Raw genomic sequence first — 55969 nt, forward strand, 5'->3', positions numbered from 1 at the left:
CGCGGCGGTGACCAGGGTCGGACGCCCGGCCGGCGCGACGGTGCCCAGGGTGGTGGCGGTGGCCCGGGCGATCGCCGGGATCGGCGGTCCGTCCACCGCGGATGTCAGTGCCGGCTCCTGCACCACGCCGTCGTCGCCGATGTTGTGGGCGATCTGGGTGCGGGGCCGGCTGCCGGCGCCCTGCACGACGGTGTGGGTGAACAGCAGCGAGGCGAGCAGCCCCACCTTCGGCGTGAACCGCACGTCGGCGGGGGCGGGCGCGTCGACCGGTCCCGCGCCGCGCGTGTCGGCCGGCGTGCCATGGTCGACCCAGCTCGTCCCGAACGGGTAGCCCCAGCGGTACGAGGTGAGCCGGCCGTCGGCGGTGACCGCGAAGAGTTCCCCCTCGCGCGAGTCGCCGGCGAACGGCCCGGGCCGGTGCGTACCGAGCCCGCCGGCGGGGGTCGCCGTGGTGACCGCGTCCCAGCCCCAGTAGTAGCGCTCGTGCAGGTCGTGGTACCAGACGAAGCGGCGCATCAGGCGTACGTCGGCGGGGTTGGCGGTGCTCGCGGCGAGGACGACGATGGCCGGCCCCTCCTCGTGGCCCAACGGTGGCGCGTCCTGGGCCAGCGAGATCACCCGGCGGCCCTCCGGCACCGGGTCGTGCTGCTGCGTGCTGCCGTCCCCGTACAGCGACACCAGCTGCCCGTTCGGCGTGACGTACGAGATGCCGAGCCGGGGCGATGATCCCGGATACGAGTGCTCGGCGGCCGGGGAACCCCAGACGGCCGGCCCGTTGAACTGCCGCCACTGCTGTCCGTTGTGGGCGAAGAGGCGGTTCGCGCTGGTGGCGACGAGGACGCCGACGAAGGACGGACGCGGCGAGCCCCACAGCCGCTCGCTGCCGCCGACCGGGGTGCCGAGGGACGTCCAGGAACGGTTCGCCGGGTCGAAGCGCCACAGGGCGGCGTCGCCGCCGAGGACGTACAGCACCGAGCCGCCGACCACGGGCCGGCTGTGCACCCCGGTCGGCGGGGCTCCGCAGTCCGTCCACACCCAGCGGTCGCCGTCCCAGCTCCGCTCGAACAGCCGGCTGTCGCGGGTCCGCACGTACACCCGGCCGGGGGGTGCGACGGCGCCGGAGGTCGCCACGGTGGTGCCCGGCGGGGTGCCGTGGTCGTGCCACACCCAGAGGTCGGGGCCGAACCGGCGGCGCTCGAACAACCGGCCGTCGGCCGTCCCGACGAAGAACCGGTCGCCGGTGAGCAGGTCGCCGCCGTTGGTGACGACCCGGGTCACCGGGTCGTCGGCGGCCAGGGCGGCGCGGGCGCTGCGCAGTCCGCTGGTCCCGGTGTGCCACCAGCCGTTCTTCGCGGCCTGCTCGATCACCGCGCGGGTCAGGTCGCCGACGCCCCGGCCGTCGCTGAGCAGGGTGTCCAGGACCGTGCCGCCGGCCGGGACCCGGGCCGGCGGCACCGCGCTCCCGCCGCCGGCCAGCCGGGTCAGCGCCGTCGTCGCGGCGTCGTCGTCCACGCGGCGGGCCAGCGGCCCCCGGGGGCGCAGCAGCCGGCGGACCGGGGCCGACGTCGCCGCCTTCGCGCCCGGATTGGCGTCCAGTCGCCGGTCCAGCGGGCCGGCGGAGCCGGCGGCGAGTCCGCGGGCCGGCACGTCGACCAGATCGTGCACCGGTTGGGTCAGGGCGACGAGCCGGTCGTCGTCGACGGCCGCGCCGGGGGCGTCGGGGTCGACCCGGCGGGCGTAGAGCGCGGTGGCGGTGTCCCGGGCCGCCTGGCCCCGGCGCAACTGCTCGTTGGCGGCGCGGATCTCGGCGGCCCGCTGCCAGGCCGCCGCCGCCAGGTCCTCCTGGTGCCGCTGCACCACCTGGGTGCCGAGCGCGGCCGCGGCCCGGTAGCGGGGGTCCAGGTTCAGCCCGGCCAGCCAGCGTGGTTCGACGCCGGGGGCGGGCAGCCCGTCCTCCTGGCTGTGGATGTCGCCGTACAGCGGCGGGGTGAGCCGGTCCGCGCTGTGCCGCAGCAGCCCGGTCAGGGTGCTCTGCCAGGCGGCGCGGACGTCCTCGGCCCAGCCGGTCGGGGTCATCCCGGGCGCGGCGAGCGCGCCCTCGAAGCCCAGCACCGAGCGGCCCTCGACGCCCTCGTCGGGCTGCTGCGGCAGGCCGCCGCCGGGCGCGGCGATGTCCACCGGCTGCCGGCCGACGTCGGCCGGCAGCGGCCGGGCCCGCAGCCGGCGGGCCAGCGACTCGAAGTCGCCGTCCGGCCCGGTCCGGAACGTCCAGTGGTGGTAGACGGGCAGCAGCACCGGGCCGTCCGGCCCGGGGTGCGCCGATCCGGGTCCCCAGGCCGGTGCGAGCGGCCCGGTGTCGTCGACCGGTTCGCCGAGACCCGCGCGGACGCCGGCCGCGAAGGCGGGGACCACGGCGGCCAGGTAGTCGGTGCCGGCGGCGAGCCGTCGCGGGCAGAGCAGCCGGGACAGGGTACGTTCCGGGGCGGTTGCGATCACCGCGGCGACGTCCTCGTCCTCGACGGTGACCAGCACCTGGGCGTGCGCCCAGGCCCACGAGTCGGCCAGCGTGGGCAGTTGCCGCACGGTGGTGGCGAGCCGGGGCAGCGGCTGGCCCGCCTCGGTCCGCAGTTCCCCGCCGCCGTCGACAGGTACGACGACCAGGACCAGCCAGGGGCGCAGGGCGCCCCGAGCGTCGGGCCGGGCCGGTGTGTAGAGCCAGGGCAGGTCGGGGCGGTCGAACTCGACGGCCGCGAACAGCGACACCTCGACGTTCTCCGCGCCCGGGGCGGGAAAGCTGCGGATGATCTCCTGCGGGTCGATGCCGACGACGTCGCCGGGGCCGTGCAGCACGGCGGTGGAGGTGCCGGTGATCTCGCGGGTCTCGCCGGTGGCGGTCTCGGTGCCCAGTGCGGTGACGCTGAGCTCGACCGTGGCCCGGGCGTGCGGCAGCGCTCCGGTCAGCGGGTCGACGTCGGGGACCACGCGGGCGACGCCGTCGCGTACCCAGGGCAGGAAACGCAGGCCACCCATGTCAGCGGACCTCCAGTTCGGCGGGGACGATCCGGGGCTGCGGCACCCGCACCCGGGGTCGGCGCAGGGCCCCGGCACGGCGGGACGGGGACCGTTCGGTGGTGTCGACGTCGTGGCGCGGGACGGGGACGGTGGCCCCGGCCGGCCGGGGCCCCGGGGCGGTGCCGGCCGCACGGTGCGGCGCGCGGTCGGCGATCGGGTCGCCGTCGCCGGGGCGGTGCGGCGGGTCGGCGGCGAACCCGCCGTCGCCGGGGCCGCCGTCGGTCACGGCTAGCGCCGGGCCGGCGAAGCGGGCCGGGCCGGAGCGGCGGGTGCCGGCGAACGCGGCCGGTGCGGTGGCCGCGAACCGCGCGAGCAGGTCGCCGCCGCGGGCCGCCGTCAGGCCGCGGGCCGCCGGCAGCGGTCGTCCGGCGGCGTCCGGGTCGTCGATGATGATCCGGTCGTACGCCGAGTCGTCGCCGAGCGCGGCGAACGCGGTCAGCGTGGTCTCCGGCAGCGCCGTGCCGTCGGGCAGCGCCACCGTGCGGCCCGCCGCGAGGCGGACGAAGCCGGGGGTGGTGAGCTGCTCCTGCGGTGACAGGTCGCGGAACTGGCCGGGGGCGAAGTCGTCCTCGACCACGTCGCCGAGCCGGCCGGCGATCCGGTCGTCGCCGGCGCCGACGCTGACTCCGGTCAGGGTGAACCGGTTCGGGCCCGTGATCCTGGAGGTGCCCATCCTGGACAGGTCGGTGTCCAGCGGCAGGACGTTCTCTCGTACCGACAGCAGGGCGCCGGGTTGCAGCAGCATCGGCCCGGCCCAGCCGGCCAGGTCGCGCAGGGTGACCGGCTCGCCGGCGGTGAGCGCGGGCCGGGCCGCCCAGGCGTCCGGGGCGGACAGCGCGTCGCGCAGCGCCTCTGCCGCGGAGACGTACGTGGGCTCGTCGTCGGCGGCGATGTCCCCGTCGGTCCAGGAGAACTTCGCCGACACCTCCCAGAACAGGAACTTGATCCGGGCCTCGCCCCAGGCCCGCCACGGGCCGGGTCCGCTGACCCCGACCAGCAGGTTGACCGCCAGCAGCTCCTTGTCCTTGAACTTCAGCGACACCGTCGCGCCGATCTCGGCGGTGAACCAGAACGGCTTGAACTGGAACATCACGTCCAGCCAGGCCCGGCCGTCGATGACGAACCCGCCGCCCTCGAAGTGCAGCTTCAACTCGGCGCCGAACTGCGCGGTGTTGCTGGTGACGGCGAGATACGCCGACAGGTTCAGGCCCTTGCCCGACTTCTGCAGGGCGATGGTGAACCGCTTGACCGGCGGGAAGCCGGGCGGGGCGGTGTAGCGCGGGTGGAAACCGCCGATGGAGACGGCGAACGCGCTGCCCTCGCCCCACCTGGCGCGCAGCGCCATCTCCCCGGAGACCGGGCGGCCGAACAGCTTGGAGTCGATGAGCGCGGCGTCGACGCTGATCTCCCGGCGGGCGAAGTCCACGATGCCCGCCGAGTCGAGCCGGAACTTGCCGGCCTCCTTGAAGTCGATGACCAGCTTGCCCAGCAGCAGGATGCGGACCGGGTCGGGGAACTCCACCAGCACGGCCAGGTCGGCGACGACCTGCCCGGCGAGGAAGTTCAGCCGTACCATCGCGCCGAGCACGGTGCCGGTGGTGTCGACCGGGAAGATCCGGCTGAGGGTGGCGATGACGGCGGGCGCGTTGCCGACCGGGTCCGTGGGGAAGAGCAGCGCGTCCAGGGTGCCGGCGCGGGCGGCGTTGCGCACCTCCTCCGGGTTGGACCGCCGGTTCCAGCCGACCACCAGGCCGAGCCCGGTGATGGAGATGCCCCAGAACAGCATCAGCCCGGGGAACCACTCGTACGTTCCGGCGAGCAGCAGCGAGAACGTGTGGCCGCCGTCGGCCTCGGTGAGGCGGCTGCCGTCCGGGTTGCGGGTGTTGAGGATGGCGGTGGCCTGGAGCCGGAACCCCTTCATCGGCGACATGGCGGAGGTCATGCCGAGTTGCAGGGCCCCGGCGTACATGCCGCGTGCCTCGTCGACGAAGAGGTAGCCGCCGCCGGAGACGATGCCGTTGTCCATCCGCAGCCCGACCCCGTCCGGGCCCTTGAAACGGGGGCGCAGGTCGGCCGCGCCGAGGTTGCCGGCGGTGGCCGGGCCACCGCCGCCGGTCGGCAGCGCCGGCGGGAAGGTCAGGTCGGCGCGGATGCCGATGTTCTCCACCACGACGTGCAGCGGGCCCAGGGCGGCCCGGACCGTGGTGGTCAGGGTCAGGCTCAGCGACCGGGTGGCGGTGGACGCCTCCAGCGCGATCCGCAGCCCCTCGACGCCGAGGCCGTGCCAGGACAGGTGCACCGGGTACTCGGCGGCGAGCGCGGCGGCCCCGGACAGGTGCAGCCCGCCCCGCAGCGACCAGGCCAGCCCGAGGTCGAGACCGACCCGCAGCCCGTCGGCGGGGAACAGTTTGGCCAGCAGCCCGTCGCCGTCGCCGGGGCGGATCACCAGTTCCGCCTGGCCGGCCCGGATGCTCAGCTCGACGTCGTCGCGGCCGGCGCCGAGGCTGGCCTGCCCGCCGATCACGAGCTGCCCGACGGCGAGGTGGGTGCCGCCGGGGGCGCCGAGGATCCAGCCGGGCTGCCCGGCCGGGGCGATCCGGGCGATCTCGGCCGCCCACTTCACCACCGCGCTGTCGCCGCTGAACGTCACCCCCGCGCTGTTGACGGCCAGCGCCGGGCCGGCGCCGCTGAGGTCGGTGGCGACGTTCCACGCCCCGATCGCGCCCGCCAGGTGCGCCTCGCCGGTCGGCGCGAGGATCACCGTGAACCGGCCGTCCCAACTGGCCAGGCCGACGGTGACCCCGACGCCGAAGGTGGGGTTCCACGGCGCCAGCCCGGCGCCGGGCGGCGGCGTGCCGTCGGGCGTACGCAGGCCGCTGAAGCGCAGCCGCAGCAGGCTGTCGGCGAGCCGCCGGCCCACCTCGCCCTGGTCCGGACCGAGGCCGGGGCGTACGCCCTGGTCGGCGTCGAGGCCGAACGCCCGCAACGCCCGGGCCAGCCGAGGCAGCAGCCGGGCGGACAGTTCGGCGACCCCTTCCGGGGTGCTCCAGCCGTCCGGGGCGTACAGCGCGCGGAAGTAGGCCTCGGGGTCGCGGACCAGGTCGACCACCCGGTCCAGGCGCAACTCGTCGCGGCGCTTGGGCAGCCGGATCGGCGCGTCACCGGGCGGCATCGGCGGGCTGGGCGGGTTGGCGGTGGCCGGGTCGAGCAGGCCGAGCAGGTCGAGCACCGGCAGCGACCAGGGTGCCCGGCGCGTCAGGTAGGTCAGCACCAGCAGGTCGACCAGGTCGTCGGCGAGCTCGGCGGGCAGCCCCGGCACGTCGGGCAGGCCGTTCTTCACGCTCGGCAGCTCATTGATCTTCCCGAACACCTTCCCGACCGCCTCGGCGAGCTTGCCGAGCCCGTCGAGGGTGTCGAGTTTCGCGTCGTTGCGGACCACCGACACCGCGGCGAGGGCCGCCTCGACCGTGGCCGCCCACTCCTCGAAGCGGGCGGCGTCGAAGCCGCTGACCGCCTCCAGGTCCCAGCCGAGCGCGCGCATCAGCCGGGCCCGCCGCCACGGGTCGTACGCGGACAGCACCGGCTCGGCGAGCAGCCGGACCTCGTCCCAGAGCAGGGCGAGGGCGTTCTTCGGCTCGGTCATCGCAGCTGTGGTCCTTTCGTGCCGCCGGTCATGCCGTCACCCTCGGCAGGTCGCTCAGGTCCAGCCGCAGCGAGTTGCGGGCGGCCGAGAGGGTCTGCTCGGCCACGGGCAGCGCCGCGACGGGCAGCGTGTAGCGGTGCCCGGTCGGCCAGGCCGGCCACCGGTCGAGCGCGGTCAGCGCGGTGGCCACCGGCGCGTCGGTGGCGACGACCTGCCCGACGGCGGTGATCAGCGCGAGCTCGTGCGCGTCGGCCCAGCTGGTGGGCGGTCCGCTGAAGTCCTGGCCGAGCGCCTTCGCCCGGGTCAGCACCGTGTGCAGCTCGCTGGCGGCCCGGGGACGGGTCCGGAACTCGGGCTTCTCCGCGCCGGTTGCCGGCGGCCCCACCGCGACGAGCTGGTGCGCCCGGTACTGCTGCCAGCAGGCCAGCGCCGCCACGGACCGCTCGGAGGTGAACAGGTCGCCGACGCGGACCCGGCGGGGCTTGCCGTCGGCGCCGGGCACGTTCGGCACGGTCGGGGTGACCGCCGGGTCCGGCGTGTCCCAGTCGGTGGCGAGCAGGTCGTGCAGCCGCTGCCGGGCGAGGGTCCACAGGCCGCGACGGACGCCGTCGTGGGTGCGCAGGGCCAGCGCGTACCGGTGCATCCAGTGCCAGGAGCGCAGGCCGAGCAGCTCCAGCGTGGTGCCCACGGCCTCGCGGGCCGCGCCGGTCGAGTCGGTCTCGGCCGGCCGGGCCCGCGGTACCCGCAGCTCGGGGTGGAGCAGACCGCCGCCGTCCTTGCCCCAGCCGGGTACGGCGTTGATGCCGCCCTGCCCGCCGAGGACGTCGTACGCGTCCCGATCGGTGGCCCGCAGGAGGGCCAGGTACGCCCACATCTCGCCGGGCTCGGCGTTGATGTCCAGCGCGGGCGGCAGCGTGGTGGGGGCGGCCTGCGGCCCGTGCGCCCGCCAGCCGAACGGTCCGAACCGGAGCACCGCCGGGTCGTCCGCGGCGACCCGGTCCAGCCAGCCGCCGGCCGCGTCGGGCACCTGGTTCTCGGCGACGGCGCGCAGCACCTTGAAGGTGGAGAGCTGGCGGGCGGCGCGCGTACCGGCGTCGCCGCCGCCGGCGCTCGTGGCCGCCAGCTCGGTCAGGGTGGGGCCGGTGGCGTGTCCCTGCGGCCGGGGCAGGACCGCCTCCGGCAGCAGCTCCGACTCGCCGTCGAGCACCGGTCCGCTCCACTGCGCGTCGGTGGCGTGCGCGTGGTACGCGCCGAGCCGGATCAGCTCCGGGTGCCCGGGCGGCGCGGCGCCGGCGTCCGCCGGCCGGCCGGTGACCACCCGGGAGTAGAGCCGCCGGTCGGTGGCGGTGACGTCGTCGAAGAGCCAGACGTTCGGCTGGTCGAGCCGTTGCGGGGTGTCCCCGGAGACCTGCCAGGACTCGACCACGACCGGGCAGCGCCACCGCTTGTCCAGCCAGTGCTGGATCGCTTCCTGGGTGGCCAGGTCCGCCACGCCGCTGATCGGCCCGAGGTAGCGTTCGGCCTCCGGCACGTCGACCGGTTGCAGCCGGTCCGACCAGCGGGGCGCGGTCGCCCCGGCCGGCTCGACCGCGGTCCGCTCCCGCCGGGCGTACGCCTGGAACTCGCGCACCGCCCAGTAGGTGATGATCCCGTACGTCCCGTCGGGCTCGCCCGGGGTGCGGAAGCCGAGCGTGGCCAGGTCGTGCTGGAGGCGGCTGACCCAGCGCTCGGTGACCAGGTTCGCCGGCCGGTCCACCTCGTCGTAGCGGGCCTTGGCGGTGGCCGTGGCGTCGTGGTCGCCGGAGCGCAGCACGAATCCGCCGTACGGCGGCGGCTTGGTCAGCGAGCAGCCGAACGAGAGGTCCACGGTGTACGTGCTCAGCGCGGCGGCGCGGCTCTCCCCGGGCAGGTGCCACCAGAGCCGCTGGGTGGCGGACTTGCACTCCCCGGCCGGCCAGGTGAAGGTGATCTCGCCGAGGTTGTTGCGCCCGACGATCTCCTTGCCGTTGCCCCAGGACCCCTTGTAGTGGTCGAGGTTGCGGGCGGCGGTCAGGTACTGGGCGAGGGCCTGGTCGCGGGGCAGGCCGGCCGGGTCCACCACCGCCTCCGGTACGCCGTCGCGGCGTACCGTCGGGTCGGCCTCGTCGTGCCGGAGGAACTGCACGTACACGTTCCAGTCGGGTTGCCGGCCGAGCAGCTTGCGCGCGTCGATGTCGCTGACCGCAGGCCGGCCGGACACCCACCAGCCGGTGGTGTCGTCCGCGCCGACGGTCACCTGGACGCCGGCCCGCATCCGCTGCCCCTCCTTGCCGGGCAGCTCGTTGGCCCAGCCGACCAGGTCGATCCGGCCGGTCACGTCGAGCAGCGGCACGTACCCGACGTCGTGCAGGAGCCGGGTCATCTTGTCCTCGTTGCGGAACGCGCTGGACACGAAGCCGGCGAGCACCCCCTCGGTGCGGTTGACCCCCTCGTACGGTTTGGCCGGGTCGGGTCCGCAGGCGTAGGGGAGGGTCGCCGAGTAGCGGATCCGTTCGGCGGAACCGAAGTGGATGTCCCCGCCGAGCAGCACCAGCCGGCGCCGGCGTACCCCCTTCTCGTCCGGAGGCGCGGCGGCGAAGAGCCGGGCCAGGATCTTGTGCACGGCGGCGTCGCTGGCCACCCAGGCGTCCTCCGCGTCGGCGGTCCACCGGCCCGCGGTGGCCTTGGCCAGTGGCTGGGCGAGCTGTTCCAGGATGGGTACGCCGAACAGCGCGACCGGCTGGGCGACCACGGTCACCGCGTCGTCGCCGAGGACTCCGCCGCCGGTGAGCATGTCGTCGAGCGGGTGGTCGTCCAGCAGCAGGCCGCCCGGGTTGCCGCTGCCGCCCGGATACTGCCGCCAGGTGCGGGTGTCCAGCGCGACGAGCTGGTAGCGGGGCCAGGTGACGGTGTAGTGGTAGGTCAGCGCGCCGGCCGGCCGGACCAGGCGGCCCTCCTTGGTGACCCCGGTCGGCAGCCCGAGCCGGGTACGCAGGGCGAGGTCGTCGGCGTCGTTGGGCGTGGCCGACCAGCCGGCCAGCGCGGTCAGCGCCGTGCGGCCCGGTTCCCCGGCGTCGCCGGCGGGAGCGAACCGGTCCGGGGTGTTGCCCCACGCCTGGAAGACCACGAACGCGGCCATCGCGTTGCGGACGATCCGCCGGCCCAGCGCCGAGTTGACCACCGCGTCGGTCACCCAGGACCGGGTCATGTTCCAGTCGTCGGTGACCTCGTGGTCGTCGGCGACCATGTACGTCGACACGTTGGCGAGCTGTCGGCGTACCGCCGCCAGGCCGGTCCGGAATGTGGCCACCGCCAGCCCCTGCCGCTGCCAGCGCTCGTACCGCTCGATGATCTCCTTCTGCTGGGCACTCGGCGAGTACGCCCGGCCGGCGCGCATCAGGTCGTAGACCGTCTCGCCGGGCCGGCGGCCCTGCGGGTCCTTCAGGATCCGGGTGTCGGCGGGCAGCACGTGCTCGAACCTCGGCCAGCTCGCCGGCCACAGCACGTCCGACCAGGCCAGCAGGTACATGCACAGGTATTCGCGCAGCGACATCAGGTGGCTGTCGGCGGCGCCGGAGGTGAACTTCGCGTCCCGCTCCATGGTGGTGGCCCGCTTGCCCGGCAGGTACGTCACGTCGGCCGGCGGCGAACTGGTGCCGACCGGCATCGTCTCCGGCGCCAGCCCCAGCCGGGCGGCCACCCCCTCGTGCGCGGGCACCGCCGGGTCGCTGCCGACAGGTGGCAGGGCGCCGTGGCCGTGGATGATCGCCAGCAGCGGGTCGGCCACGTCGTCGGCGTAGATCTGGTCGCCGCCGAGGACGAGCTGGTGCGGGCGCAGCGTCGGATCGCCGCCGGCCGCGGCGATGATCGGGTCGAGGACGGGGAAGGCGTCCTGGCCCTCGCCGTGCGGCTTGCGGCACGAGCCGTGGAAGATGCGCAGCTGGTTCGGGTCGGTCGGCGGGGTGACGAAGGTGGGCACGGCGGGCGTCGCGGCCGGCGCCTGCGGGTGGCCCTGGTACGTCAGCGCGGCGCGGGCGGTGGCCGGGTCGGCGGCCACCACGTCGGCGTCGAAGAGGCTGCCCGCGCCGGATCCGCCGGAGAACGACAGGTCGTAGCCGTAGAGGGTGCCCGGTTGCAGGGTCACCCCGGTGACGGTCACCGCGACGACGTGCAGCCGGTCGGCGAGCCGTACGGTGGCCCGGGTCCCGGTGCCGACGGTGGCGCCCCGGGCGTAGCCGGGCGCGGGCCCGAGCGCGAAGACGCTCAACGTCACCGTGCAACCGGCGCGCAGGGCGACGAAGACGGTGACGCTCGTCGGGTCGACCCGGCGCACGATCGGGCCGCAGAGCACGAGGGGCAGGCCGGTCGGAGCGGTCATGCAAGGTTCCCTTCGCCTCGGCCGTGGTGTCCGGGTCTCGATTGAAGTCGCCGCGTCGCGCCCCGCCTACGGCGCAACAGCGCGAAGGTTCCGCCGTGCCGGATGACAACCATCGGCCGACGACGCGCCGGCCCGATCCGACCGTCCGGGGTGAACGTCCACTCAGGCCTTTCCGGTGACGGAGACCCGACGGTCGATTGCCCCGGCCGCCGGGCAGGCGCTAAGGCACGGCCGCCGAAATTCCGTTGTCGCTCCCGGGTGCCGTCCGGTTAGGGTCGGGCGATGATCGAGGTGCACGAGCTGGCGAAGCACTTCCGGGTGCACCGGCGGCCACCCGGGCTGGGCGCCTCGCTGCGCGCCCTGTTCCGGCGCGAGCACGTCACCGTCCGCGCGGTCGAGCGGGTCAGCTTCACCATTCCCACCGGCGAGGTGGTCGGCTTCCTCGGCCCGAACGGTGCCGGCAAGACGACCACGCTGAAGTGCCTGACCGGCCTGCTGCATCCCACCGCCGGCACCGTACGGGTGCTCGGGCACACCCCGCATCACCGGGAGGCCGCGTTCCTGCGCCGGATCTCGCTGGTCATGGGCCAGCGCAACTCCCTGTTCTGGGATCTGCCGGCCGCGGACGCCTTCGAGGTCAACCGGGCGATCTACGGGCTCGCGGAGGGCCCGTACCGGTCGGCGCTCGCCGAGCTGGCCACCCTGCTCGACATCGAGGCGCTGCTCGACAAACAGGTCCGGGTGCTCAGCCTGGGCGAGCGGATGCGCTGCGAACTGGCCGCCGCGCTGCTGCACCGGCCGGACGTGCTCTTCCTCGACGAGCCGACGCTCGGCCTGGACGTCAACGGCCAGGCGGCGGTACGCACGTTCCTGCGCGACTACAACGCCCGGCACGGCGCGACCGTCCTGCTCACCAGCCACTACATGGGCGACGTGACGGCGCTGGCCCGCCGGGTGCTGGTCATCGACGACGGTGCCCTGCGCTTCGACGGCGACCTCGCCGCGCTGGTCGAGGCCCACTCGCCGCACCGGCTGGTCCGGGTCACCCTGCGGGCGGCCGTCCCGGCGGAGACCTGGGTCGGTCTCGGTGAGCTGTCGTCGGTCGACGGGGCCGTGGTCACCCTGGCGGTACCGAGGGCCGAGACGGCGGCGATCGCGGCCCGGCTGCTGACCACCCTGCCGGTCGAGGACGTGGCGATCGAGGACCCGCCGGTGGAGGACATCATCCGGGCGGTCTTCGCCCATGCGTGACGTGCTGACCGCGTATCCCGCGCTCGTGCGCAGCGCGACGCTGGTCGCGGTGACCTACCGGGGCCGGATCGCGCTGTCGGTGCTCACCGTCTTCTTCCCGCTGCTGATGATGGCGGTGTGGCTCACCGTCGTGGCCGAGGGCGGCCCGCCCGCGGGCTGGAGCACCGGTGACTTCCTGTCCTACTACGCGGCGGCCACCCTGCTGTGGAACCTCACCGGCGACCGGGTGGTGTGGCAGTGGGACGCGGACCTGCGCAGCGGGGACCTGTCCGTGCGGCTGTTGCGCCCGGTGCACCCCTTCCACCAGTACGCCAGCGGCGACCTCGGGCACCGCCTGCTGTTCCTGACGATGCTGGTGCCGGCCCTGGTGCTCGCCGCGCTGCTCGTGCCCGGCCTGGACTACCCGGTCACGCCCGGCCGGCTGGTCGCCGTCGCCGCCGCTGTGGTGCTGGCGTACGCGCTCAGCCTGGTCATGGCGTCGACGTTCGCCCTGATCGGGTTCTGGAGCACCCAGGCGTCCAACGTGTGGCTGCTGTGGTGGGGGCTGGGCTCGTTCGCCTCGGGCTGGGTCGCGCCGCTGGCGCTGATGCCGGACTGGTTGCGTACGGCGGCGCTGGTGCTGCCGTTCCGTACCGCCATGGGCTTCCCGGTGGAGCTGCTGATGGGCCGCCTCGACGCGGGCCAGGCGGCGTACGGGTTCGCCGTCGGGCTCGGCTGGCTGGCCGTGTTCGGCCTGCTCTACCGGGTCGCCTGGCGGCGGGGCGTGCGGCGCTACCAGGCGGTGGCCGGATGAGCCGGTGGGCGCGGCAGGCCCGCATCCTGGGGATCTGCTGGCGGGCGGCGGTGGCCGGCGAGGTGGAGTATCGGCTCAACTTCGTCTCCAACATCCTGCTCAGTACGTTCTGGATGGTGTGGGCGGCGGCCGGCGCGTCGGTCTACTTCCGGTTCACCGGCGCGGTGGCGGGTTGGACGCACGCCGAGGTGCTGGTCGTCATCGGGTTGTTCTTCGCGATCAACGGCCTACGCCAGGCGCTGCTGCAACCGAACCTGGAGCGGATGACCGACTACGTGCGGCGGGGCACGCTCGACTTCCTGCTGACCAAGCCGTTCGACGCGCAGCTGCTGGTGAGCCTGCGGCAGATCCGGGTCAACAACCTGCTCGACCCGGTGCTGGGCCTGACCCTGGCCACGGTCGGGCTCGTCCGGTCCGACCGGGGGGTGTCGGTGGCCGCGCTGGGCTCGTTCCTGCTGCTGCTGGCGTGCGCGATCCTGCTGATGTACGCGCTGACGGTGGTGCTGATGGCGCTCTCCGTGGTGCTGGTCGCCGCCGAGGAACTCGACCGGGTCTCGTACGCCTTCGTCGAGCTGTCCCGCTTCCCGGTGGACCTGTACCGCAACCCCGCGCAGGCGGTGCTGACGGTGGTGCCGGTGGCGTTCCTGACCACGTACCCCGCCGCGGCGCTGCTGGGCCGGCTCGACCCGTACCTGCTGCTGATCGCCCCGGCGGTGGCGGTCGGCGCGGTCGTCGTGGCCACCGTGGCCTGGCGGCGTTCGCTGCGCTCCTACTCCGGCGCGAGCAGCTGAGCCGGCAGATCCGGTCGTACGGCGGGGACCCGGGCCGTCGCCGGCGACGGCCCGGGTCCCCGTCACGCCCTCGTGAATCAGTAGACGGTCACGCCGTAGGCACTGGCCGCCGCAGGCACCGGCTGGTAGAACGTGGTGCCGCCGGACTTGCAGTCACCGCTGCCGCCGGAGGTGATGCCGAGCGCCTTGGTGCCGTCGTAGAGCGCGCCGCCGGAGTCGCCCGGCTCGGCGCAGACGGTGGTTTGGATCATGCCCCGGACGGTACCGCCGCCCTGGTAGCGAACGGTCACGTTCAGGGCCGTAACGGTGCCGCTCTTGGTGCCGGTGGTCGAGCCGGACCGTTTGACCGCCTCACCCACGTACGCGTTGGCGGCGGTGTAACCGCCGGGGTGGCTCAGCCCGGTGTTGTCGTAGCGGACCAGGGCGTAGTCGCTGCCGGGGAAGGTGGAGCCGGTGGTCGGGCCGATCAGGGTCTTCAGGCCGGAGTCGGTGTACCAGGTCTTGACGACGTTTCCGCAGTGCCCGGCGGTGAGGAAGTAGTACACGCCGGACTTGACCACGTTGAAGCCGAGCGAGCAGCGGTAGCCGCCCCCGTAGATGGCGTCGCCGGCCGACAGCAGCGGGCGGAAGGTGCCGCGGGACCGGTCGACCCGGATCGCGCCCGCCTCGGCTCCGGCGCTCCTCTTGAGCGTGGCGACCTGGGCGGCCGAGACGGTGTCGTCGGCGGTCACCACGACCCGTCCGGAGACGGTGTCAACGTGCCAGGCGATGCCCTCGACGCCGGAGGCCCGTACGGCGGCGTCGACCCGGGCGAGCTGGCCCGCCGTGTAGCTCGGCGGAGCGGCGGCGGCCGGGACGGCGAACGCGCCGGCGGCCACCAGGCCGACGGTCGCGGCGAGCAGCGGAGTCAGTCGGTTACGGCGGATTCTCACGGTCTCCTCCTCAGACGGTGAAGGCCGCCGGTTGCGTCGGCGTCCCTGCCGGTCGCCGGGGCGGGGTCGGGGTCTGACCTCGACGAACGCTGTAGCGGTGAGTATCTACTTGGATCGATGCGCCTGCAAGGGGTCGTTCCCGGGCGGCCCGCGGTGGTTAGGGTGTGGGCGGGGGAGGTGCGCCGATGGCATCGGAGCTGAGCAGGGCCGCGCTGGCCGGACTGGAGGCGGCGGTCCCCGGGGGTGTGCGCACCCGGGCCGCCGACCGGCTGGGGCTCGCCCACGACGCCTCCCACTACCTGCTGCATCCGGCCGCGGTGGTCGCCCCGGCCGACGCGGAGCAGGTCGCCGCGCTGCTGCGGCACAGCCGTGGCACCGGCACCCCGCTGACCTTCCGTTCGGGCGGCACCAGCCTCAGCGGTCAGGCGGTCACCGACCGGCTGCTGGTCGACACCCGCCGGCACTTCCGTGACCTGGCCGTCCTCGACGAGGGCCGTCGGGTCCGGGTGCAACCGGGGGTGGTGCTGCGGCAGGTGAACAACCGGCTCGCCCCGTACGGCCGGCGGCTCGGGCCGGACCCGGCCAGCGAGTCCGCCTGCACGGTCGGCGGTGTGGTGGCCAACAACTCCAGCGGCATGACCTGCGGCACCGAGTTCAACACCTATCGGACCCTGGAGTCGCTGCTGCTGGTGCTGCCCAGCGGCACGATGCTGGACACCGGCGCCCCGGACGCCGACGACCGGCTGCGGGCCACCGAACCCGAGCTGTACGCCGGGCTGCTGCGGCTGCGTGACCGGGTCCGTGGCAACCCCGACTCGGTGCGCCGGATCCGCGCCCAGTACGCCATGAAGAACACCATGGGGTACGGGGTGAACGCCTTCCTCGACCACGACACGCCCGCCGACCTGCTCACCCGGCTCGTGGTGGGCAGCGAGGGCACCCTCGCGTTCGTGGCGGCGGCGACCTTCCACACCGTACCGGCGCACCGGCACGCCGCGACCGGCCTGCTGGTCTTCGACACCCTGGGCGCGGCGATGGCGGCCATGCCGGCCCTGGTGGCCGCCGGGCCGGCGGCGATCGAGCTGCTCGACGCCGCCGCGCTGCGGGTCGCCCAGGCCGACCCGAAGGCGGACGCCGCGCTGCGCGGCCTCGCGGTGCGCGAGCACGCGGCGCTGCTGGTCGAGTGGCAGGAGTCCGACCCGGACGTGCTCGACGAGCGGGTGGCGGCGGCCCGGCCGGTGCTGGCCGAACTGCCGCTGACCGCCCCGGCCCGGCTCAGCGGCGAGGCGGCGGCCCGCGCCGCGCTGTGGCACATCCGCAAGGGCCTCTACGCCGCCGTGGCTGGCGCCCGCCCGTCCGGCACCACCGCGCTGCTGGAGGACATCGCCGTCCCGGTGGAGGCGCTCGCCGACACCTGCGCCGCGCTCGCCGACCTGTTTGCCCGGCACCGGTACGAGCAGAGCGTGATCTTCGGCCACGCCAAGGACGGCAACCTGCACTTCCTGCTCAACGAGCGGTTCTCCGGCGGCGTGGCCCCGGCGCGCTACGCCGACTTCACCGAGGAGATGGTCGACCTGGTGCTCGGCCACGGCGGCACGCTCAAGGCCGAGCACGGCACCGGCCGGGTGATGGCCCCGTACGTGCGCCGCCAGTTCGGCGACGAGCTGTACGCGGTGATGCGCGAGCTGAAGACGCTCTGCGACCCCGACGGCGTGCTCAACCCCGGGGTGCTGCTCAGCGACGACGCCGAGATCCACCTGCGGCACCTGAAGACCGTGCCCACGGTCGAGCCCGAGGTGGACCGCTGCGTCGAGTGCGGCTACTGCGAGCCGGTCTGCCCCAGCCGCGACCTGACCACCACGCCCCGCCAGCGGATCGTGCTGCGTCGGGAGATCGCCGCCGCCCGCGCCGCCGGTGACCAGGCACTGGTCCGGGAGCTGACGGCCGCGTACGGGTACGACGCGGTGGACACCTGTGCCGTCGACGGCATGTGCGCCACCGCCTGCCCCGTGCTGATCAACACCGGTGACCTGGTGAGGCGGCTGCGTACCGAGCGTGTCGGTCGGGTCGCGCAGGCCGGTTGGCGCGGGGCGGCCAACCGGTGGGGCGCGGCCACCAGGGGCATTGCGGGTGGGTTGAACCTGGCCGGGGCGCTGCCGCCCGCGTTGCCGGAGGCCGGCACCCGGGCGGCCCGGGCGGTGCTCGGCGTGGAGCGGGTGCCGCAGTGGCGGCGGGACCTGCCCCGGGGCGGCACGGCGCGTCGCCCCCGCCCGGTGGACGATCCGGACGCCGTCTTCGTACCGTCCTGTCTGGGCACGCTGTTCGCGCCGGCCGAGGGCGGGTCGGGCGTCGCCGCCGCGCTGCTCACCCTCGCCGAGCGGGCCGGGCTGCGCCTGCTCGTGCCCGACGGGGTGGCGAGCATGTGCTGCGGCACGCCCTGGTCGTCCAAGGGCCTCACCGCCGGCTACCAGGCGGTACGCGACCGGGTGCCGGCGGCGCTGCGGGCGGCCAGCCGGGACGGCGCGCTGCCCGTGGTCAGCGATGCCGCCTCCTGCACCGAGGGTTTCGCCAAACTGCTCGCCGACGCCGGTGGGCTGCGGGTGGTCGACGCCGTCGGGTACGTCGCCACGGAGTTGCTGCCCCGGCTCACCGTCCGGCGCCGGTTGGGCTCGCTCGCCCTGCACCCGACCTGCTCGTCCACCCGGCTCGGGCTGGACGAGGCGCTGCTCACCGTGGCCCGGGCGGTTGCCGACGAAGTGGTGGTGCCCGAGGGCTGGCAGTGCTGCGGCTTCGCCGGCGACCGGGGGCTGCTGCATCCCGAGCTGACCGCCTCGGCCACCCGGGCCGAGGCCGACGCCGTCGCCGGCCGTTCCTTCGACGGGTACGCCTCGGTGAACCGCACCTGTGAGATCGGGATGGCCCGGTCGACCGGGCAGCCGTACCGCCACCTGTTGGAGCTGCTCGCCGACGCCACCGCCTAGTGGTTCGCCTTCGGGCACCGCTGCCGGCGGGGCTGTACGTGGGCAACGGCCACGGCAAGCTGGTCGGAGCTACTCAGGTGGTCGAGCTGGGCGCGGTGGCTGCCGCAAAAAACCTCCCGAGGTCCGGAAAATGGTGCGGTTGCTCATTGACAATCCGCTGGAACAGCGGCTGTTTCGCCATCACTTCGGCAACCTTCGTCCAATCCGATCGTGCATCGTCCGGGAACCGGGAGCCAACCCGTACGGCATAGTCGACCGCTCCCGCCATCAGGTCGGCGATGGTCAGGGCGCGAGCCAGTTCCTCGCCGGAAAGGTCGAGTGGCCTGCGTTCGAATAGGTATGGGCGGAGTTCTGGCCGCTGGAAAATCAGGGCAAGCGCAGAGTCGTAACGTTCGCTCGCATGATTCAGCACCTCGTACCTGCTGAAGAGGTTGGCGATGTTTACCTGCTTTTCGAGTTTCCTCGTCTGCGCGGCCGCGAAGTAGAGTGTGACAACAACCGCAACCAGGCTGAGAATCTGCACGATGTCACCGGCCACTGGCGCTCCCGCTCGATCAAGCCGTTCTGTGAATCGGACTATCCTCAATGGTAGGACGAGGTATCCAATGGCGACTGTCCGCGAGCGGGCGAGTGGGCGCGGATGCGGTCGCGGCACCGGAGGCCGACGGCGAGGGGGGAGACGGCCCGGTGGCGTAGCATTCGGCGGCGTGCTGCGGAGTTGGTGGTTGGCGGGCGTCATGCTGGCATGCGGGTTGCTCGTGGTGGCCACCCAGGACCAGCCGTGGGTCGCCGTCGTCGAGTTCCTCATCTTCGCGGCGTTGGCCGTCCTGTTCTCGCCGCTGGTGTTCCCGAGGTCGCTGACCGCCGCGCAGGCACAGGAACGCAGCGCCCGGGACGGCCGGCCGATCGTGTACTGGCGGCCCGGCTGTCGGTACTGCCTGCGGCTTCGGCGGCGGCTCGGTGGCCGGGCCGGTCAGGTGCACTGGGTCGACATCTGGCGTGACCCGGCCGGAGCCGCCGCGGTGCGGGCCATCACCGGGGGCGACGAGACGGTGCCGACCGTGGTGGCGCGCGGCGAGGCGGCGGTGAACCCGGAGCCGGCCTGGCTGCTACAGCGGCTGACCTCACCGTCGTCACCCGTCTGAGCATCATCCAGCGGATCCACTGGGGACCGAGACGTGAGTCGAGGGGCTATAGTTCTCATTATCGAGAATGATAATGTCTAGGGCATGACCTCGTCGGCCGACCGCTGGGCGGGACTGGCGCTGCATCCGGTGCGGATCCGGATCCTGCGATCAGTCGCCGGTGCCCGCCGTACCACTCGCGACCTTGCCGCTGCCTTGCCGGACGTGCCGCAGGCCACCATCTACCGGCACGTGGCGGCGCTCGTGGCGGGCGGACTCCTCGACGTGGTCGAGGAGCGGAAGGTGCGCGGCACCGTCGAGCGGGTGTACACCCTGCCCGCCCACGGCGCGGCGCTCGGGCCGGCGGATCTCGCCGACGCCAACGCCGAGGATCACGGGCGGTGGTTCACCGCGTTCGTGTCCAGCCTGCTCGCGGAGTTCTCCCGGTATCTGTCCCGGGACCGGATCGACCTGGTCGCCGACGGCGTCGGCTACCAGCAGGTGGTGCTGCACCTCTCCGACGAGGAGTTCGCCGAGTTCGCCGCGGAGCTGGCCGGGGTGATCGCACCGCGACTGGCCAACCGACCCGGCCCCGGGCGGGTGGCTCGCCTGCTGGCCACCGTCCTGATGCCGGCCGAGCCGGCGTCCGACACCAGCTCCGCCGCGCCGCAGCCGGCCGCCGAACCGGCAACCGGATCACCCGACGACGCCGACCCGCACTGACCACCACCCTCGGCCCGCCGACCCGGGCCCGACGGAAGGAGTTCCCCATGGCCGTGTTGGCCGTCACCGGCGAGCAGATCGACATCCATTTCAGCCCCGGCGAGCGACTCTGGCTCAGCCGCGACCAGCTGACCGTCCCGCTGGCCGCCGTACGACAGGTGGCCTGCGTCGACCAGCCGCTGCGGCTGGCCCGGGGCGCCCGGCGGGGCCTCGCCGTCTCCGGCTTCCTCAAGATCGGTGTCTGGGGCGTCTTCGGTGGTCCCCGCCAACTCGTCTCGGCCCGCCGGGGCGAACCCGGCCTGCACCTGACGCTCGACAGGTCGGCCGCGAACACCGAGTTCGACGAGATCGTGCTGTCGGATCCGGCGGCACCGAGGCTCGTCGAGGCGATCCGGCACGCGACGGCGGGCCGGTCGTGACCGGGGAGCGGCTGCCCATCGCCGGGTCGGCGGGTTCTCCACCGGCATGCGGCAACGACTGAGCCTGGCCACCGCGAGGATGCCAACCGAACGCGTGCCCGCCGGTCGAACCCCGGTGGGGGACGGGCCGCCCGGGCTACGGTGCGGGTGACGACGGCTTCCGGCGGACGTACCGGGCCACGGTGGTGTGGGGGTGGGGCAGCGATGTCGCCAGGGGCGCCGGCGCGGCCGTTGACCGGACGGGTCGCCGTCGTCACCGGAGCCGCGCGCGGCATCGGCCGGGCGGCGGCCGTGGCGCTCGCCGAAGCCGGCGCGGACGTGGCCGGCCTGGACGTCGCCGGGCCGGTCAGCCCGATCCTCGACTTCCCGCCCGCCACCCCGGAGGACCTGGCCGAGACCGGCCGGCTGGTCACCGCGGCCGGCGGACGCTGGTCCGGGCACGTCGCCGATCAGCGGGACATCGGTGCCGTCCGGGCGGTCGCCGAGGCGGTCGAGCGGGACCGGGGCGGTGTCGACGTGCTCTTCGCCAACGCCGGCATCCAGGCGTTCAAGCCGCTGCTGGAGATGGCCGACGCGGACTGGCACGACCAGGTCGACGTCAACCTGACCGGCACCGCGAACGTGCTGCGGGTCTTCGCCCCGCTGCTGGTACGCCGCGGCGGCGGGCGGATCATCGTGACGTCCTCCACCCAGGGGCAGCACGGCACCCGGAACGGGTCGGCCTACTCGGCGTCGAAGTGGGGGCTGCTCGGGCTGGTGAAGTCGGCCGCGCTGGAGCTGGGCGGATACGGGATCACCGTGAACGCGGTCATCCCCGGGCTGGTGGACACCACCCTGACCCGGCACGAGGACCGGTACGCGCAGGCGCTCGTCGAGGGCGGGCGGACGCCGTCCGGTGACCCCGGCGCCGACGAGCGCACCATGGTCGAGATGCTGCGGGCGAGAACCCCCCTGGGGGTGCCCTGGGTGCAGCCGACCGACGTGGCACCGCTGGTGGTGTTCCTCGCCTCCGACCAGGCGCGGATGGTCAGCGGCACCTCGTTCGCCGCGACCGCCGGGGACAGCGCCCGCGTCACCGCCTGACCACGGTCACCGCCCGTACGGGCGGCGGGTGACGCTGGCGTGCAGCATCCGGGTGAGGGTGACGATGTCGAACACCGGCACGCCGAGCCGGGCCTGGATCCGGTGCGCGAACGGCACCAGGTCGGTGCACTCGATCACCAGCGCGCCCAGGTCCGGATGGGTCCGGGCGAGGGCGTCCACCCGGTCGTCCACCTCGGCGGCGAGCCGGTCGACGTCGAGCCGGTCGCGGCGTCCCTCCAGCATCACCTCGCGGAACTCCGGCTGGTCGGCCATGCCGGTGACCGCGACCGGTAGGTCGTGGGCGCCGATCGCGGCGAGGTGCCGGGGGCTCAGGGCCCGCTCGTCGGCGACCAGCAGCCCAACCGTCCGGTCCGTCATGCGGTGCACCATCGGCAGCTGGATCAGGCTGGAGGACCACAGCGGCACGTCGACCGCGGCGGCCAGTTCGGCCTGGAAGAGCACGAGGAAGCCGCACGCCCCGGTGATGCCGGCGACGCCGGCCGCCTGGAGGTCCCGGGCGGCGGTGACGAACGGTTCCAGCAGGGTCGGGTCGGCCTCGCGGACCAGCCGTCGCGGGGTGGCGCCCTCGACCACCCGGTAGACGACGGGGAAGTCGAAGGTCGCCGGGTTGCGGATGTGTCCGGGGATCTTGTCGAAGCTGGTCTGGAGGCAGAGCACCCCGATCGCGGCGTCGCTCACCGGCGTCCCCTTCCGAAGCGGTCCAGGGCGAACGTCTCCAGCGGCAGGTCGGGATCCTTGCCGTCGAGGAGCTGGGCGAGCAGCCGCCCGCCGGCCGGCGCCAGCCCCATCCCGATGTGGCCGTGCCCGGTCGCCACGCTGACGTTGCGGTACGTCCCGGCCCGGCCGATCAGGGGCAGGCTGTCCGGGGTGCAGGGGCGCAACCCGCTCCACACGTGCAGCCGCCGGTCGGTGTCCAGCCCCGGCAGGTACGACCGCACGGTGCGCAGGATCCCGTCGACCCGGCGCGGCGACACGGAGTTGTCGAGGCCGGACAGTTCCAGGGTGCCGCCGACCCGGATCCGGTCGCCCAGTGGCATGACCGCCACCTTGCCCTCGCTGAGCAGCATCGGCAGCCTGGGGGTGCCCGGTCCGGCCGGGACGGTGACCGTGTAGCCCTTGGCGGGTTGCAGCGTCAGCCCGACGCCGAGCGTACGGGCGCAGGCCGCGGACCACACCCCGGCGGCGATCACCACCTCGGTCGGGTGCAGGTCGCCACGGCTGGTCCGGACGGCACGTACCCGCCGGCCGGTCACCTCGAAGTCGCGGACCTCGGTGCCGGTGACGATCTCCACGCCCCGCTCGCGCAGCAACCGGGCGAACCCGAGCAGGAACGCGGGGATGCGTAGGGCGGCGCCCTCCTCGTTGAGCAGCGCCCCGGCGATGGCGAAGTCCACCCCGGGTTCCAGCCGGGCCAGTTCCGCCCGGTCGAGTTCGCGCAGCGGCACGCCCCGCTCCACGGCGGCGGGGATGCCGCGACGGGCCTGCGCGTACCCCTGCTCGGTCCTGCAGGCGAGCACCATGCCGCGGGCGGTGAGGGTGTCGGCGAGGTCACCGTCGGCGCAGACCTCGCGGAGGATGGCCAGGCTGCGCTGCTTGAGCGCGAGCAGCACCTCGAACCCGGCGCGGGCGTGCCGTTCGGTGCAGTGCCGCCGGAAGTGCCACAGCCAGGCCAGCAGCCCGGCGTCCCGGCGCGGCCGGACGTGGAACGGGCTCTCCGGGTCGAGCAGCCAGCGCAACCCCTTCGCCGCCACGCCCGGCTCCGCGAGGGGCGCGGAGCCCTGGGTGCCGACGAAGCCGGTGTTCCCGGCCGAGCAGGCGGCCGGGTCGCCGACCTCGTGCCGGTCGACCACGGTGACGGTGTGCCCGGCCTGGCGCAGGAACCAGGCGCAGAACAGACCGACGACGCCCGCGCCGATGACCAGGACGTCGGGGTCGTGCCGGGCGGGCGTCGTCGCCATCGCTGCCTCCGGTCAGAGGGTGACGACGAAGAAACAGGTGGGCAGGTTGACCACGACCCGCTCCCAGATCTCGGCGCGCAGCGCCACGCCGGGCTCGGCGAAGGTGCCGGGCGGCGGCTCGGCGAACCCGATGGTGGACCTTCCGGCGTCGAAGAGCAGCGCGCCGTGGCCGAAGTCCCCGACGATCGCGGTGCCCGGGTCGACCAGCCGGGTACGCACGATGAAGACGCCGTTCTCCTCGACGTCGCGCATCAGCTGCCCGGAACCGAGCAGCCGGTAGTAGTCGGCCGGGTTGATGATCAGCCCGTCGGCGGTGCTGCCCATCTGCTCGACCTCGTTGCAGGCGGCCAGGATGGTGGACGCGAACGGCCCCGGGTCGGTGAGCCGGCCGATGTCCGGCATGTTCAGCAGCCCGCCCTCGCCGCGCAGGATGGTGTGGTTCTCGGCGGTGGCCAGGCGGACCACGAGGCGGTAGTTGATGAACTGCTCGAAGCTGGTCGGGTCGTCCCAGAGGGTGTCCGGCACCTGTACCCAGGCGGTGGTGGTGAGCAGCGGCGGGACGGGGGAGCGGTGGAAGTGGTTGGCCGCCTCCCGCCGCAGGTCCGCGCCGTCGACGGCGGGGTCGCCGGGCCGGGGCGGGCTCTCGTGCCAGTAGAACTCCTGCGGGTCCCGGGAGAGGTCCACCACCTTGAGCATGTTCCGGGACGGGTAGCGGGGCTTGCGCCGGGAACTGGTCAGCGAGTCGGTGATGGTGACGTCGTAGTCGACGCGGGTGTCGAAGCCGTCCTTGGCGAACGCGTCGACGAAGAGTCCACCGGGCGACATCTGGGTCTTCCGTTCGGCGACCACCTCGGCGATGGTCCGCTTGACGGCGTCGGTGCGCTGCATGGTCCGGTATCCCCTTCCGTCAGGCCGGCCGGCGGGCGACGAACATGCCCCAGCCGAACTCGCCCCGGTCGATCGCGGCCTGGATCTCGTCGCAGGAGTCGGCGAAGTTGAGGATCCAGCTCCGCGCCGCCTCGTCGTCGGTGCCGGCGGCCCGCTCCCGGGCGGTGCGCCCGAGCACCCGGTATGTCTGCCGGATGTGCGCGTCGAGGCTGCGCGCCGTGACGTCGACGAAGCCGGCCGCCTCGAGGGCCCGGCGGTAGCCGTCGAGGGAGTAGCCGCCGTTCCAGCGCACCCGGTCGTAGACGTGCCGGCGGGCCGCGTCGCCGATCTCCGGTTTCGGCTGCAGGAAGTCGGAGAAGGCCAGCACCCCGCCGGGGGCGAGCACCCGGAACATCTCGGCGTGACTGCGGGGCTTCTCCGGCACCAGGAACAGCGCGTCCTGGCTGACCACGTGGGTGAAGGCGCCATCGGCGTACGGCAGGGCGGTGGCCGAGCCGTGTCGGAACGCCAGGCGCGGTCCGCCGCCGCGCTCGGCGAGCTTGCCCTGGGCGAAGCGGACCCGCTCGATGCTCAGGTCCAGGCCCTCGCCGCGGCACCCGGTCCGCTCGGCGAGGCGGAGCAGGAAATTGCCGCAGCCGCAGCCGACGTCGAGGATGTTCGCGGTGGCGTCGATGCCGGCATCGGCGGCCAGGATGTCGGAGGTACGGTCGGCCGCCGCGTGGTAGTCGGTGTCCGCGTCGTCGGCGAAGTAGCCGGTGTGCAGCACGCCCTCGCTGTTCCAGAAACTGAGGTACGTCTGCGTGGTCCGGTCGAAGAACTCGGAGACGTCCCGCTCGGTGAACTGGCTGGTCGTGGCCATGGGTGCACTCCTTCGTGCGACGGTGGGTCGGCGGGGTCAGGCGTAGGTGTCCGTGCGGACCCCGGTGAGGTGCGGCAGGTCGGGCCCGGTGACGCCGGCGCCGCCGTCGATCAGGTGCACCCCGGCGGTCACGTACGACGCCCGCTCGCTGGCCAGGAAGGCGGCCACGGCGGCGACCTCCTCGGGGCGGGCCAGCCGGCCGAGCGCGCTGTGGTGTCCCATGGCGCGCAACCGGGCCTCCACGTCGCCGTCCTCGCCGGCCAGCCGGGCCGCGGCCCGCTCCATCGGCGGGGTGCGTACGCCACCGGGGGCGAGCACGTTGACGGTGATGCCGTCGCGGCCGACGTCGACGGCGAGCCCCTGGGCGAAGCGGACCAGCGCCGCCCGGGTGATCCCGGAGAGCACCAGCGGCGGGATCGGTACGCAGGCGGTCTCGGAGGCGACGAGCAGCAGCCGCCCCCAACCGGCGGCGCGCAGGTGCGGCAGCGCGGCCAGGGACAGCCCGACCGCGGGCAGCAGCACCCGGTCCACGGCGGCCCGGTAGTCGTCCGGCCCGAACGCGGTGGCGGTGCCGATCGGCGGGCTGCCGCCGCCGACCAGCAGCACGTGCAGGCCGCCGAGATCGGCGGCGACCCGGTCGATCCAGCGCGCCGCGGCGGCGGTGTCGGTCAGGTCGACCCCGGCGACGCTGACCCGGCCGGTGGCGACCCGCGCGAGTTCGCGTTCGGCGTCGGCGAGCCGGTCCGGGTCGCGGCCGCAGACCGCCACGTGCGCGCCCTCGGCGGCGAACTCCTTCGCACAGGCCAGCCCGATGCCGCTGGTGCCGCCCGCGACGACCGCCACCCGTCCCTTGAGTCCGAGATCCACGTCGCTACCTCCCCGTCCCGGCCGGTGTGCCGTCGTCCTGTCGTGGGCCGGCGCCGGGCGGCGCGTCCCGGTAGCCGTAGCGGCCGAACAGCGGCCAGGCCAGCGCCGTGGCGGCGAACCGCTGGCCACGGGTCAGGGTGCCCCGCCAGGCGTCGTCGGAGTCCCGGATGCGGGTCGGGCCGGTACGGAACCGGTCCGGGTTGCCGGTCACGGTGTGATTGGGGCGCAGTGCGACGGTGCGGTCGCGGACCGGGTTGCCGGCCGGGTCGGCGTCGACGAACCGGAGCAGCGCGTCGACGGTGCCGGCCGGGTCGGCGGTGAACTCCTCGTAGCGCAGGAACATCGACCGCTGCGGGTGCCGGCGGGTGATGGCCGTCGAGGCGAGGTTGAAGCCGTGCCAGTACCCGGTGCTGCGCGCCGCCGACATGGCGTAGACGTACTCCTTCGGCTCCCGCCAGGAGTGCGCCACCGCCCGGGGATCGCGCACCAGGTGCAGCCAGTACGCGGTGACGCCGGGAACCTGCGGCAGCAGGGCCGCCTCGCCGGGGATCTTGGTGCTGTCCACGATCACCCGAGCGCCGGTCCGCCCGGCGACGCCCCGGTAGACCGCGCCCATCAGCGCCGCGTGCGCCCGGATCTCCTCGTCGTACGCGCCCCGGCGCAGCACCCGCCAGGTGTGCCGGGTGCGTACCCGGGTGCGTTGGCGCCGGATGACGGCGGCGGCGTGCGCGTCCAGCGAGCCGTCCGGCGGCAGGCCGATGCGCAGGATCTCGGACCAGAGCGGGCAGCGGGTCAGCGGGCTGCCGCAGCCGCAGCGGTCGTTCACGCCCCGGCCGGTGGCGTTCTTCCACAGGAAGTGCAGCTCGCCGACGTGCAGGAAGCCGGGCACCTCGCCGAGGACGTTGCCGATGATGGTGCTGCCGTTGCGGCACCAGCCCGTGACACTGAGGACAGTCAACCGCTCGCTCATGCGACCACCTCGCTACGCTCGGCGGCCGCGTGAGGCTCCAACCGGCCGATGCGCAGCGCCATCACCGCCGCCACGGCCGCGCAGGCCGCGCCGGCGGCGAAGACCGCCGGGTAGCCGAGGCCGGCGGCGACCAGGCCGGTGACCGGCCCCCACACCGCCAGGCCGAGATCCCAGAACGAGGTGTACGCCCCGATGGCCGCGCCCTGCCGGGCCGGGTCGGCGCGGTTCATCACCATCAGCGCCAGCGACGGGTGCAGCAGGGAGAACCCGATCCCCATGACGATGCTGCCGGCCACGGCGATCGGGAGGTTCGGCGCGACGGCGATGACCAGCAGGCCGAACGCCTCGCCGACGCCGCACCAGGCGGCCACCCGCCGGGGGCCGAGCCGGTCGGGCAGGTGGCCGATGACCAGGCGGGTGCCGGCGTAGACGGCGCTGAAGCAGCTCAGCACCAGCACGCCGGATCCGATGCCCCGGGCGTCCAGGTGCAGCACGACGAACGCGGCAAGGCCGGCGTACCCGGCGGCACCGAAGGCGAGCGCGACGCCGGGTGCCAGCGCGGGCCGCAGCAGCAGCCCGCCGCCCCGGGACGGGGGCACGGTCCGGGCCGGCGCCGGTACGAGAGCGACCAGGGCGGCGGCGAGCAGCGGCGCGGCTGCGGCGAGCGCCCACACCGCCGGGTAGCCGAACTGCCCGACGGTGGCGCCGAGGAAGGTGCCGGCGGAGATCCCGCCCCACATGCTGACCCCGTACAGGCCGATGAGTTGGCCGCGCCGGTGGTGGGGCGCGAGGTGGACGGTCCACACCGCTCCGGCGGTGAACAGCGCGGCCTCGCCGGTGCCGAGCAGCAGCCGGACCGTCACCAGCGCGGGCACGCCCAGAGGGGCCAGGTAGAGCAGGCCGCCGGTGGCCACCACGAGCGCGCCGACCAGCATGACCGCGCGGTGGCCGTACCGGTCGGCGAGGGAACCGGCGACCGGGCGGACGAGCAGCGCGGTCACCGCGGTCACGGTGACCACCAGCCCGACGACGAGGTCCCCGCTGTGGTGGCGTTCGCGCAGGAAGGCGGGGAGCACGGGGATCACCGCGGTGAGGCCGACGTAGCCGGCGAAGAGGCCGCCGAAGATGCCGACCAGCGCCAGCCGGGGCAGGGTGGCCTCGCGGGTGTCCGCGGCGGTCACGGCCGGGCCAGCGCGACGCCGTGGCCGGCGGCGACCTTGCGTACCGCCCGGATCAGGTCGTCGCAGTCGTCGAGGGTGAGGTTGGACGACAGCGGCACGTCGACGGTCTCGGTCAGCAGCCGCGCGGTGCGCGGCAGCATGGCCCGGATCTCCCCGGGGTCGGCCGTGTGGTAGAGGAACCGCCAGTTCCAGAAGGCCCGGACGTTGAGGTCGTCGTCGGCGCCGATGTTGCGGGCGTCGAAGCCCTCGGCCCGCAGCGCGCGGGCGAACCAGCCGGCGTCGCCGTCGGGCACCCGGAACACGAACGCCTCCCCGAGGTACGCCCCGGGCGCGACCGGCCGGCGGATCGCGATGCCGGGCAGGTCGGCCAGGGCGGTGGCGACGTGGGCGTAGTTGCGGTGGAACAGGGCCAGCCGCTGGGGCAGCCGGGTCAGTTCGGCGCGCAGCAGGGCGGCGCGGATCTCGTCCATGCGCAGGCTGAGCAGGGGCAGGTCGAGGCCGCTGAGCGGCGGTTCGGCGCCGGCGAAGTGCCGGCGCAGCCGGCCCTCGTACGCCCCGGACAGGGCGACCGCCCGGGCGAACAGGGTGCTGTCGTCGGTGACCAGGAAGCCGCCCTCGCCGCAGTTGAGCGCCTTGTCGGACTGGGTGCTGAACGCCCCGGCGGTGCCGAAGGTGCCCAGCTTGCGGCCGTTGAGTTCCGCGCCGAGGGCGGGTACGGCGTCCTCGATCAGCGGTACCCGCATCTCGGCGGCGAACGCCGCGAGGGCCTCGACGTCGGCGGCGAACCCGCGCATGTGCACCGCCACGATGCCCCGGATGTCGGGATGCCACCGGCGGCGCAGGTCGTCCAGGTCCATCCGCAGGTCGTCGTCGACCTCGATCAGAAATGGTCGGCAGCCGGCCATGACAATGGCGCTGGGGGTGGCGACGAAAGTGAATCCCGGGCAAGCGACCAATGATCCGGCCGGGACCCCGGCGCCCATGACGGACAGCGCCAGGGCGGCGGTGCCGCTGGAGACGGCGAGGGCATGCCGGGTGCCGAAATAGCGGCACAACTCGTCCTCGAACCGGCCGCATTCGGTTTCGTTCTGCGGACGGTGGTCGTAACGGAAGTAGAGGTGACTTCGGACAGCTCGGAAAGCGGCCTGCTCGTCGTCGGGGTGTATGAAGACCGCGCCCTTGTCGTAGGTGGGCCAGGGCGCGCGGCGGACCGGTACGCCCCCGTGGAGGGCGAGCTGTCTGTCCAGATCAGCGCCGTGTGACACCGGCATTGGCCGGGTCGGCGCGGGAGCTTCGTTGTTCCCGTTCACCGGCGGACTCCTCGGGCACGCGGCGGCAATTCCTATTAAGGCGACAGGATTTGCGGGCTGTGTTCCGGGCGCGGTCGCCCGGCGGTCGCGGGCCCGCCGCGATCCCGCCGACGGGCAGGGAATGCCACCAGATCCGACGTTGGTGGTGCCGTAGATCCAGTGACCAACATGATTGCCCTACGCGACCCGAGTCGTCAACCGTGCGTCTATTTATTTGTGGCTCTGGTGACGACCGTCAATAGCGAAGTATCGTTTACGCAGACCGGAAACGGACGTCGCGGGCGGCCCGGACGCGCCGCGCGACCCGTGCGCCCGGGCTGGGTCGGGCGGTGCGGGACATGGTGTGCTCCACCGCCGTCGCCAACGCCCGGGCCACCGACGACGGGTCCCGGGCGTCGCAGGCGGTCAGGGGTACGCCGACGGGCAGCGCGAGCGCCGCGCGGACCTCGTCGAGCGGGTGGTGCGCCACCCCGTCGAAGCGGTTCACGCAGACCGCGAACGGCACCTCGCTGTCCCGCGTGAAGTAGTTGACCGCCGGGAACGAGGCGGCCAAATCGCGGGCGTCCGCGAGTACCAGCGTGCCGATGGCGCCCCGGCACAGGTCGTCCCGGATCGGGTCGAGCCGGGGCTGGCCGGGCGCGCCGAACAGGTACAGCACGAGGTCGGGGCCGATGGTCAGCCGTCCGACGTCCAGCGCAAGGGTGGTGGTCCTCTCGTCCAACCGGTCGGCGGTCTCGCCGGCTGCGGTCGTCCACGCCTCGGCGTTGATCGGAGGGATCTCCGAGACGGACCGTACGCAGGTGGTCTTGCCGACACCGAAGCCACCCGCGATGACGATCTTCGCCGAGGTCTGCGGCGGGGTGTCAGGCAAGCTCGCGGAGGCCATCGCGCAGTCTCTCCAGAAGGCGGAAGTCGACATTGTGGTGGTCGGCGTGGATCAGCAGCCGGTCGGTGGAGGCGAGGTCGTCCACGACCACCCGGGTCACCCCCAGGGACATCCGGCAGACCGCGGAGAGTTCGGCCACCGAGCGCGCCGCCCCGCGGGCCTGCTCGTACAGCGTCCTGGCCTCGGGGAGCAGACCCGAGGCGAAGACGGCGTCGTAGTACGGCACCGAGACCAGGGTGTGCACCAGCAGCGGCGCCCGGGTGCGGGTCCGGCCGGTGGTCAGCACGTACGGCCGTACCTTCCAGTAGGTCATCAGAGTCGCGGCGTGGAAACCTGGCTGTTTACGGCCGGGAGGAAACGCCGCTCCCTCCCCTCAATATTTGTCTTACATGGACGGTCGTTAGGGTGTGGGGCGTGGGTGAGGTGGTGAAGCGGGCGTACAAATACCGCTTCTACCCGTCGCCTGAACAGGCGGAGCTGCTGAATCGCACGTTCGGGTGTGTGCGCGTGGTGTACAACCGGGCGTTGGATGCTCGTACGCGGGCGCGGTCGGTTGACGGTCAGCACACTACGTACGGGCAGTCGTCCGCCTGGTTGACCGATTGGAAACGCACCGATGAGTTGGCGTTTCTGAACGGGGTGTCGTCGGTGCCGTTGCAGCAGACGTTGCGGCATCTGCAGGCCGGGTTCACGGCGTTCTGGGACAAGCGGGCCCGGTATCCGAGGTTCAAGTCCAAGCGCAAGTCGCGGGCGTCGGCGGAGTTCACCCGCTCCGCGTTCTGCTGGCGTAACGGTCAGCGCACCCTGGCCAAGATGAACCCCCCGCTGAACATCGTCTGGTCCCGGCCACTGCCCGAGGGTGCGCAGCCGTCCACGGTCACCGTGTCCCGCGACCCTGCCGGCCGGTGGTTCGTCTCCATCCTGATCGAGGACCCGACCGGGGCGCCGCTGCCGCCGGTCACGACGGAGGTGGGCGTGGACGCGGGGATCACCAGCCTGCTCACCCTGTCCCACCCGATCCCCGGGATGAGCGACGAACAGGGCAAGGTCACCAACCCGCGTTACGGACAGACCGACCAGCGCAAGCTCGCCAAGGCGTAGCGGAACCTGGCTCGCAAACAGAAGGACTCCGCGAACCGGGCCAAGGCCCGGCTCACGGTGGCCCGGATTCATGCCCGTATCGCCGACCGGCGGCGGGACCACCTGCACAAGCTGACCACTCGACTCGTCCGCGAGAACCAAACGGTCGTGATCGAGGACCTCAGCGTGCGCAACATGCTCCGTAACCGGCGTCTGGCTCGTGTCATCTCCGACGCGGCCTGGTCCCAGTTCCGGACGATGCTGGAGTACAAGGCCCGGTGGTACGGCCGTGAGGTGATACCGGTCGACCGGTGGTATCCGTCGTCCAAAACCTGCTTCACGTGCGGACAGGTCAACAACACTCTCGCCCTCAACGACCGCGTCTGGACGTGCCTCGGCTGCGGGGCTGAGCATGACCGGGACATCAACGCTGCCAAGAACATTCTCGCCGCCGGGCTGGTGGAGAGGTAAAACGCCTGCGGAGCTGAGGTAAGACCTCAAGGGAAACCTCCCGGAAAGGCAGTCGGCGATGAAACAGGAAACCCCGTGGGCGACCGTGGGAATCCCGGTCCCTTCAGGGCCGAGAGGATGTCAACCGGTACGAGACGACCCGCAGGTCGCAGCCGGGGGCGGTGGCCACCGCCGACCCGCATGAACAGCAGGTGCCTGCGGGCAGCCGGACGGTCAGGTACTCGGAGGCGCCGAGGTCCAGCAGCGCGGCGCCGTGGTCGGCCATGCTCAACAGCCCGCGGTCAGCGCGGGAAGCCGGTCGCCGGCGTCCCGGCCGACGCTGTCGGACGCGGCGAGCTGCAGACCGTCCAGCGACATCAGGATCGCGTGGGTGACCCCGGGAACGTCCTCGGCGAACTGGCGGACCAGCCAGGCGCAGCCGGGCAGCCCCTGGCCGGTGCCGTCGCCCGGGTGTGCGTGGGTCACTGTCGTCCTTCGGCGGTGGTGTTCCGGGCGTCGCCGACACCAGCGGCGAACGCCGCCGTCTCGTCCGGCCACGCCTCGGGCGGGGATCCGGCTCCGGCGTCGGCCGGCGGGCGCGGCATCGCGGCGGCCTCGTCGCGGACCGTGCGCCGCACGCGTGTGGGCAGGCCGGGCTCCGGCTGCTGCTGCTCGGTGGCCGGAGTGCCCAGCGCGGCCAGGCGTACGGTCGGCGAGTGGGCGCTGCCGCGTCGCGCGGCCGTCGGCGTACTTCGTCGGTCGGTCGCGCCGGCGGGCCGGGCCGGCGACGGCGGCGCGGAGTCGGGGCCCGGCTCGGCCGGGATCTCGCAGAGCAGCGCGCCCGGGACCAGCACGGTCGCCGTGGTGCCGCCCGAGGGCCGGTTGGTGAGGGTGACCCGCAGTTGGTGGGCGACGGCCAGGTGGGCGACGACGGCGAGCCCGAGGTGGGCGGTCGGGTCGAGGGTGACCGGGCTGGCCGGCTGGCCGTCGAGCAGCGCGTTGAGCTGGGTGAGCTGGTCGGGATGGAGACCCACGCCGGCGTCCTCGATCCGCAGCAGGACGCCGCCGTCCTCGGTGATGAACGCGGAGACGAGCACCGGGGCGGCGGGCGGGGAGAACCGGCTGGCGTTGTCCAGCAGTTCGGTGAGCACCCGGATCAGGTCGTCGGCGGCGAACTCGACCACCGCCAGCTCCACCACGTGTCCCACCCGGACGCGGGGGTAGTGCTCGACGGCCGAGGTGGCCGCCCGGATCACGTCGACCAGGGTGACTGTCCGCGGGTCGGGGTCCTCGACCCGGCGGTCCAGCAGGACCTGCAGGTTCTCCGCGTGCCGGCGGATGCGGGTGTTCGCGTGGTCGATCCGGTAGAGCCGTTCCAGCCGGTCCGGGTCCTGCTCGTCGGCCTCGACGGCCGCCAGGTGCGAGCCCACCTGGTAGGCCAGGGCGAGGACCCGCAGCGCGAACTGCTCGCAGATCGCCGGCCAGGGGTCGGGCGCGGGTTCCTCGGGTGGCGGGGGCGGGGGCTGGGGTGTCCCTTGTGGCGCGACGGACCAATGGGCGACCGTCGGGTCCAACCAGCGCGCCGCTCGTTGCCGCCAGCCGGCTCGGCGTCGATCCGCCGACGACACTGGCACGATGTCGGTGCTTCTCACGAAATTACCGGCCTGTCCGTGATCATCGGCTCTGGCATGGTGCAGCAGTCAACCATCCTTTATGTGCCGTTCGCAACGTCCACGGTCAACTTGGCAGGATTACCCTGCCTACCTCGCCGCGCGATCACGATTGCTACATCGGCCTCGGTGGGCCAGACGCAACAGCCGGGCGGCGGTTTTTTCGGCGCGTTTCGGCCGAGACCCGGCCGGCGGACGCCCGGGCCGATGCGGCATGATCATGCCGTCGAGCGGGAGGGGACGGGCGGATGACGGTGCAGGTGCCGCACGGCGGCCGGGTGCTCTTCATCGGCGACAGCATCACCGACGCCGGCCGGGACCGGTCCCGCGGCGACGACCTCGGCACCGGGTACGCCATGATGGCCGGCGCGTGGTTCACCGCCCGGCATCCCGCCCACCGGGCCGGTTTCGTCAACCGAGGCGTCAGCGGTGACCGGGTACGCGACCTGCGCGCCCGCTGGGAGGGCGACTGCCTGGCCCTCGCCCCGCAGGTGGTGTCGGTGCTGATCGGCATCAACGACACCTGGCGGCGGTACAGCGAGGACGACCCGACCAGCGCCGCCGACTTCGCCCGCGACTACCGGCACATCCTGGAGTCGACCCGGCGGCTGGGCGCGCGGATCGTCCTGATCGAACCCTTCGTGATCCCGCTCGACGACGCCAAGCGCACCTGGCGGGAGGACCTCGACGCGAAGGTCGACGTGGTCCGCCGGCTCGCCGCCGAGTACGACGCGACGCTGGTCGCGGTGGACGAGCTGTTCCGGTCCGCCGACGTCGACGACCGGGTGTGGACCAACGACGGGGTGCACCTCACGCCGTTCGGCCACGCGCTGCTCGCCCAGCAGTGGCTGCGGGCGGTCACCCCGACCGTCTGAGGGCCGGCGGCGAACGGGGTGACGACATGAACGAGCACTCGATCCGGCTGCGGCCGGTCGTCGAGGAGGATCTGGCGATGTTCCGTCGATTCGCGACGGAGCCGGGCCTCATCGGTCTGGACTGGACCGGATTCAAAGACCCGCAGGAGCCGGCGCGTCGCTATGCCACCGACAGCTATCTCGGCGCCGAGAGCGGCCGGCTGATGGTCCAGGTGGTGGACGAACAGGCCGCGGCCGGGTTCGTGAGCTGGGCGCTTCGGGACTTCGGCGGCCCCACGAAACACTGGGAGATCGGGATCGCGCTGCTGCCGGAGTGGCGCGGGCACGGGATCGGTTGGCGGGCGCAGGCGATGCTGTGCGACTACCTGTTCACGCACACCCCGGTGCAGCGCATCCAGGCGGGCACCCACCCGGAGAACATCGCCGAACAGCGGTCCCTGGTGAAGGCCGGATTCCAGCTGGAGGGCGTGGTGCGGGCCTGCGAGTTCCGGGACGGCCGATGGTGCGACGGGTACCTGTACAGCCGGCTGCGCAACGACCCGTCGCCCCGCTGACCTTCCGGGACGGATCGCGGTCAGGCCGCGGGCGTGACCGCCACCGGCGCCCGGTTGTCGGACCGCGGCGAGGTACGCCGTTCGGCGGATCGGGGCAGCGGGGTGGAGCGCCCGGCCGGCGCGTCCTGGTCCTGCTCGGCGGTCGGTTCGGCCCCGACCGTACGCGGGCCGCACCGCGCCACCCGCAGCCCGTCCTGTGCGCTGTTCCACGCGGCGCAGGGCCAGCCCGCGCCGAGGCAGCTCGGGCTGTCGCAGGATCCGTTCTCGTCGGGCTGGTGGGTGTCGGCCACCGCGGCGGCGAGCCGCCACAGCAGCGGGTCGCTCACCTCGGCCGGCCGGTCGTCGCGCTCTGTGCTGGCGTCGGGCATGATCAGGTCCCCCTCTTCGAGCGGGCTCATCCTTTCCAGTCCGCTCGCCGGCCAAACCTGTCAGCCACGATTTCCCGCCGCCCCCGGGGTGGACGGCTCCGCCGGGCGTGGGCATAGGCTGGGTGCCGTGGCGAGGTACTACGACCTGCATCCGGACAACCCCCAGCCGCGCACCCTGCGACAGGTGGTCGACCTGATCCGGAACGACGGGTTGATCGCCTACCCGACGGACTCCTGTTACGCCTTCGGCTGCCGGATCGGCAACCGGGACGGTCTGGACCGGATCCGGGACATCCGCCGGCTCGACGACCGGCACCACTTCACCCTGGTGTGCCGCGACTTCGCCCAGCTCGGCCAGTTCGTCAAGGTCAGCAACTCGGTCTTCCGCCTGGTGAAGGCCGCCATCCCGGGCAGTTACACCTTCATCCTGCCGGCCACCCACGAGGTGCCGCGTCGGCTCCAGGAGCCCCGCAAGCGAACGGTCGGGGTACGCGTACCCAGGCACACGGTCACCCAGGCGCTGCTCGCCGAGATGGGGGAGCCGCTGCTCTCCAGCACCCTGCTGCTGCCCGGCGACGAGGAGCCGATGAACCAGGGCTGGGAGATCAAGGAACGACTCGACCATCTCGTCGACGCCGTGATCGACGCCGGCGAGTGCGGCCTGGAGCCCACCACCGTGGTCGACCTGTCCGGTCCGGAACCGGAGATCCTGCGGCACGGCGCCGGCGACCCGGCCCGCTTCGCGTAGCGATTTACCCTGTTCCACCCCGTCGGCGCCACCCGCCGTACCACCATGTTGGGGCGGCGAGCGGGTGACGGGGGGCGACGTGAGCGGACTCGTGCTGATCGCGGTGCTGGGCGCCACCGTGCTGATCGGCACCACCATCGGGGGCCGCTACAGCGTCGCGCCGCCCGTGCTGCTCATCACCTTGGGGGCGGGGCTCGGCCTGCTGCCCCCGTTCTCCCACGTGACGCTCGAACCGGACGTCGTGCTGCTGCTCTTCCTGCCCGCGATCCTCTACCGGGAGAGCCTCGTCATCAGCCTCCGCGAGATCCGGGCCAACCTCTTCGTCATCACGCTGCTCGCCGTCGGGCTGGTGATCATTACGGCGGTCGCCGTCGCGTACGCGGCGCAGGCGCTCGGGGTCTCGCCAGCGGCGGCCTGGGTGCTCGGCGCGGTCCTCGCGCCGACCGACGCCGCCGCCGTCGCCGGCCTGGCGAAGCGGATGCCGCGCGGCATCCTCACCACCCTGCGCGCGGAGAGCCTGATCAACGACGGTACGGCCCTGGTGCTCTTCTCCGTCACCGTCGGGGTGATCGTCGGCGGGGCGGTGCCCGGCCCGCTCGGCCTGACCGGTCGCTTCGTCGGCTCGGCCACCTTCGGGGTCGCCGCGGGCCTGCTCGTCGGCGGCGTGGTCATCCTGATCCGCAAGCACGTCGACGACCCGCTGCGCGAGGGCGGACTGAGCATCCTCACCCCGTTCGTCGCGTTCCTGCTGGCCGAGGCGGTGCACGCCAGCGGCGTACTCGCGGTTGTGGTCGCCGGCCTGCTGCTCTCGTACGCCGGGCCGCGGGTGATCCGGGCCCGCTCCCGGCTGACCGCGATCGCGTTCTGGGATCTCGCCACCTTCATGATCAACGGCAGTCTCTTCGTGCTGCTCGGCATGCAGGTCCCGCGCGCGCTGCGCGGCATCACCAGCCACACGCCGACCCAGTCGCTGGGCGTCGCGGTGCTGGTCACCCTGGTCGTGGTGGCCACCCGGATGGTCTGGCTGCAGTTCGTCCTACCCACCCTGCAGGCCATCGACCGACGCGAGTCCCAGCGGGCCCGCCGCTTCGACTTCCGGGTCCGCACCGCCGCCGGCTGGGCGGGCTTCCGGGGCGCGGTCTCGCTCGCCGCCGCCCTCGCCGTCCCGGTCACCACCCACTCCGGCACCCCCGTGCAGGACCGCGACCTGATCATCTTCGTCACCGTCACGGTCATCGTGCTGACCATGCTCGTGCAGGGCACCACCCTGCCCGCCGTGGTCGGCTGGGCCGGGCTGGTCGGCGACCAGGAGCGGGAGGACGAGGTGCGCTGGGCCCGGATCCGGGCCACGGAGGCCGGGCTGGCCGCCCTGTCCCAGGTCGCCGTCGACGTCGGCGCGTCGCCGGATGCGGTCGACCGGCTGCGCGCCGACTACCAGGAACACCTGGAGGACGCGCGCTCGCCGGGCAATGAGCAGAACGCGCGGGAGCGCGAGACCGCCCGGCGGTTGCGCCTCGAACTGCTCGACCACAAACGGCGGGAGATCACCCGGCTGCGGAGCACCAACCAGATCGACGACGCGGTGCTACGGCAGGTGCAGGCCGCCCTCGACATCGAGGAGATCCGGTTGCTGGGCCCGGAGAGCGAGGACTGAGCGGCGTCAGCTGCCCTCGGGTACGGCCATCTCGCCGAGCGGCGACCAGTCCTGCTGCGGCACCGTGGCGTTCACGATCCGGGGCGTCTCGGCCAGGTGCGGCGGCAGGGTTCGCTGCGCCTCGCGGAAGTGCGCGGACTGCACGTGCGCCGCGCCGGCCTCATCGTCCCGGAACGCCTCGACCAGTACGTACTCGGTCGGGTCGTCGAGGCTGCGGGACCAGTCGAACCACAGGCAGCCGGGCTCGGCCCGGGTTGCCTCGGTGAACTCGGCGGCGATCTGCGGCCAGCGGTCGGCGTGCTCGGGCCGTACCCGGAACTTCGCGGTAATGAAGATCATGGGCCAAGGCTACTGGCCGGCGGTGCCGCGCGGTCACTCCTGATGGGTGGGCGGTTCGCGTCGTCGTCGCCGCCGCGCCAGCAGCAGCGTGCCCACCACGGCCGCGCCGGCCACCACCACCGCCACGACCGCCGGCGTCCGCGTCGACCCGGTCGACGGCGAAACCCCGGGCCCCGCGACCGGCGACTCCTGCGGCGGATCGCTGGGCGGGTGCGTCGGCCCGGGGAACAGGTAGGCGTTGCTGGCGACCTGGGCGCCGGTCGTGGCGGACTCCACCGACGTGACGGTCACCCGGTTGCGGACCACCGCGCCCGGCGGCGCACCCGGGCGGACCCGGCCGCTGATCGTGACCCGGGGCGCTCCGGGGGTGGCGCCCAGGGTCAGGTCGCCGAGGTCGCAGACGACCGTACGCGGGGACGTCGTGCAGCCGCCCGGATCGGCCTGGGCGGTGACATCGTCGAGATCCGCCGTCGTGGTGAAGGTGACCCGGGCGGCCGTGAGGGCACCGGTGCCGGAGATGGTGACGGTGTGTGTCACCCGCTGTCCGGGCAGCGCCCCGAACGGTGTCGACGTGAGCACCGGCGCGAAGTTGACCACGGGCGCGGGTGACGCTGTCGGTGTCGGGGCGGACGGGGCGACGGCGGCCGTCAGGCCCACCACCGACGCGGCAACCGACTCCCACATTCCCACACCATAGGCCGGCCGGAAGCCGGGCAGCGGGCGTTGCCCCCGGTCGTACCTCGGTGGTGGCGGCACCGGCTCCCCGGGGCCCGTGCCGGTCGGAGCCGGGCGGACGTCAGCCCTTCCGGACCGTGGTCAGCAGCTCCGCCGCCCGCCGGTCGGCGAACGCGGTCACCGCCTGCTGACCGGCGCCGAAGACGATGGCCACACCCAGCAGCGCCGCCGTGCTGCCCACCGTCGTCTCCACCAGGCCGCCGATGACCAGCATGATGCCGGCCACCGCGACCAGCGGGCCGACGGCCAGTTTCAGCAGGCCCTGCTGGAACGGCAACTTGTACGGCAGCCCGCCGGACCGCGAGGTGATCATCGAGGGGAGCGCGCTGATGAACGCGCCCAGCGCGCCGGCGAGCAGCACGAAGAACAGCAGCCGCCACGCCGCCACGCCGGTCGCGTCGGTCGGCGGCTTGAGCAGGTGCACGTCGCTGCTGCCCCACTGCACCAGGACCATCAGCGCCTCGGCCACCAGCGCGAACACGGAGATGCCCAGCATCCGGTTCCGCAGCCGGCGGGCGGACTCGTGGAACTCGTCCGACGCCGCGTGGGTACGCAGCAGCAGCGCCTGGACCTTGGCCCGGAAGACCTCCGGCGCGGCCAGGTCCTTCGCCGCGTCGAAGTCCACCAGCACCCGGTCGTCCGCCTTGAGGTACTGGGCGGCCGAGTCCTGGTACGCGGGCAGCAACCCGATCAGCTCCTCCGGCGTCCGTAGCTCCACCACGGCCCGCTCCACCGCGTGGATGGTCTGCCAGGCGTACTCGATCTTCCCGCCGCGCAACCAGTCGACCACCCCGCTGCGGCCGAGGACCGCCTCCACCCCGGACAGCTGTTGCCGCAGCTGGGCGACCCTGGCGGCGTTCGTGGCATCGCCCGACCCCAGGCTGAGCAACTGCTGGTAGAGGTCGTCGATCTTGGTGCGGACCCGCACCTGCCAGACCGCGACGGGCACGGCGCCGGGGCCGCCTCCGGTCGGCGTCGCCTCGGTCGGGGCCTCCGGTGTGACACTCGGCTGAACCTCAAGAGTCATGGCGACCGCCCTCCACTCGCCGGTCGGTCGTCCGTGACGAGCGACGATCCGTCCTGCTCCATGTACGAGTATCCGCAGGTCAGGGCCATGATGGCCAGAGTGGGCCGGTCGCTTGTCACGCAATTTGCGCATCGTCGGCGCACCCGCCGGCATGCGCGGGGGCTGCGGAGTTGACCGGGTCGTGGCGGTTGTGGTCGGTGCCGTCGGGTCCCTACGATTATCTATCGAACCGCTTCAATGGGCGATTGTTCGTCCCCGAGGGTCCGGGCCGCCCGCGATGGCGCCTCGCCGGCGAGCACACGGCGGGCGTCCCGCCCGTCGTGCGGCATCCCACCTCCGAGGAGATCGCATGAATCGAGGATCCTTCCGCCGTGCCCTCGTGGGCCTGCTGGCCACGGCGGTGGTGGTGGCGGGCGGGGCGCTCGTCACCGACGCGCGGGCGGCCGCGGCCGGTTGCCGGGTCACCTGGACGGTGACCACACAGTGGAGCGGGGGGTTCGGCGCGGACGTCGCCGTCACCAACCTCGGCGACCCGGTGACCGGCTGGACGCTGCGCTGGACCTTCCCGGCCGGGCAGACCGTGACCCAGGCATGGAACGCCACCGTCAGCCAGAGCGGCAGCGCGGTGACCGCGACCAACGTCGACTACAACGCCGCCATCGGCACCGGCGCCACCGTCTCGTTCGGCTTCAACGGAACCTGGACCGGCAGCAACCCGGCCCCGACGAGCTTCTCGCTCAACGGCACCACCTGCACCGGCGGCACCACCCCGACCAGCACTCCCTCGCCGACCCCGACCCCCACGCCGACCGCCACCACCCCGCCGAGCAGCGGGTGGAACCCGCCGGCCGCGCTGGTGCAGCCGCTCGACGAGGTGTGGCGGCACCAGGAGAGCACCTACTCCAACCTGTACGCTTCCGGAACTACGGGTGGGACCAGATCATGGCCAACCGGGGCTCGATCAACTACTGCGTACGCTGGGACTCCACCGTGCACGTCACCGCGGCCCAGCGCGACGCCGTGCACGCCGCGCTGGCCCGGCAGTTCGGCAAGTGGATGGCCGTCATGGCCGGGCACAACGGCTGGCCGTACGCGCAGGTGCCGGTGAAGGTCGTCGGCTGGGCGGTCCGCGACCGGGCCCAGTTGGAGTGGACCGACACCTCCGTCGACATCTACGTCAACAACATCCGCGAGAACGCGCCGCAGTGCGCCGAGCCGTGCGGGCGCTTCTTCAACCAGAGCGGCAACTACCCGAACTGTCCCGGCGGTGCCGCGCACCACTACGACATGTCGCTGTGGCTGACCGCCGGGTTCGGCGGCGGCGCCGGTGGTGACTGGGGCCAGCGGATCGGCAGCGAGTACCTCATGAGCAACCTCAACGCCGACAACGTCCACATCCTGCTGCACGAGATGGGGCACAGCTTCGGGCTGGACGACTTCTACGACTGGACGCCGACCGGCCAGTGCTGCTTCATCATGAAGGCGGGCAGCGCCACGCAGATCACCGAGTTCGACAAGTGGATGTTCCGCGACTGGTGGCGGCACCTGAAGAACCGCTACGGATACTGACCGCGCGCCGCCGGGCGGGGCGACCGAGCCCGCCCGGCGGCCCGCCGGGCCGGTCCACGGCCCTCGCCACCCGCCCGGATTACCCGTTCTCGTCCCGCGACGCCGACGGGTCGACCACAGTGGGGGCGGGGCCGAGGAGGTGACGTGACCGGACTGCGTACCGACCTGTACGAGCTGCGGATGGCGGCAAGCTACCTGCGCCGGGGCATGGTGGAGCCGGCCACCTTCAGCCTCTTCGTCCGCCGGCTGCCGCACCGGCGCGGGTTCCTGGTCGCGGCCGGCCTGGCCGAGGCGCTGGCCTTCCTGGAGAGCTTCGCCTTCGACCACGACGAACTGGGCTACCTGCGCGACGTCGTCGGGCTGGACGACCCGGCCCTGGCGGCGCTCGCCGGGCTGCGGTTCACCGGCGACGTCTGGGCGGTGCCGGAGGGCCGGGCGGTGTTCGCCGACGAGCCGCTGCTGGAGGTGACCGCGCCGATCGCGGAGGCGCAGCTGGTGGAGACCGGGGTACTGAACCTGGTCACCTTCCACACCACGGTGGCGACGAAGGCCGCGCGCTGCCGGATCGCCGCCGGTGACGCGCAGTTGATCGACTTCGCGTTCCGGCGTACGCACGGGATCGAGGCCGGGGCGGGCGTGGCACGGGCGTCGGCCATCGCCGGCTTCGCCGCGACCAGCGACGTGGAGGCCGCCCGGCGTTACGGGCTGACCCCCTCGGGGACGATGGCCCACTCGTACGTCGAGGCGTTCCCCGACGAACGGGCCGCGTTCCGGGCCTTCGCCGCCGACTTCCCGGTGAACCCGATCTTTCTCGTCGACACCTACGACACCCCCGAGGGCGTACGGGCCGCGGTCGACGTCGTCGCCGAGCTGGGGCTGACCGGGCCGGTGGCGGTCCGGCTCGACTCGGGTGATCTCGCCGCGCTGGCCCGCCAGTCCCGCGCGATCCTGGACGGCGCCGGCCTGACCAGGGCGAAGATCGTGGCCAGCGGCAGCCTCGACGAGGACGTGATCGCCGGCCTCGTCGCCCAGGGCGCACCGATCGACGGGTACGGCGTCGGCACCCGGATGGGGGTCTCCTACGACGCGCCGTCGCTGGACAGCGCGTACAAGCTCGTCTCGGTCGGCGACCGGCCGGTGCTCAAGCTGTCGCCCGGCAAGGCCACCCTGCCGGGCCCGAAGCAGGTTTTCCGGGATCCGGCCGGGGCCAGCGGCGACGTGATCGGGCTGCGTGACGAACCGCCGTCGGCTGGCCGGGAGCCGTTGCTCGTACCGGTCATGCGCGGTGGACGCCTTCTCGCGGTGGCCGATCCGGCCGGCGAGGTGCGCGCCGCGCGGGACCGGTGCCGTGCCGATCTCGGCTGGCTGCCCGACGCGGCGCGTCGCCTGACCGACCCTGTCCCGCTCGTCGCCACGGTGAGTCCGGCCCTGGCCGCGCTCCACGACCGGGTGCGGGCGCGACTGGGGTACTGAGCCCGGCGGCGGGCCTGTACCATCTGGTACATGGATTGTCAGGAGACGATCTCCACCACCGCGAGCATCGAGCACTGCTGGGCGGCGCTGGAGGACGTGACGAGCTATCCGCGCTGGACGACGTCGATGTCGGCTGTCGAACCGCTCGACGGTCCGGCGCTGCGCACGGGCCACCGGTTCCGCATCCGGCAGCCCGGCCTGCCGGCGACGGTGTGGCGGGTCTGCGAGCTGAACCCCGGCACCTCGTTCGCCTGGGACGCGCACGCGCCCGGGGTGCACACGCTCGCCCACCACCGGCTCGACCGCCAGCCGGACGGGACGACCCGCATCCGTATCGGCATCCGGCAGACCGGCGCCCTCGCCTGGCTGGTCGCGCTGCTGATCGGGCCCCGGACGCGGCGATATCTGCGGATGGAGGCGGCCGGCCTCCGGGCGGCCGCCGAGGCCGTCGCGGCGGACGGCAGCGCGGCGACCGACGACGGCACGGCGTCCACCGGTGGCCGGTGACGCCCGCGAGGCGCTGCTCGACCGGTGCGTCGCCTTTTTGAAAGAAGGCGGGTTCAGCCAGCTCAGCCTGCGCGAGATCGCCTCCGGTACGGGCACCAGCCACCGCATGCTCATCTACCACTTCGGCAGCCGCGAGGGCCTGCTCGCGGAGGTGGTCCGGCGGATCGAGGCCGAGCAGCGCGCCGCGCTCGTCGCGCTCGCCACGGAGACGGACGACCCGGTCGAGGTGAGCCGACGGTTCTGGCACCGGCTCGCCGACCCGGCGTTGGCCCCGGCGGAACGGCTGTTCTTCGAGATCTACGCGCACGCGCTGTTCGGCCGCTCCTGGACCGAGCCGTTCCGCGCCTCGGTCATCGCCGCCTGGGCCGGCCCGGTCGAGGAACTGTTCGTGCGGCTCGGGTTCGACCGCGCGCAAGCCCGACAGCGGGCCCGGCTGGGCCTCGCCGCGACCCGTGGCCTGCTGCTGGACCTGCTGATCACCGGTGACCGGGAAGTCCTGGACGCCGCCGCCGACCTGTTCGCCCACCTCGTCACGGCGCCGCAGACGCCGAAGGGGTGACCGGTGGCAGGCGTCTCGATATCGTCACGCCCAGGGACAGCAGTCACCGGTCCGAGCCAAGGGGGTGCGGGGTGGACGCGGTCGAGGTGCTGGTGGTCGGTGCGGGTCCCACCGGGCTCGCCACGGCCGGGCAACTGGCCACCTTCGGCGTACGCGTCCGCGTGGTCGACCGGGCCCTCGACCGGGCGCGTGAATCCCGCGCGCTGGCGATCCAGCCCCGCACCCTGGAGGTCCTCGCCGGCATCGGCGTGACCGATCAACTGGTCGCCGAAGGCAACCGCGCGGCGCGGCTGTGCCTGCACGCGCAGGGCCGGCAGCGGGTGCTGCCCCTGTTCGACCTCGGTCTGCGGGACACCGCGTACCCGTTTCTGCTGATCCTGTCCCAGGCCGAGACCGAACGGATCCTGGGCGAGCGGCTCGCGGAGGGCGGGGTCCCCGTCGAACGCGGCGTCGAACTGGTCGGGTTGGACCGCGCCGGGGACGGGGTGACGGCGACGCTGCGGCACCACGACGGCGGCGACGAACGCCTGTCCGCCCGGTACGTGGTGGGCTGCGACGGCGCGCACAGCGCGGTCCGCCGGCTGGCCGGGATCGGGTTCGAGGGCGGCACGTACCCGCAGACGTTCGTGCTGGCGGACCTGGAGGCCGACGGCGTCGACGGCGGGGCCACGCACGCCTTCCTCGCCGGGCAGGGGATGCTGCTGCTCTTCCCGCTCGGCCGGCCGGCGACCTGGCGGCTGCTGGCCATGCGACCACCCGCCGACCGGACCCCGCCGGACGCCCCGGTCACCCTCGACGAGGTGCAGGCCCTCGCCGACCGCTACACCGGCGCGGCGCTGCGGCTGCACGACCCGGTCTGGATGACCAACTTCCGGCTGCACCACCGCGCCGCCACCCACTACCGGTCCGGGCCGGTGTTCCTGGCCGGCGACGCCGTGCACATCCACAGCCCGGTCGGCGCGCAGGGCATGAACACCGGCATCCAGGACGCGGTCAACCTCGGGTGGAAACTCGCCCAGGCATTGCGGGGCCACGCCGATCCGGCGCTGCTGGACAGCTACGAGGCGGAACGGGCACCGGTCGGCCGGATGGTGCTGCGCTTCACCGACCGGGCGTTCACCGCGGCCACCTCCACCGGCCCGCTCGCCCGGTTCGTCCGGACCCGGGTCGCTCCCGTGCTGATGCCCGCCGTGCTCGCCCCCAGGCGGGTACGCGCCACCGCCTTCCGCACGATGGCGCAACTGGACATCGGCTACCGGCACAGCCGGCTGTCGGCGCAGGGCCCGGGCGCACCGCGTACCGGCCCCCGGGCCGGCGACCGGCTGCCCGACGCCCCGGTCGCCGGCACCACGCTGCACCGGCTCACCGCCGCACCCGGCTGGCACCTGCTGGTGTGCGGTCCGCCCACGGCCTGGCCGCCGGACACCGTCGCGCCGCTGAGCCGCGCCGGCCGGGTCACCGTCCACCGGCTCACCGCGGCCGACGCCGGCCCGGCACTGCGCCGCCTCGGCCTCGCCCCCGACGCGGCCGGCCTCTGCCTGGTACGCCCCGACGGGCACATCGGCTACCGCTGCGGCGGCGGTGACCTCACCGGGCTGGCGGCGTACCTGGGCCGTTGGCTCGGCTGACCGGCCCCGGGGAGCCGCCGGTCGCGGCCGGAGTGCGGCGGGCCAGGTAGACGACGTCCGGTTCGCCGCGCGGCACGTCGACGAGGTGAGTGGTGACCGAACCGATCATCGCCGCCAGCCGGGCGGCGTACCCGGGCGAGGCCGAGGCGCTCCAGACGGCCAGTACGCCGTCGTCGGCCAGCCGGTCACGCAGCAACGCGGTGCCGACCTCGTCGTAGAGTGCGGCGTTGGGTGGGAAGACGGTCCAGTCCGGGCCGTTGTCGATGTCGAGGCAGATGGCGTCGAAGACGTCGTCGGTGCCTCGGAGCCAGTCCAGGAGATCCTCGTTCACCACCCGTACCCGGGGGTCGTGCAGGCCGCCGCCGCTGTAGGGGGCGAGGCGACGGCGATGCCACTCGATCAGCGTCTCCTCGATCTCCAGTACGACGATCTCTCCGGGCGTCGTCGACGCCACCGCCTCGGCCAGCGAGAAGCCCACGCCCAGCCCGCCGATCAGCACCCGCGCCCCGGGCCGTACGAGGTGGAGGGCCTCGCGTACGAGCAGCCGCTCCGACGTGCCGGCCCGGGTGTCCATCAGGAAGACCCCGTTGCTGACGATCTCGAAGTGCCCACCGCACTGCCGGAGCACCAGCTCGCCCCGGTCGGTCACCACCCGGTCGACCACCGCACCCGCTTGGCTCATCCCGCCAATCTAGGTCGAAAGATCAGGTTTGGCGCGCCATTTCGGTTTCGGCCGGAGGTTTGCCGGGCCCGGAACCGGGAAACGGCACCGCGCCGTGGAAGAGGAGTACGGGGTGCCGGCGGACGTGGACCCGGGGTGTGAGCTGTGCAGCAGACCTCCGCCGCCCGGTTGGACGTTGGCGTACCGGGACGGCGAGACGCCCGACGAGGAGGGCACGCGGGAGACGATCCTGACCCTGGGCAACGGCTACCTGGCCACCCGCGGGGCGGCTCCGGAGGCGTCGGCCGACGGCGTCCACTATCCGGGCACCTACCTCGCCGGCTTCCACAACCGGCTGTTTGACACGGCGGGTGACGAGAGCATCGTCAACCTGCCCAACTGGCTGCCGCTGACGTTCCGTCCCGCCGGCGGTGACTGGTTCGCGTCCGGGCAGGGACGGCGACTGCACGAGCACCGGATGCTGGACCTGCGGCGCGGGGTGTACCTGCGGGAACTGGTCGTGGTCGACCGGGCGCGGCGGCGTACCCGGGTCCGGCAGCGCCGGTTGGTGTCGATGGCGCACCCCCACCAGGCGGCGCTTCAGACGAGCATCATCGCGGAGAACTGGTCCGGCCGGCTGGAGATCAGGTCGGGCATCGACGGCGGGGTGGTCAACGCGAACGCGCCGGCGGAGGCCGGGAGCTGCGGGCGGCACCTCACCGAGGTCGCGACCGGCGGGGACGACGCGGAGACCGTCTGGCTGACGGCGGTGACGACCAACTCCCGACACCAGGTGGCCGTGGCGGCCCGTACCCGGATCTCCGATGGCGTCGCCCACAGCAGGCAGCCGATCCACGGGCCGGACGACGTGAGTCAGCTGATCGGGATCGACGTGACGCCCGGGGAACGCGTCGTGGTGGAGAAGACCGTCACGGTCTTCTCCAACCGGGACCGGGTGGTGTCCGTGCCGTTGTCCGCCGCCCTGGAGGAGCTGCGGCAGGCGGGCGAATTCGCCCTGGCGCTGGCCGAACACGCCGCCGTGTGGACCCGGCTGTGGGCACGGTTCCGGCTCGACGTCGGCGAGAAGCACGCCTGGCAGCTGCCGATCCGGGTGCACACCTTCCATCTGCTGCAGACGCTGTCGCCGCACGTCATCGGCCTGGACGCCGGGGTGCCCGCCCGGGGACTGCACGGCGAGGGCTACCACGGGCACATCTTCTGGGACGAGCTGTTCGTCTATCCGTACCTGGATCTGCGGATGCCGGAGCTGACCCGGGCCCTGCTGGAGTACCGGCACCGGCGGTTGACCGCGGCGCGGCGGCAGGCGGCCGGGGCGGGCATGCCGGGCGCCCTGTTTCCCTGGCAGAGCGGCGACAGCGGCCGGGACGAGAGCCCGTCACGTTCGCCGTCCCCGGTGACGGGGGAGTGGATGGACGACTACACCGGCCGGCAGCAGCACGTCAACCTGGCCGTGGCGTACTGCGTGTGGCGGTACTGGGAGACCACCGGCGACCTGTCGTTCCTCGCCGCCTGCGGGCTGGAGCTGCTGGTCGAGACGGCGCGGTTCTGGGCCGGTCTGGCCACCTACGACCCGGCCGACGACCGGTACGACATCCGCGGCGTGATGGGCCCGGACGAGTTCCACGACGGGTACCCGGGCCGGCCCGGCCAGGGGCTGGACAACTGCGCGTACCTCAACGTGATGGTCGCCTGGGTGCTCGGCCGCGCCGTGGAGGCCTGCGCGATCGTCGCCCGGCACCCGGGGGCCAGGCCGTGGCGTGCGGTCGCCCCGACCGACGACGAGCGGCGCCGCTGGGCGCACGTCGGGCGGCGGCTGCGCCTGGCCTTCCTCGACGACGGGATACTCGCCCAGTTCGAAGGGTACGGCGACCTGGCGGAGCTGGACTGGGACCGCTACCGGCAGCGGTACGGCGACCTGCGGCAACTGGGGCCGCTGCTGCAGGCCGAGGGAGACCACCCGAACCGGTACCGGATCTCCAAGCAGGCCGACGTGCTGATGCTGCTGTACCTGTTCAGCGCCGAGGAACTCACCGCCCTGGTGCGCGGCCTCGGGTACGAGTTCGACCCCGCCCGGATTCCCGACACCGTCGACTACTACCTGTCCCGTACGACGCACGGATCCACCCTGAGCCGCGTCGCGCACGCATGGGTGCTGGCCCGGACGGACCGCCGTCGCTCCTTCGAGATGCTGGTGACCGCGCTCGGCACCGACCTCGCGGATCCGCAGCGCGGCTCGACGCGCAACGGCATCCACCTCGGCGCCAGCGCCGGAACGCTGGACATCCTGCAACGGTGCTACACCGGCCTGGAGATCCGCGACGACCTGCTCCGGCTCAACCCGCTGCTGCCCGAGGGGCTCGACCGTCTCGACTTCGTCATCCGGTACCGCAACCAGTTGATCTCCCTGCACGTCGACCACGAACGGCTGCGGCTCACCGCCGCCCCAGGGGCGGCTGAGCCCGTGCCGGTGGCCGTCCGGGACAGGTCCTTCCCGCTCGCCCCCGGCTCGACCATCACCGTCGCCCTACCACCATCGGCCCCGGTCAACGGGTCCCCGACCTGAGGAGAGACAGATGACCGTCACCGTTCCCGACGTGATCACCCGCTACTACCGACTCATCGGCGAATCGGACGTGGACGCCTTCGTCGCCTGCTTCACCGACGACGCGATCGTCGCCGACGAGGACCGCACCTACGACGGCCCGGCCGCGATCCGCGCCTGGCGGGAGCGGACCGCGGCCGAGTACGCGTACGACGCCGTGCCGGAGACGGTCGAGGAGGAGGCCGGCGGCAACCTGGTGGTGACAGCCCTCGTGTCGGGCACGTTCCCGGGCAGCCCGATCCGGCTGCGCCACCGGTTCACGCTGCGCGACGGCCTGATCGGCGCCCTCGACATCCGGCAGTAGCGGCGCCCGGATCAGGGGTGATCCTGGCCAGTCACCTCGTCGGCCCAGAACACCTTGACGCGAGACGTGTCGTCGTGGTCGATGACACACCGAAACCTGATCTCGTGGGCCGCCTGGGCACCCTCGATGACGTTCAGGGTGTCGCCGATGGTCACCTCGTAGCCGTCGTCCGCGAGGGACTCCTCGGGATTCACCCGGAGCCGAAACTCGAACACCCGCTCGTGGTTGAAGCTGCGTTTCGTGTCCTCGACTCAGCCGTCGGCGACGGGCAGGATCGTGCGGCTCCTGCCCGGGCGGGGATACGCCTCGGCCGCCGCGGCCAGCCGGGCGGCGTGGTCGCGCTGCTTCTGCCAGTGCCCGTAGAGGGCGCCACGCTGGGAGAGCCGGTCGACCTCGCTGATCGTCTCCGGGGCCACGTCACCGGGCGGCGCGTCCCGCCACGGTGTACCCGGCAGCGGCATGAAGGTGTGGGCGTGGATGCGGGCGCCCAGGTCCGCGAGTTCGCGGGCCAGGCGCAGCGACGCGTCGACATCGTCCTGGTTCTCACCCGGCATCCCGAAGATCATGTCGACGTTGATCCGGAAGCCCTCCTCGACGCCGAGACGTACGGCCCGTTTGACCTCCTCGACGCCGTGTCCCCGCTTTGCGGCGTCGAGCACGCGGTCCGAGCCGGACTGGGCGCCCACGATGATGTTGTTGTTGGCGCAGTGCTTGCGGACCAGCCGCAGCGCCTCGCGGGAGACGTGCTCGGGCCGGATCTCACTCGGGAACGAGCCGAAGAAGACCCGCCCGTCCGGGCCGATCCCCTCCTTGCAGGACGCGAGCAGCTCCTCGACCGCGTCCAGGTTCGGCTCGTCGGTCTGGCTGCCGTACGACAGCGCGGTGGGGGTGATGAACCGGACGTCGCGCAGCCCGCGCCGCCGCATCTCGTCGACGTGCCAGCGTACGTTCGCCACGCTGCGGTGCCGGAACCTCGCCGAGAACATGAAAGGGGTCTGGCAGAACCGGCACGAGAACACACAGCCTCGGGTGATCTCAAGGGCGTTGAACCGGTCCCACCTGAGCGAGAAGCCGCGGAACTCGTCGAGCGGACGCCGCTGGGGACGCCCGGTCCGCACCACCGCGCCGGTGGCGTCGCGGTAGGCCAGGCCGGGGATGCCGGTCGGGTCGCCGACCGCGTCCACCAGGCTCAGCAGCGTCGGCTCGCCCTCTCCGACCGCCGCGATGTCCCACCCGGCGTCCAGGGTCTGCACGGGCTCGGCGGTCGCGTGCACCCCGCCGGCGAGGTGCGCCACGTTCGGCGCGTCGGCCAGCGCGCGGATCTGGGCCAGCTCGCGGGCCAGCGCCTCGGCGTCGGGGGAGTAGAACGACCACAGCACCAGCACCCGGGCCGCCGAGGCCGACGCCGCCCGGATGTGCGCCGCGGTCGCCTCCGGGGTCTCGCCGAAACGTACCTCGTACCGGGTGGACGTCTCGTGCTGCTCCAGCGCCCCGAGCAGGACGTGCAGTCCGTACGTCACCGCCTTGCGATACCGCAGCACCAGCACCAGCTCGGGAGCGCCCATGGCGGCGATTGTGCCAGCCGGTGGGCCTACAGCCGGTGCCGGACCCAGACGTTGGGCTCCACGTACACGGCGTGGTCGTGGGTGACGTCGCAGTGCACCGGCACCAGGGCACCCGGCACGTGCACCGGGCCGCTGGTGTCGAACGGCAGGCCCGTCCAGGAGCGCCAGTCGGCGAGCGTCCCGCTGATCGTCATGGATCGGGTGGCGACCCGTTCGATGCGCCCGCCGGCGCGCACGTGCACCCGCAGCCACGGGTCGACCGGCAGGCCGTCGTCGCGGACCTGCGCCGCGTACTCGGTCATCGGCAGGTCGGGCTGGGTGTGCTTGCCGCTCGGGCGGACCGGGGCGACGAGGGTGTCGTAGCCGAGCTTCGCGACGGCCTCCCGCATGGCGGCGAGCATCAACGCGGACAACCCGCTTCCGCGCCGGTCCGGGCGGATGCAGATTTCGATTGCCGAGACGATGTTCGGGCTGCCTCCGGTGAGCCGGTTGATGAGGCCACGCTGGATCACCCGGTCCCAGCCGCCGTCGGGAAGCTCCGCCTCCGTCCAGCGCAACGGCACGGCGTACGCCCGCGCGACGGCACGTCCCGGGTCCGTGGAGTCGACGGCGGCGAAGACGAATTCGGGGAAGAGGTCGTGGGCGACGCCGTAGTACATGGAGGCTATCGGGTCCCAGAGCATGAACTGCGGCCATGCCCCGTCGAAGTCTTCGTCCAGACGCGGGGCGAGGTCGGGGCGGTCCGCCAAGCTCACGATGTCGATAGCCACGGCGGCAGGGTAGAGCGCCGAACGGTGGGAGAGCACGCCAATTTCGGGGACCGTCCTCGGCGGGAGGCGTTCCGCGACGACCCCGCCTACCTATCCTGGTCGGGTGGATCTGGAGTTCAGCGGCGAGATGTGGTTCTGGAGGGGCCCGGCGCCGTGGCACTTCGTCACCGTTCCCGAGGAACAGTGCGGTGACCTGGCAGCGGCGTCCGCCTCGGTGACCTACGGCTGGGGCATGATCCCGGTCACGGCGCGGATCGGGAGCACCGGGTGGCGGACGTCGCTCTTCCCGAAGGACGGGCGGTACGTCGTGCCGGTGCGGGCGTCGGTGCGCAGCGCCGAGAGGATCGAGGTGGGCGACGTGGTGACCGTCCGACTGACCGTCGACGTCTGACCAGCCGGTGCGCCGCGATCCATCCGACGAGGCGACTACAGCCGCAGCCGGGTAGCGCGGGCGTTGGCCCGGCCCGCGCCGCCGGCTGACCTACCGGTCTACGCCTCAGGAGCCGTGGCGGCGCAGGTAGGTGAGGACCGCCAGTACCCGGCGGTTGGTGTCGTCGCTGGGCGGCAGGTCCAGCTTGGTCAGGATGTTGCCGACGTGCTTGCCGATCGCCGCCTCGGTGACGTGCAGCCGCGCCGCGATCGCCGCGTTGGAGTGACCCTCGGCGAGCAGCGCGAGCACCTCGCGTTCGCGGGCGGACAGGGCGGCGAGCGGGTCGCGCGGCCGGTGCAGCAGGTGCCGGACCACGTCGGGGTCGATGGCCGTTCCGCCGCCCACCACCCGGCGCAGGGTGTCGGCGAACTCGGCGACGTCGGCGACCCGGTCCTTGAGCAGGTAGCCGACCCGCCGGCCGTCGCCGCTGTCGAGCAGCGCGGAGGCGTACTCGGTCTGCACGTACTGGCTCAGCACGACGACCGCGAGCCGCGGCCGTTCGGCCCGGAGCGTGACGGCCGCGCGCAGGCCGTCGTCGCGGTGGTCGGGCGGCATGCGGATGTCGGTCACGAGCAGGTCCGGCTCGTCCGCGCGGACCGCGTCCAGCAGGGCCGGGGCCGAGCCGACGGCGGCGACCACCTCGAAGTGGAACCTGGTCAGCAGGCCGACCAAACCCTCGCGCAGCAGGACCTCGTCCTCGGCGAGCACGACGCGGATCACGGGCGGCACGGCAGCTCCACCCGCACGAGCGTAGGCCCGCCGGCCGGGCTGGCGAGCAGCAACCGCCCGTCGACGGCGGCGACCCGGTCGGCGAGGCCGGTCAGACCCGTACCCCGGGCCGGGTTGGCACCGCCGCAGCCGTCATCGGAGACCTCGACGACGAGGTTGCGGCCCGCCTGGGTCAGCCGTACCTCGGCCCGGGTCGCCCGGGCGTGCCGGGCGACGTTGCCCAGTGCCTCCGACACCACGAAGTAGGCGGTGGTCTCGACGAGCACTGGCAGGGGGCGGGCGAGGTCGGCGTGGACGGCGACCGGGATGGTGGCCTCGCCGGCCAGTTCCCGCGCGGCGCCGGCCAGGCCGAGTTCGGTGAGGTTCTGCGGCCGGATGCCCTGCACGATCTGCCGGAGCGTGACCATCAGGTCCTTGGCCTGCTCGTGCGCGATGGCCAGTGGCCGGGCGGCGGGCGAGTCGTCGGGTACGTCGAGCCGGGCCAGTCCCAGTTGGAGGGTGAGGCTGGTCAGCCGGGGCTGCGCGCCGTCGTGCACGTCGCGCTCGATGCGCCGGCGTTCCGCCTCGTACGCGTCGACCAGGCGGGCCCGTGAGCGGGTGACCTCCCGCAGCGCCGCGCCGTCGGCCGGTGGCCCACCGAGCAGCCGGCGGGCCACGGCGGCCTGCCCGGCGACGAGCAGGCCGGCCAGGTACCACAGCACCGGGACGAGCAGGAGCCCCACGATCGCGTAGGGGATCGCCTGGCCGGGCGTGTCGACCGTGGTCCACACCAGGACCACCCGGTCTTCGTCCGCGGCCAGCCATGGCCCGGCGAGCAGCGTGAGGTCCAGCAGGACGAGCATCGAGAACATCCAGTACGCGATCGGCACGACCCCACCCAGCCAGCAGGCGTACACGACCTCCCGCCACGCCGTCGCGCTGGTGTACCGCGCCGACAGGCCGCTGCGGGGGCGTTGCTCGGGTAGCGGGCGCGGGTCGACGACACCGAGTCGCCACCGCTCGAGCATGGTCACCGGGATGGTCACGATCGGGGCGAGGAGCACCAGGGCTATGCCGGTGACGGCGAGGAACAGGATGATCGGCAGCCCGATGGGGCGGTCCTGCCGTACCGCACCGACCACCGCCAGCAGCGGCGCGCCGACGATCAGCAGCGCGACCGTCAGCACCCCGGCGATCGGCACGGTGGTGACGGCGTACGCCAGGGCCCGCCAGGGCCATGCGGAGATCAGGTAGTCGCGCCGGCGCAGCGCCGCGGCCAGGTACGGGGGTTCGTCCACGGTCATGTCGTCAAGCTAGCCAGGCGCCCGTCGCCCGGCCCAGCCGTCTGGACCCCCTTTCGGGGTATGCCTGGCCCTACCCCGAAATGACCGGCTGCGCCCAGTGCGTCATCCCACCCTGGGGCGCTGCACTGGGCGAATGCGCATCCATCGCCTCGGCTCCTACAGTTGGCTGCTCGCCGCACCCCTGTTCCTGGCCGCGAACGTGATCAGCGGGCTGGCGTGGCGGCACCCGCCTTTCAGCTGGGCCATTCACAACATCAGCGACCTGGGCAACGTCACCTGCGGCAGGTGGGACACCACCCGGCCGCGCGAGGTCTGCTCGCCGTGGCACGTGGCGATGAACAGCGCCATGATCGTCACTGGCGTGCTGCTCGCGCTCGGGGTGCTGCTCACCTGGTCGGCGCTCGGCCGCGGCGCCGCCACCACGGCCACGCGGCTGCTGGCGCTCGCCGGTGCGGGCGGGTACCTCCTGGCCGGGGCGTACCCGGCGGACGTGAACGAGAACAACCACTTCCTCGCGGCACTGCTGATCTTCGTACTCGGTAACGTCGGGATGATCGTGGCGGCGCTGGCCCGACGGTCGCCGGTGCTGGGCGCGATGCGCGAGGACAGCCTCGCGCTGGGCCTGACCGGCCTGGCCGGCACGGTCCTGTTCCTGGCGCAGGTCGACCTCGGGATCGGCGTCGGCGGCATGGAGCGGGTGGCCGTCTTCCCGCTGCTCGCCTGGACGGTCGTGGTCGCGGTCCGGGTCATGCGGGAGGCCCCTGGCCCCCGGCGGTAGCCGTCGGTGCCGCTATCGTCTCGTCCCTGCCGTGGTGTGCCGGGCGGGGCGGTGGCGCCCCGCCCGGCGTCGGGCGTCAGCCGCCGCAGTTGTTGTTGCGCACCGGTTGCGTCAGCTTCTCCTGCGTGCCGAACTTCGCGTAGACGCGCAGGTAGCACGGCAGGTCGACGTCGCCGTAGTAGCTCTGGGTCGCGTTGTCGTAGTAGGTGGTGCCGCTCTGGGCGACCTGCCAGCCGCCGCTGTCGCCTGACTGGATCTCCCAGTAGACGTCGCCGGCGCAGCCCTGCAGGCCCTGCGACCAGGCGATGATGTTGGCACCGTTGTAGATCTCGGACTGCACCAGGGTGCAGGTCGCCGCCTGTGCCGGGGCGGCGCCGACGAAGAGTCCCGCCGTCAGCAACGCGCCCGCTCCGACCGCTGACATCAGTCTGCGCATGGTCGATTACCTCCAAGGTGGACGGTGGATCTTCATCGGAGCCTAGCCGCATACGAAAAGAAGCTTCAACTACTATCGGCAACTCCGTTGGAAATCTTCGCGGCAGGAAGCGAATACTCTACATATTTCCATCGATCGAGGTTAGGCTCTGGGCCTGTCCCGACGTGATTCAACGGAGGTGCCCGTGAGGAAGATGACCGTCCGCCGCAAGAGCACGTTGCGTCTGCTGTCCGGCGCCCGCCGGCTCTGGATCGAGTGGTGCTGGTAGCTCGCGGCACGGCGGGCGCTCCCGGGCGCCCGCCCCTGCGGCGAGCGGGCCGGCCGTGACCGGCGAGCGCGGCTACGACTGCCACCGCGACCACGGCCCGTACGCGGGGGTCGCGGACCTCCTCGCCCGGATCGCCGGCGACCACCCGCGCCTGGCGTCGCGCCACACGGTCGAACTGCGCGCCATCGCACCCCGGCTCGACCCGGCGGCACGACCGGCCGCCGAGGAGGAGCCGATCCGGTTTCACCCCGCCCGCCGCACCGCCTGTCTGGCCTACGGCGCGGCCGAGTTCGTGGCGGCCTGGGCGAGCACGCTCCGGCACCCGGTCATGGTGCGGTTCGACCACGTCGACAACGCCGACGAGACCACCCGCGAACTGCTGGACGCGCTGACCCGCCGAGTCGCGTCCACCCCGGTACGCCTCGACCTGCGCGACGGCGGCGCCGACCGGCCGGTGGCGGCCGACCCCGCCCCGGAGGCGATCCGCGCGGCCCTGGGCGACAGCCTGGCCCGAGGCTTCTACCATCACGCGGCCCGGACGGCCCGGCGCGGGCGCGCCCTGGTGACCCCGGACGGCGACCTGCGGCACTGGTGGGCCTTCACCACCGGCCTGGCGACCGCGCTCGCGGCGTTGGACCGCGCCGCCGAAGCGCTCGATCTCTACCACGAGGCACGTGCCGCCACCGACGACCCGAAGATCACCATGTCGGCCGCGTACGCCACCGCCATGCTGTACGC

Annotated in this window: 52 protein-coding genes and 2 pseudogenes (2 of these 54 cut by a window edge); 24 read left to right on the forward strand and 30 right to left on the reverse strand. The window is 73.3% G+C overall.

The features are described from left to right. The 3 genes in view from GA0070621_RS09885 to GA0070621_RS09895 are tightly spaced (at most 28 nt apart) and all read right to left on the reverse strand, a layout consistent with a single transcriptional unit that may run on beyond the window. Nucleotides 1–3030: the 5' portion of an FG-GAP-like repeat-containing protein gene (locus GA0070621_RS09885; RefSeq protein WP_091193713.1), read on the reverse strand. The gene continues 1779 nt to the left of window position 1, outside the view; 3030 of the gene's 4809 nt are visible here — the first part of the coding sequence; its start codon is at nucleotides 3028–3030; its stop codon lies off the left edge, out of view. 1 nt (nucleotide 3031) lies between these two features. Beyond that, complete coding sequence (locus tag GA0070621_RS09890; RefSeq protein WP_091193717.1) at nucleotides 3032–6715, reverse strand: DUF6603 domain-containing protein; 3684 nt, start codon at nucleotides 6713–6715, stop codon at nucleotides 3032–3034. A gap of 28 nt (nucleotides 6716–6743) precedes the next feature. Continuing rightward, complete coding sequence (locus tag GA0070621_RS09895) at nucleotides 6744–11111, reverse strand: peptidoglycan-binding domain-containing protein (RefSeq protein WP_091193720.1); 4368 nt, start codon at nucleotides 11109–11111, stop codon at nucleotides 6744–6746. Between the two features lie 282 nt (nucleotides 11112–11393). Here GA0070621_RS09895 and GA0070621_RS09900 point away from each other — a divergent pair, with 282 nt between their 5' ends. Genes GA0070621_RS09900 through GA0070621_RS09910 form a run of 3 tightly spaced genes read left to right on the forward strand, consistent with a single transcriptional unit; the run spans nucleotide 11394 to nucleotide 13946 of the window. Continuing rightward, entirely contained in the window at nucleotides 11394–12362 is a 969-nt protein-coding gene (locus GA0070621_RS09900) for an ABC transporter ATP-binding protein (RefSeq protein WP_091193723.1), read from the forward strand. Continuing rightward, nucleotides 12355–13155: an ABC transporter permease gene (locus GA0070621_RS09905; RefSeq protein WP_091193726.1), complete on the forward strand. Its 801-nt coding sequence runs from the start codon at nucleotides 12355–12357 to the stop codon at nucleotides 13153–13155. The genes GA0070621_RS09900 and GA0070621_RS09905 overlap by 8 nt, the downstream gene beginning before the upstream one ends. Continuing rightward, entirely contained in the window at nucleotides 13152–13946 is a 795-nt protein-coding gene (locus GA0070621_RS09910) for an ABC transporter permease (RefSeq protein WP_091193729.1), read from the forward strand. The genes GA0070621_RS09905 and GA0070621_RS09910 overlap by 4 nt, the downstream gene beginning before the upstream one ends. A gap of 77 nt (nucleotides 13947–14023) precedes the next feature. On the opposite strand, the gene GA0070621_RS09915 is transcribed toward GA0070621_RS09910, so the two are convergent. Beyond that, a complete protein-coding gene (locus GA0070621_RS09915; RefSeq protein ID WP_091193731.1) occupies nucleotides 14024–14878 on the reverse strand; it encodes a S1 family peptidase in 855 nt (284 codons plus the stop codon). A 185-nt stretch (nucleotides 14879–15063) separates the two neighbouring features. On the opposite strand from GA0070621_RS09915, the gene GA0070621_RS09920 reads away from it, so the two are divergent. After that, nucleotides 15064–17859 (forward strand): FAD-binding and (Fe-S)-binding domain-containing protein, encoded by a 2796-nt coding sequence (locus tag GA0070621_RS09920; protein ID WP_091193734.1) that lies wholly within the window; start codon nucleotides 15064–15066, stop codon nucleotides 17857–17859. 73 nt (nucleotides 17860–17932) lie between these two features. Here the strand turns inward: GA0070621_RS09920 and GA0070621_RS09925 are convergent, their stop codons facing one another. Beyond that, complete coding sequence (locus tag GA0070621_RS09925; protein WP_091193736.1) at nucleotides 17933–18397, reverse strand: hypothetical protein; 465 nt, start codon at nucleotides 18395–18397, stop codon at nucleotides 17933–17935. Between the two features lie 169 nt (nucleotides 18398–18566). Between GA0070621_RS09925 and GA0070621_RS09930 the strand changes: the two genes are divergently transcribed. The 4 genes from GA0070621_RS09930 (at nucleotide 18567) to GA0070621_RS09945 (ending at nucleotide 21208) form a co-directional block, all read left to right on the forward strand. After that, the gene (locus tag GA0070621_RS09930) at nucleotides 18567–19004 is read left to right on the forward strand and encodes a glutaredoxin domain-containing protein (protein ID WP_091193737.1); all 438 of its coding nucleotides are present in this window, start codon (nucleotides 18567–18569) and stop codon (nucleotides 19002–19004) included. An 84-nt stretch (nucleotides 19005–19088) separates the two neighbouring features. Then, complete coding sequence (locus tag GA0070621_RS09935; protein ID WP_091193740.1) at nucleotides 19089–19706, forward strand: helix-turn-helix domain-containing protein; 618 nt, start codon at nucleotides 19089–19091, stop codon at nucleotides 19704–19706. 47 nt (nucleotides 19707–19753) lie between these two features. Further along, the gene (locus GA0070621_RS09940) at nucleotides 19754–20125 is read left to right on the forward strand and encodes a hypothetical protein (protein WP_091193742.1); all 372 of its coding nucleotides are present in this window, start codon (nucleotides 19754–19756) and stop codon (nucleotides 20123–20125) included. Nucleotides 20126–20329: 204 nt separating this feature from the next. Then, nucleotides 20330–21208, forward strand: a complete 879-nt coding sequence (locus tag GA0070621_RS09945) for an SDR family NAD(P)-dependent oxidoreductase (protein ID WP_091193744.1) — start codon at nucleotides 20330–20332, stop codon at nucleotides 21206–21208. 6 nt (nucleotides 21209–21214) lie between these two features. Here the strand turns inward: GA0070621_RS09945 and GA0070621_RS09950 are convergent, their stop codons facing one another. The 10 genes from GA0070621_RS09950 to GA0070621_RS09995 all read right to left on the reverse strand — a co-directional run bounded on the left by GA0070621_RS09950 (nucleotide 21215) and on the right by GA0070621_RS09995 (nucleotide 30461). Beyond that, nucleotides 21215–21907: an aspartate/glutamate racemase family protein gene (locus tag GA0070621_RS09950; protein ID WP_091193746.1), complete on the reverse strand. Its 693-nt coding sequence runs from the start codon at nucleotides 21905–21907 to the stop codon at nucleotides 21215–21217. Beyond that, on the reverse strand, nucleotides 21904–23187 hold the full coding sequence (locus GA0070621_RS09955) for an NAD(P)/FAD-dependent oxidoreductase (RefSeq protein ID WP_091193749.1): 1284 nt from the start codon (nucleotides 23185–23187) through the stop codon (nucleotides 21904–21906). Before GA0070621_RS09955 ends, GA0070621_RS09950 begins: the two co-directional genes overlap by 4 nt. A gap of 12 nt (nucleotides 23188–23199) precedes the next feature. Then, nucleotides 23200–24075 carry a family 3 encapsulin nanocompartment shell protein gene (locus GA0070621_RS09960; protein ID WP_091193752.1) on the reverse strand — a complete coding sequence of 292 codons (876 nt, stop codon included), beginning with the start codon at nucleotides 24073–24075 and terminating at the stop codon, nucleotides 23200–23202. 19 nt (nucleotides 24076–24094) lie between these two features. Then, complete coding sequence (locus tag GA0070621_RS09965) at nucleotides 24095–24934, reverse strand: class I SAM-dependent methyltransferase (protein ID WP_091193755.1); 840 nt, start codon at nucleotides 24932–24934, stop codon at nucleotides 24095–24097. A gap of 36 nt (nucleotides 24935–24970) precedes the next feature. After that, a complete protein-coding gene (locus tag GA0070621_RS09970; RefSeq protein ID WP_091193758.1) occupies nucleotides 24971–25801 on the reverse strand; it encodes an SDR family NAD(P)-dependent oxidoreductase in 831 nt (276 codons plus the stop codon). A gap of 4 nt (nucleotides 25802–25805) precedes the next feature. Then, entirely contained in the window at nucleotides 25806–26771 is a 966-nt protein-coding gene (locus GA0070621_RS09975) for a sulfotransferase domain-containing protein (protein WP_091193760.1), read from the reverse strand. Beyond that, nucleotides 26768–27952 (reverse strand): MFS transporter, encoded by a 1185-nt coding sequence (locus tag GA0070621_RS09980; RefSeq protein WP_091193763.1) that lies wholly within the window; start codon nucleotides 27950–27952, stop codon nucleotides 26768–26770. The genes GA0070621_RS09975 and GA0070621_RS09980 overlap by 4 nt, the downstream gene beginning before the upstream one ends. Continuing rightward, a complete protein-coding gene (locus GA0070621_RS09985; protein ID WP_091193766.1) occupies nucleotides 27949–29262 on the reverse strand; it encodes a DegT/DnrJ/EryC1/StrS family aminotransferase in 1314 nt (437 codons plus the stop codon). The genes GA0070621_RS09980 and GA0070621_RS09985 overlap by 4 nt, the downstream gene beginning before the upstream one ends. 253 nt (nucleotides 29263–29515) lie before the next feature. Then, complete coding sequence (locus GA0070621_RS09990) at nucleotides 29516–30133, reverse strand: ATP/GTP-binding protein (protein ID WP_167666759.1); 618 nt, start codon at nucleotides 30131–30133, stop codon at nucleotides 29516–29518. Further along, nucleotides 30126–30461 carry a DUF742 domain-containing protein gene (locus tag GA0070621_RS09995; RefSeq protein ID WP_091193772.1) on the reverse strand — a complete coding sequence of 112 codons (336 nt, stop codon included), beginning with the start codon at nucleotides 30459–30461 and terminating at the stop codon, nucleotides 30126–30128. Before GA0070621_RS09995 ends, GA0070621_RS09990 begins: the two co-directional genes overlap by 8 nt. 113 nt (nucleotides 30462–30574) lie before the next feature. Here GA0070621_RS09995 and GA0070621_RS30760 point away from each other — a divergent pair. Beyond that, nucleotides 30575–31699: pseudogene (locus tag GA0070621_RS30760) on the forward strand (RNA-guided endonuclease InsQ/TnpB family protein). A gap of 103 nt (nucleotides 31700–31802) precedes the next feature. On the opposite strand, the gene GA0070621_RS29485 reads toward GA0070621_RS30760, so the two are convergent. The 3 genes from GA0070621_RS29485 to GA0070621_RS10010 are packed head-to-tail and all read right to left on the reverse strand — an operon-like array spanning nucleotide 31803 to nucleotide 33252. Continuing rightward, entirely contained in the window at nucleotides 31803–31964 is a 162-nt protein-coding gene (locus GA0070621_RS29485) for a hypothetical protein (RefSeq protein WP_157739922.1), read from the reverse strand. Nucleotides 31965–31966: 2 nt separating this feature from the next. Continuing rightward, the gene (locus tag GA0070621_RS10005; protein ID WP_091193775.1) at nucleotides 31967–32164 is read right to left on the reverse strand and encodes a roadblock/LC7 domain-containing protein; all 198 of its coding nucleotides are present in this window, start codon (nucleotides 32162–32164) and stop codon (nucleotides 31967–31969) included. Then, the gene (locus GA0070621_RS10010) at nucleotides 32161–33252 is read right to left on the reverse strand and encodes a sensor histidine kinase (protein WP_091193777.1); all 1092 of its coding nucleotides are present in this window, start codon (nucleotides 33250–33252) and stop codon (nucleotides 32161–32163) included. The genes GA0070621_RS10005 and GA0070621_RS10010 overlap by 4 nt, the downstream gene beginning before the upstream one ends. A gap of 344 nt (nucleotides 33253–33596) precedes the next feature. Between GA0070621_RS10010 and GA0070621_RS10015 the strand changes: the two genes are divergently transcribed. After that, complete coding sequence (locus GA0070621_RS10015) at nucleotides 33597–34223, forward strand: SGNH/GDSL hydrolase family protein (protein ID WP_091193778.1); 627 nt, start codon at nucleotides 33597–33599, stop codon at nucleotides 34221–34223. Between the two features lie 26 nt (nucleotides 34224–34249). After that, nucleotides 34250–34777, forward strand: coding sequence for a GNAT family N-acetyltransferase (locus tag GA0070621_RS10020; protein ID WP_091193781.1), 528 nt, complete (start codon nucleotides 34250–34252; stop codon nucleotides 34775–34777). Nucleotides 34778–34797: 20 nt separating this feature from the next. Here GA0070621_RS10020 and GA0070621_RS29900 read toward each other — a convergent pair whose 3' ends face one another. After that, a complete protein-coding gene (locus tag GA0070621_RS29900) occupies nucleotides 34798–35175 on the reverse strand; it encodes a hypothetical protein (RefSeq protein ID WP_167666762.1) in 378 nt (125 codons plus the stop codon). A gap of 97 nt (nucleotides 35176–35272) precedes the next feature. Here GA0070621_RS29900 and GA0070621_RS10030 point away from each other — a divergent pair, with 97 nt between their 5' ends. Both GA0070621_RS10030 and GA0070621_RS10035 read left to right on the forward strand, forming a co-directional pair. Next, the gene (locus tag GA0070621_RS10030; RefSeq protein WP_091193784.1) at nucleotides 35273–35893 is read left to right on the forward strand and encodes an L-threonylcarbamoyladenylate synthase; all 621 of its coding nucleotides are present in this window, start codon (nucleotides 35273–35275) and stop codon (nucleotides 35891–35893) included. A gap of 79 nt (nucleotides 35894–35972) precedes the next feature. Then, nucleotides 35973–37547: a Na+/H+ antiporter gene (locus GA0070621_RS10035; protein WP_231920998.1), complete on the forward strand. Its 1575-nt coding sequence runs from the start codon at nucleotides 35973–35975 to the stop codon at nucleotides 37545–37547. A 6-nt stretch (nucleotides 37548–37553) separates the two neighbouring features. Here the strand turns inward: GA0070621_RS10035 and GA0070621_RS10040 are convergent, their stop codons facing one another. From GA0070621_RS10040 to GA0070621_RS10050, 3 genes are all read right to left on the reverse strand, one after another. After that, complete coding sequence (locus GA0070621_RS10040) at nucleotides 37554–37886, reverse strand: putative quinol monooxygenase (protein WP_091193788.1); 333 nt, start codon at nucleotides 37884–37886, stop codon at nucleotides 37554–37556. A gap of 33 nt (nucleotides 37887–37919) precedes the next feature. Beyond that, nucleotides 37920–38570 carry an LPXTG cell wall anchor domain-containing protein gene (locus GA0070621_RS10045; protein ID WP_157739923.1) on the reverse strand — a complete coding sequence of 217 codons (651 nt, stop codon included), beginning with the start codon at nucleotides 38568–38570 and terminating at the stop codon, nucleotides 37920–37922. A 112-nt stretch (nucleotides 38571–38682) separates the two neighbouring features. Then, nucleotides 38683–39648, reverse strand: a complete 966-nt coding sequence (locus GA0070621_RS10050; protein WP_167666764.1) for a hypothetical protein — start codon at nucleotides 39646–39648, stop codon at nucleotides 38683–38685. 349 nt (nucleotides 39649–39997) lie between these two features. Between GA0070621_RS10050 and GA0070621_RS30765 the strand changes: the two are divergent. Further along, nucleotides 39998–40342, forward strand: a pseudogene (locus GA0070621_RS30765) (cellulose binding domain-containing protein); the annotation flags it as partial. Here GA0070621_RS30765 and GA0070621_RS31265 read toward each other — a convergent pair. Further along, nucleotides 40294–40545: a hypothetical protein gene (locus GA0070621_RS31265; protein WP_407940368.1), complete on the reverse strand. Its 252-nt coding sequence runs from the start codon at nucleotides 40543–40545 to the stop codon at nucleotides 40294–40296. The pseudogene GA0070621_RS30765 and the gene GA0070621_RS31265 sit on opposite strands and share 49 nt — an antisense overlap. A gap of 45 nt (nucleotides 40546–40590) precedes the next feature. On the opposite strand from GA0070621_RS31265, the gene GA0070621_RS29910 reads away from it, so the two are divergent. The 5 genes from GA0070621_RS29910 (at nucleotide 40591) to GA0070621_RS10075 (ending at nucleotide 45384) form a co-directional block, all read left to right on the forward strand. After that, nucleotides 40591–41217, forward strand: a complete 627-nt coding sequence (locus GA0070621_RS29910; RefSeq protein ID WP_231921121.1) for an immune inhibitor A — start codon at nucleotides 40591–40593, stop codon at nucleotides 41215–41217. Nucleotides 41218–41361: 144 nt separating this feature from the next. Continuing rightward, nucleotides 41362–42690, forward strand: a complete 1329-nt coding sequence (locus tag GA0070621_RS10060; protein WP_091193794.1) for a nicotinate phosphoribosyltransferase — start codon at nucleotides 41362–41364, stop codon at nucleotides 42688–42690. Nucleotides 42691–42720: 30 nt separating this feature from the next. Beyond that, nucleotides 42721–43197 carry an SRPBCC family protein gene (locus GA0070621_RS10065; RefSeq protein WP_091193797.1) on the forward strand — a complete coding sequence of 159 codons (477 nt, stop codon included), beginning with the start codon at nucleotides 42721–42723 and terminating at the stop codon, nucleotides 43195–43197. Then, entirely contained in the window at nucleotides 43187–43756 is a 570-nt protein-coding gene (locus GA0070621_RS10070; protein WP_091193799.1) for a TetR/AcrR family transcriptional regulator, read from the forward strand. Before GA0070621_RS10065 ends, GA0070621_RS10070 begins: the two co-directional genes overlap by 11 nt. A 71-nt stretch (nucleotides 43757–43827) precedes the next feature. Further along, entirely contained in the window at nucleotides 43828–45384 is a 1557-nt protein-coding gene (locus GA0070621_RS10075; RefSeq protein WP_091193802.1) for an FAD-dependent monooxygenase, read from the forward strand. Here GA0070621_RS10075 and GA0070621_RS10080 read toward each other — a convergent pair. Then, the gene (locus GA0070621_RS10080) at nucleotides 45344–46066 is read right to left on the reverse strand and encodes a spermine/spermidine synthase domain-containing protein (RefSeq protein ID WP_091193804.1); all 723 of its coding nucleotides are present in this window, start codon (nucleotides 46064–46066) and stop codon (nucleotides 45344–45346) included. The genes GA0070621_RS10075 and GA0070621_RS10080 overlap by 41 nt on opposite strands. Before the next feature lie 112 nt (nucleotides 46067–46178). Here GA0070621_RS10080 and GA0070621_RS10085 point away from each other — a divergent pair, with 112 nt between their 5' ends. Both GA0070621_RS10085 and GA0070621_RS10090 read left to right on the forward strand, forming a co-directional pair. Then, nucleotides 46179–48629 carry a glycoside hydrolase family 65 protein gene (locus tag GA0070621_RS10085; protein ID WP_167666767.1) on the forward strand — a complete coding sequence of 817 codons (2451 nt, stop codon included), beginning with the start codon at nucleotides 46179–46181 and terminating at the stop codon, nucleotides 48627–48629. 10 nt (nucleotides 48630–48639) lie between these two features. After that, nucleotides 48640–48972: a nuclear transport factor 2 family protein gene (locus GA0070621_RS10090; RefSeq protein ID WP_091193809.1), complete on the forward strand. Its 333-nt coding sequence runs from the start codon at nucleotides 48640–48642 to the stop codon at nucleotides 48970–48972. An 11-nt stretch (nucleotides 48973–48983) separates the two neighbouring features. On the opposite strand, the gene GA0070621_RS10095 is transcribed toward GA0070621_RS10090, so the two are convergent. The 3 genes from GA0070621_RS10095 to GA0070621_RS10105 are packed head-to-tail and all read right to left on the reverse strand — an operon-like array spanning nucleotide 48984 to nucleotide 51307. Then, nucleotides 48984–49187: a hypothetical protein gene (locus tag GA0070621_RS10095; RefSeq protein ID WP_091193812.1), complete on the reverse strand. Its 204-nt coding sequence runs from the start codon at nucleotides 49185–49187 to the stop codon at nucleotides 48984–48986. Between the two features lie 36 nt (nucleotides 49188–49223). Then, a complete protein-coding gene (locus GA0070621_RS10100) occupies nucleotides 49224–50537 on the reverse strand; it encodes a TIGR04013 family B12-binding domain/radical SAM domain-containing protein (protein WP_091193814.1) in 1314 nt (437 codons plus the stop codon). 26 nt (nucleotides 50538–50563) lie between these two features. Continuing rightward, nucleotides 50564–51307, reverse strand: coding sequence for an N-acetyltransferase (locus GA0070621_RS10105; protein ID WP_167666768.1), 744 nt, complete (start codon nucleotides 51305–51307; stop codon nucleotides 50564–50566). Between the two features lie 103 nt (nucleotides 51308–51410). Here GA0070621_RS10105 and GA0070621_RS10110 point away from each other — a divergent pair, with 103 nt between their 5' ends. Then, complete coding sequence (locus GA0070621_RS10110) at nucleotides 51411–51698, forward strand: DUF1905 domain-containing protein (protein WP_091193817.1); 288 nt, start codon at nucleotides 51411–51413, stop codon at nucleotides 51696–51698. 105 nt (nucleotides 51699–51803) lie between these two features. On the opposite strand, the gene GA0070621_RS10115 is transcribed toward GA0070621_RS10110, so the two are convergent. Both GA0070621_RS10115 and GA0070621_RS10120 read right to left on the reverse strand, forming a co-directional pair. Continuing rightward, nucleotides 51804–52466, reverse strand: coding sequence for a response regulator transcription factor (locus tag GA0070621_RS10115; RefSeq protein WP_091193819.1), 663 nt, complete (start codon nucleotides 52464–52466; stop codon nucleotides 51804–51806). Further along, nucleotides 52454–53749, reverse strand: coding sequence for a sensor histidine kinase (locus GA0070621_RS10120; RefSeq protein WP_091193822.1), 1296 nt, complete (start codon nucleotides 53747–53749; stop codon nucleotides 52454–52456). The genes GA0070621_RS10115 and GA0070621_RS10120 overlap by 13 nt, the downstream gene beginning before the upstream one ends. A gap of 133 nt (nucleotides 53750–53882) precedes the next feature. On the opposite strand from GA0070621_RS10120, the gene GA0070621_RS10125 reads away from it, so the two are divergent. Then, a complete protein-coding gene (locus tag GA0070621_RS10125; RefSeq protein WP_091193825.1) occupies nucleotides 53883–54527 on the forward strand; it encodes a DUF998 domain-containing protein in 645 nt (214 codons plus the stop codon). Between the two features lie 76 nt (nucleotides 54528–54603). On the opposite strand, the gene GA0070621_RS10130 is transcribed toward GA0070621_RS10125, so the two are convergent. After that, the gene (locus tag GA0070621_RS10130; RefSeq protein WP_157739924.1) at nucleotides 54604–54963 is read right to left on the reverse strand and encodes a hypothetical protein; all 360 of its coding nucleotides are present in this window, start codon (nucleotides 54961–54963) and stop codon (nucleotides 54604–54606) included. A gap of 323 nt (nucleotides 54964–55286) precedes the next feature. On the opposite strand from GA0070621_RS10130, the gene GA0070621_RS10135 reads away from it, so the two are divergent. Beyond that, nucleotides 55287–55969, forward strand: the 5' end (the start) of a protein-coding gene (locus tag GA0070621_RS10135; protein ID WP_091193829.1) for a tetratricopeptide repeat protein. It continues 1018 nt past the right edge of the window; the window shows 683 of its 1701 coding nt (coding positions 1–683); its start codon is at nucleotides 55287–55289; the stop codon falls past the right edge of the window.

The organism is Micromonospora narathiwatensis, assembly GCF_900089605.1.
Lineage (GTDB): Bacteria > Actinomycetota > Actinomycetes > Mycobacteriales > Micromonosporaceae > Micromonospora > Micromonospora narathiwatensis.

What these genes read in the sequence shown, in the direction of transcription:
- GA0070621_RS09940 (WP_091193742.1), top strand. Translation starts at nt 19,754, where the DNA reads ATGGCCGTGTTGGCCGTCACCGGCGAGCAGATCGACATCCATTTCAGC.
- GA0070621_RS10120 (WP_091193822.1), bottom strand. Translation starts at nt 53,749, where the DNA reads ATGACCGTGGACGAACCCCCGTACCTGGCCGCGGCGCTGCGCCGGCGC.
- GA0070621_RS09920 (WP_091193734.1), top strand. Translation starts at nt 15,064, where the DNA reads ATGGCATCGGAGCTGAGCAGGGCCGCGCTGGCCGGACTGGAGGCGGCG.
- GA0070621_RS29900 (WP_167666762.1), bottom strand. Translation starts at nt 35,175, where the DNA reads ATGAGCCCGCTCGAAGAGGGGGACCTGATCATGCCCGACGCCAGCACA.
- GA0070621_RS09960 (WP_091193752.1), bottom strand. Translation starts at nt 24,075, where the DNA reads ATGCAGCGCACCGACGCCGTCAAGCGGACCATCGCCGAGGTGGTCGCC.
- GA0070621_RS09935 (WP_091193740.1), top strand. Translation starts at nt 19,089, where the DNA reads ATGACCTCGTCGGCCGACCGCTGGGCGGGACTGGCGCTGCATCCGGTG.
- GA0070621_RS09895 (WP_091193720.1), bottom strand. Translation starts at nt 11,111, where the DNA reads ATGACCGCTCCGACCGGCCTGCCCCTCGTGCTCTGCGGCCCGATCGTG.
- GA0070621_RS10045 (WP_157739923.1), bottom strand. Translation starts at nt 38,570, where the DNA reads ATGTGGGAGTCGGTTGCCGCGTCGGTGGTGGGCCTGACGGCCGCCGTC.
- GA0070621_RS09975 (WP_091193760.1), bottom strand. Translation starts at nt 26,771, where the DNA reads ATGAGCGAGCGGTTGACTGTCCTCAGTGTCACGGGCTGGTGCCGCAAC.
- GA0070621_RS10065 (WP_091193797.1), top strand. Translation starts at nt 42,721, where the DNA reads ATGGATTGTCAGGAGACGATCTCCACCACCGCGAGCATCGAGCACTGC.
- GA0070621_RS09900 (WP_091193723.1), top strand. Translation starts at nt 11,394, where the DNA reads ATGATCGAGGTGCACGAGCTGGCGAAGCACTTCCGGGTGCACCGGCGG.
- GA0070621_RS09995 (WP_091193772.1), bottom strand. Translation starts at nt 30,461, where the DNA reads ATGACCTACTGGAAGGTACGGCCGTACGTGCTGACCACCGGCCGGACC.
- GA0070621_RS10090 (WP_091193809.1), top strand. Translation starts at nt 48,640, where the DNA reads ATGACCGTCACCGTTCCCGACGTGATCACCCGCTACTACCGACTCATC.
- GA0070621_RS09965 (WP_091193755.1), bottom strand. Translation starts at nt 24,934, where the DNA reads ATGGCCACGACCAGCCAGTTCACCGAGCGGGACGTCTCCGAGTTCTTC.
- GA0070621_RS10080 (WP_091193804.1), bottom strand. Translation starts at nt 46,066, where the DNA reads ATGAGCCAAGCGGGTGCGGTGGTCGACCGGGTGGTGACCGACCGGGGC.
- GA0070621_RS09945 (WP_091193744.1), top strand. Translation starts at nt 20,330, where the DNA reads ATGTCGCCAGGGGCGCCGGCGCGGCCGTTGACCGGACGGGTCGCCGTC.
- GA0070621_RS09890 (WP_091193717.1), bottom strand. Translation starts at nt 6,715, where the DNA reads ATGACCGAGCCGAAGAACGCCCTCGCCCTGCTCTGGGACGAGGTCCGG.
- GA0070621_RS10100 (WP_091193814.1), bottom strand. Translation starts at nt 50,537, where the DNA reads ATGGGCGCTCCCGAGCTGGTGCTGGTGCTGCGGTATCGCAAGGCGGTG.
- GA0070621_RS09955 (WP_091193749.1), bottom strand. Translation starts at nt 23,187, where the DNA reads ATGGCGACGACGCCCGCCCGGCACGACCCCGACGTCCTGGTCATCGGC.
- GA0070621_RS10040 (WP_091193788.1), bottom strand. Translation starts at nt 37,886, where the DNA reads ATGATCTTCATTACCGCGAAGTTCCGGGTACGGCCCGAGCACGCCGAC.
- GA0070621_RS09905 (WP_091193726.1), top strand. Translation starts at nt 12,355, where the DNA reads ATGCGTGACGTGCTGACCGCGTATCCCGCGCTCGTGCGCAGCGCGACG.
- GA0070621_RS09910 (WP_091193729.1), top strand. Translation starts at nt 13,152, where the DNA reads ATGAGCCGGTGGGCGCGGCAGGCCCGCATCCTGGGGATCTGCTGGCGG.
- GA0070621_RS10130 (WP_157739924.1), bottom strand. Translation starts at nt 54,963, where the DNA reads ATGCGCAGACTGATGTCAGCGGTCGGAGCGGGCGCGTTGCTGACGGCG.
- GA0070621_RS10050 (WP_167666764.1), bottom strand. Translation starts at nt 39,648, where the DNA reads ATGACTCTTGAGGTTCAGCCGAGTGTCACACCGGAGGCCCCGACCGAG.
- GA0070621_RS10020 (WP_091193781.1), top strand. Translation starts at nt 34,250, where the DNA reads ATGAACGAGCACTCGATCCGGCTGCGGCCGGTCGTCGAGGAGGATCTG.
- GA0070621_RS29910 (WP_231921121.1), top strand. Translation starts at nt 40,591, where the DNA reads ATGGCCAACCGGGGCTCGATCAACTACTGCGTACGCTGGGACTCCACC.
- GA0070621_RS10015 (WP_091193778.1), top strand. Translation starts at nt 33,597, where the DNA reads ATGACGGTGCAGGTGCCGCACGGCGGCCGGGTGCTCTTCATCGGCGAC.
- GA0070621_RS10125 (WP_091193825.1), top strand. Translation starts at nt 53,883, where the DNA reads ATGCGCATCCATCGCCTCGGCTCCTACAGTTGGCTGCTCGCCGCACCC.
- GA0070621_RS29485 (WP_157739922.1), bottom strand. Translation starts at nt 31,964, where the DNA reads ATGGCCGACCACGGCGCCGCGCTGCTGGACCTCGGCGCCTCCGAGTAC.